Source organism: Aestuariibaculum sp. YM273 (assembly GCF_030908365.1).
Classification (GTDB): domain Bacteria; phylum Bacteroidota; class Bacteroidia; order Flavobacteriales; family Flavobacteriaceae; genus Aestuariibaculum; species Aestuariibaculum marinum.
In genome coordinates this window covers 3649458-3707128 of record NZ_CP133090.1, presented here as the reverse complement: position 1 = coordinate 3707128, position 57671 = coordinate 3649458, and the positions used below count along the sequence as shown (strand labels likewise).

Below are 57671 nucleotides of genomic sequence, written 5' to 3'. Positions count from 1 at the left end.
TTTTTGCTGCAGACCCACAAGCAGGAAAAATATTCTTTAGTGAAGCGGTGAAAGATAATAGTTTCTGGAATGATAATGGTGTACAACCTGGTGATGTTTTAAAAACTGTTAACGGAACAGAATTAACCATGCAAAACGCTAATCAGTTATTACAATTAATGTTTAGCTGGAATCCTGGACAAGAGATTGAAGTCATTCTGGATAGAAATCGAGAAGATGTGGTTTTAAAAACTACAACAACACAATCTTATACTATGGGTGAAGGTATTATGGAGAAAGAAGATGCTACAGCCCAACAGATAAAACTTCGTGAAGCCTGGTTAAAGGGTTAAAGAATGAAATATGTGAATAAAAAAATCCCGTTATATGTCTAACGGGATTTTTTTATGATTTAGCGAGTCGGTTTATAGCTCGTCGGTTAAACTTTCCATAAAAGCAATCAAATCTGTAATCTCTTGCTGATTCAGGTTTAAGGGATCAGGAGGAAGTGTTTGGTGTTCGATATTCATTCCTAAACCAATGCCGCCTCCACGGTTATAAAAATCAACAACGTCGTTTAATGTTGTATAAACGCCATTATGCATATAAGGTGCTGTTTTAGCGACATTACGTACGGTTGAAGTTTTAAAAAAGTGCTTTTTTTCTTCTGTATTAAATACCGTAAAGCGACCTAAATCATCATCAATTTCTGTATTAATAGTATCGTTAGTTTGTGGGACACCAATCAATTCCAGTTCACTTTCTTTGTATAAAACGGGTACGGTTCCATTAAATGTTGGAGGAAAATGGCAAGTGGCACATTTAGCTTTGCCCGTAAATAAATTAAACCCACGCTGTTCGGAGGCTGTTAAGGTGTTTTCTTTATCGTTAATATTGTTATCAAACTTTGAATTAAACGGTGTTAAACTACGAATGTATGTTGCTATGGCGTTTCGAACATAATCTTGCGAAACACTATCGTTATACACCTCTTTAAAAGCTTCAACGTATTTCTTATTATGACTTACAGTTTGTTCTAAGTGTTGTAAATCGCTATGGAATTCATTTTTATTATTTACTACCGCAACAATTTGTCCTTCTAAACTTCCTGCTCTGTTATCGTAAAAAAAGCTTTTTTGTAATGCAGAGTATAGAAGCGTAGGGCTGTTTCTTGTAACCCCCTTTGAAATAGTTAATCCATCGGTAAAGTATTTGTCTTTTTGATGACAGGTAGCACAACTAATTGTATTGTTTTTAGAAAGAGCCTTTTCGTTAAAAAGCTTCTGTCCCAATTCAATTTTAGCTTTAGGAAGAGAATCGAATTGTTCTGAAGAAAAATAACTTAAATTGAACGTGTTCTTTGAAAATAACGAGGTCATATCGTTATTAAAAGCCAGCTCGTAAGGAAATTCTAAGTTCCAGTCTTTTTTTGTTTTTACTATTAATTCCAGTTGCTTGTGAGTGTGGAACTTTATAAAATTATATCTGTCGAAACTTGAAAATGAACCATCAAGATTTTGTTGTGTAGCTTGTAGTTCAGATTGCCAGGAGGTCATTAATTCTTCAGAAGTGAAATGACTTTCATATATTTTTAATATTTCAGCAATAGTCTGATAAGCAAGTTCAGATTCTTTTAAGGATTGTTCTAAAACAGGGGAGTCGAAACCGGTAATTCCTGTTAGTGCAATTCTTGCAATTTCATCGCGAATTAACCAAAGAATATGATAGTCTTTAAATCTTAATTGAGAGTTGTTAGAAACCAATTCCAAACGACTTTTAGTTTTGGAAGCTATGGTTTGTAGCGTTTGTACATCAAAGTTATCATCGTAAAGGGTTTCTTCGAGTACTTGAAATCCAAATGGATTCATGATTTTTATGTCGGTAGCATCTTCTTCTTCTACTTTTAAAATATTTGGCTGATTTAATGCTTTGTAATTTTCAGCATCGGCAAAAGCAAGAATAGGTTCGCATATTTTAAAGTATTTACGAGCTTGTAAATAGTTTTTTTTAGCACTTTCTTTATTCTGTGACTGAGCCAAAGTATCTACATATGCGATGCATTGCCTTAAATTTGTTGTGTAATACTGGTTTAAAGCCTCAAGCGGTGTTATATGATTAGTATTAGTTGTGTTTTCCTTTTTACAGGAAAATATAAAAACGATAAAAAGACACACGCTAAATACGTGTGCCTTTGTTATAAATAACTTGATATTTTGCATTGGTTATCTGTCTAAACCTTGAATTAAATAAAGCATACTACCTTCGTTAGAGGCTGGTGTAGGATTAGCATTAGGATCGGTAAATGAAGACCCATCAGCTGGTACCCAACCATGATTTTGAGTGATTAATAAGAAGGTCCCTTCTTTATTTACAACATCCGATACATCAATCATACCTGTAATTTCCCAGGTTCTGTTTGTTGCTCCATATCCTTGAGCTGCCGCAGTATCTTGATCACATTCTAAAACAGTTTTTAATTCACCTGTATTTAAATTGTACTGATATAATTGCGCATAGTGTTGTCTGTTTGGACCATCAAAATACCCGTTAGGATCTTCTTGAATGTAGATGAAGTTTTCTGTTGCTACAATATTATCTGGACTGTGGAACATTTTCGCTTTTCCTTCGTCTAAGTCTCCGTCTAAAATACAAGTAATCGTTCCTGCTTGTGTAGGATCGTTTTCGTTTAACACCACTTTGTACACACGACCATAAAGAGACCCTTTTCCTCTTAAGCCATCTTTAATTCTACCAGTAACACAGAAGTAGATTTCTCTGTTGTTTGCTGAAGAACCACGTCTCCAGTCAATATCTTCTAACCTAGAGAATCCCATAACACCTTTAGCTTTACATTCAGCATCTAATAAATCGATGTTGGTTTCGTTTAATTGAACAAACTCCATAGGGTAAGCTTGTCCTTCAACCATTTCAGCTTCAAAATTGATGTTCTCATCGGTTACTTTTAAGCCGTATAATTGGCCACCAAATAAATCACTGTGATTACCAACATACATACCTAATTGACCAGAAGGAATACTGTTATCTGAATGATCATCTCCAATAAAAGCAACGGTTTTTCCAGGGTAAGCATCTTTACCAATTACAACGGCATTTTCGGTAGACCACTGTCCGAAAGCTTGTAACATTTCAAAAGAGCTGGCATCTTTTTCTTTTTTATAAGGATCGGTTAAAAACACTCCTTTAGAAGAACCTCCCCATTCACCACCAGATAAGTATAAAGGACCAAAACCATGTTCTTCAGGGGTAATAAGCGAACCAGAACATTGAGCTGTACTAGCTGTAGCTTCAGCATTTAGGATATATTCCCCACGAACAGGTTTAAATGTTTTATCTAGAGTAATTCTAGCAATAGAGTAATCTGCTTCTATATTGTTAATTAAGGTGTACTTACCGTTGTTTTCTTTAATAAGACCAGCACCATCAGCCATACTTCCGTAAACGAATTCAGGAGACTGTTGTAAAACATCTTCAGATGATAATAAAGTTGTCACCGAGATATTGCTAAACTCCGGTTTTACAGCTAAAAAGTTAGGTGTTACAGAACGGTCTACAAATTTAATGTCTTCTTTGTCTTTTACTTTAAGAGAACTATTTACGGCGAAGTCTTCGGTAACATCGTTATTACATGATGTTAATAGCGCTAAAGAAGAAAGCGTTAATGCAATGGTTTTTTTCATTTTGAAAATAATTTAGTGGATTAATTTTCCTCCAAAATTATCCTGATTTTCATGCAATTGTGTTATTAGAATATTGGCTTTAAATGAAGATTTAGTTACTCTAATGTTACCAATGTAAATTAAAGTTCAATATTTAAAATCATTCTATTTAATAATTTGTAATTGTTCGTTTTGTAGAGTTTTTAGATGAAAAAAGCGATTGATAATTTAAAACTTATCAATCGCCTTTTTTATTTCTTTTAAAGTTAGATTTTACTAATCTACTTCATATTTAGCAGCTTTCCCGTTAGATAATGAGTTGCTAATAAACTCACGCAAATCATCGTTAGCTGTTTTTAAATCTTCATTTCTAATATACATCATATGTCCGCTACGATACCCTTTAAACGCAAAACGATCTTTCATTTTACCGCTAGGGTCAATCTGCCACATGGTATATTTCGCTCCAAAATATGTGGTTGCACCATCGTAATATCCCGATTGTACTAAAACTTTTAAATACGGGTTTTGTGCCATAGCTTGTCTTAAGCCATCTCTTGTGTTATCGTTGCTATCGTCCCAAGGGTGTACACTACCAAACATATTGTATTTAATGTCGGTTTTAAATTTAAGATGCTCTCTGATATAATAATTAATAGCTGGGGTGAAGGCATGATTCCAAGTCGTTAATTCCGGACTGTAATCAGGTTTTACTCCAATATCTTTTTTATCTAAACCTAAATATCTTGAATCTAAACGACCAATAATATGTCCATTTTCATCACGTAATAGATCTTTCCAGAAGAAATTTGTAGGAACATCTAAGTTATTTTGAAGAATCGCTGTTTTACTTAATCCTGAGTATTTTGCATATTGTTCAGCAATACTGTTCTTTTCAGCCTCGGAGATAAATCCGCCTTTAGCAATGGCAGGCATTAATTTGTTAATAGCAAAATTTTCAACCTCAGGTAAAACCTCTAATAAATCTTTTTGTTGCAAATCTGAAGGTAGTTTGTCGTGATACCAAGCTGTTGCTGCGTAATACGGTAAATTCAAAGCCGAGTATTCCGGTTGCCCGGTGTTGTACTGTTTGTAATCGGCAGGAGAGACCATAATAACACCATTTAAGTACATCCATTGGCTGTTTTGTAAAGCATTGGCTAAGCCCATAACGCGGGTGCCACCGTAGCTTTCTCCAATAAGGTATTTAGGGGATTCCCAACGGTTTTTTCGAGTCACAAAGGTGTTAATCCATTCAGCCAAGTATTTAATATCGGCATTAATTCCAAAGAAGGTATCTCTGTTGGGGAGTTTTCCTTCTTTGTTTTTAATCATCCTTGAATACCCTGTATTTACTGGGTTTACATAAACAATATCGGCCACATCTAAAATAGAATGTGGGTTGTTTTTAATACCATAAGGTTGAACAGGGTAGCCTTCTTCGTCAAGATTTAAAACTTTAGGACCAGTATAAGCAATATGCATCCATACCGAAGCAGATCCTGGACCACCATTAAAAGAAATGACTAATGGTCTGTTCGCTCTGTCTTTTATATCGTTACGCTCGTAATAGGTGTAGAATAAAGTTGCGATTGGTTCGTCGTCGGCGTTCCAAACCGGTTGTGTTCCCGTCGTAGCAGTGTACTGGAAGCTTTTTCCGTTAATGGTTGCTGTATCGGTTGTAACGACGGTAGTATCTGTTGGGATTTTTCTGTTTTGTGCGAAAGCAGTAACCACAGAAACCGAAAGGAGCAGGGTAAAGAGTTTTGTCATAGAATTGTGAGTTTTATTATGATTTATAGTTTTTAAAAGCCTTCAAATACACCTAAGCCAAACAAGGCAAAATCGTATTTTACGGGGTCGTTAGGATCTAATTTACGTAATGCTGTGTCTAATTCTAAAAGCGCTTTGGCATCATTTTGTTTTCTATTTAATATTCCTAATTTTCGAGCTACATTACCAGAATGCACGTCTAACGGACAAGATAATTGAGAAGGTTTTATGCTTTTCCAAATACCTAAATCTACTCCTGTGGTGTTTGGCCTAACCATCCATCTTAAATACATGTCTTTTCGGTTAAATTAGGATGTTAATCAAAATCTACTAATTCTTCTCGATTTAAATAAACATTAAAGTCCATTCTACTACCTGAACCAGCTTCCTCAAATCCTTCAAAGTTATCGTCTACTTCCAAGCCTAAATATTTAGCTAATTCTCTATCTTCTTCTAATTCTTCTTCAGTTTTCGGAGCAGTGCTGTAATGGGACATATTATACCAATTTAAAGCTGTTCTGTTGGTTGCAAAAATAAATCTTTCATCAAAAAGATTATAATCAATTTGAAACATAAAATATCGACTTCCAACACCATTGATTAACCAACGAACTTCTACTTTTTTAATCAATGAATGAACCAGTATTTTTAAACTAGTAAAATCAATATCTTCGGTGTAATCATCAAAAATCTTTTTAATCCTATTACGTCGTATTTCTTCATCAGCAACCGCAATTCTTTCTTGTAAAGTAGCTATTTGGTCTTTATTTTGTTCTATTTGATTTTTTATTTTTAAATAGCCTTCTTTTACTAATGGGTCATCTTTTAAATCTGGGTCATATAGTCTTTCATTAGCTACCTCTAATCTTTTCTGTAAAATTTCAGAAAAATTTTGAAGATTATTTAGTTTCGTTTTTAAGTTGGAAGACTCTACTAGATTTGATTTTTGATTAAGTAAACCCTCTTTAAATTTTTCGTTTTGAAATAGATGTTTTATGATGAATGTTTCTATTTTAGGTAAACTAATACCTCTACTGCTATTACAGGTTGGAACTGGTGGTCTTCTACCCGAACACTTATAAGCATTGTCGGTACCTTTAGGTCGTTTTTTACCTCTATATTCTTTACCACAATGACCACAATAAATTATGCCATTTAACAAATAATTGTATTCTTCTCGTTTACCAACGTTCTTTTTATTCTTTTTTAGATTTTTATTAACTGCTTCCCATTTAGATTCTTCGATAATTTTAGGAACATCAATATACTCATCTTTCCACTTTCTCTTTCCTTTGTATACTGTGTTTTTTATCATACCATAAATCACATTACCTCTCCATTTAACAGCCTTATTTGAATGTTTTGTAACAACTTTAGTGTATTTATCTATGCGTTTAAAAGAGCCTTTGAAATCATTAAATTTTGTAGGGTATCCTTCAGAGTTTAATACTTTTGCAATAGTATAAGTTCCATTTCCGTTAAATGATAAATCATAAATTTTTTTTATAACCTCAGCTTCCTCTGGAACTATTTCATATAACCCTTCTTTACTTCGTTTATAACCGTAAGGAAGAATACCATGTGTTTTACCTTGTTTGGCATTTTTTGTATGTGCTAATTTTACTTTTTGGCTTGTAAGTGACGAATACAATTCATTAGCAGCACTCATTACCTGAGTTACAAACTTATTATTTGGGTCATCTAAATCCAGTAATTGACCGTTAGGGTAATAAAGGCACTTATTTGATGTCATTATATGAACAAACAAATTCCATATTTTAGAATTTCTTTCTATTCTAGATTGGTCAATTACATATACGGCTGTAATTTTTTTCTTTGAAATATCATCATATAGCCTAGCGAAATCAGGCCTATCTTTGATTTCATCCATATTACCACTTATGGAATCATCTACATAAATTTCGTATTTATCAAACTCTAATGATTTAGCGGATAAGGATTTATAAAATGTTAACCCTTCTTCTTTTTGAGTTTCAATTGAAGCACTTGTGTCTTTGCTACCACTTCGTCTACAGTATATCCCAAGCATAAATATTATTTTCCATAAAAATATAAAATAAGTTTAATCAGTTAATATGGATGGTTTGTTTTTTAATGATATTAAGCCGTTTTATAATTCCGTAAAAGCTCCTTTCCTTCTGAGGATAGATTATTACCCAATAAATCCCATTCATCATTTTTATGCTTATCCTTAGCGGTGTAAAATACACCAGCAAGTTCGTAATCGTATGGTTGCACATCTACAATTCCAACAGGTGAATACTTCTTAACAAATTCACTTACCGTATTTTGATTGGCATCCATTTTTAATACCAGATGGTTATGATACCCTTTACGATTACTAAATGGTTCGGTGGTGAAAAACATTCGGCAATCACCGCTAAAGGAATATGCCTCAATCTTCTCATAAAGCTCAGACATTGCCGAGAAACACATTTTGGAACTTAATGCGTCCTTATAACTTATTGTGACGAAATAATCCCACTTAAGAAATGATAAATGCTGTTCCAGCGAACCAGTGCGGTGCATGCATTTAATCGTATTACTTAATTGTCTGTTTCTGTCCAATAAACCAAATACCTCTGGTGAAATAAATTCTTCCAGAAAGTTTTTATGATACAGATATGGCTTTGATTCCATTTTGAACCAGTTTATATCTGGGTTTTCTAATAAGATTGTATTTCTACGTCTCTCAATGGTTCTCATATGAACATTAGCTATACTCGCTATCTCCTTTGATGTCATCCATGTGTTTAATTTCATTTTTAATTAGTATTTAAAAAGCATAAGAAGTCCAATACAAGGAGCTTCTTGTTATTATAGTCTAACTATAAGGGCAAATGCCCAAAAGTCAAGGCCTTTACGACATGTTTCTTGCACTTTTGTTCATTCCGACATTTGTCGTGATGCTGTGAGGCTTTATATCTAGGGCTTTTATATAAGTATCCTAAAGTTTTGCTAACGACAAAAATTCTTAAAGTTTTTTTAGTTGAGGTGGTTTTATCAGTCATTTTTACGAAAGAGGCATGTAAAATCTCAGTCAAAAAAACAGAAGTTGGTCATCGATATTTGAGATATAACATCTATATTTATTGACCAATAATTCTCACACAACCTATAATTTTAGAAGTAGCTGATGATAAGAGAATTAAATAGAAAAGATTTGCATTTAAGTATGCAGGAATGTTAAATGAAAACAGAGAATTAGAATTTTAAATGACGAACGTTAAAGAATCCGCTAATTTCATATGGTCTATTGCAGACCTTTTAAGAGGTGATTACAAACAAAGCGACTACGGTAAAGTTATTCTACCGTTAACCGTTTTACGACGATTAGACTGCGTACTCGATAATACTAAAGCCGAGGTCCTTAAAAAGACTGAACAGGTTAAGAGTATGAACATCCAGAATCTGGACCCTATTTTAAATAAAGTTGCAGGTTACAACTTTCATAACCGTAGCCAGTTCGATTTCAATAAGCTTGTAGCCGACCCTAACAATATTGCTGCTAATTTACGCAACTACATTAATGGGTTCTCTGAAGAAGCCAGAGAGATTATTGAGCAGTTTGAGTTCGATAACCAGATTACCAAGCTCGACGACAACAATTTGTTGTTTATGGTGCTTAAACGGTTCCAAGAGGTTAATCTTCATCCAGAAAAGATTTCTTCAATGGAAATGGGCTACATGTTTGAAGAGCTTATAAGAAAGTTTGCTGAGATTTCTAACGAAACAGCTGGAGAGCATTTTACACCTCGTGAGGTGATTAAACTGATGGTAAATCTTCTGTTTATGGATGACAGAGAGACACTAACCCAAAAAGGTATTGTTAAAACCATTTACGACTGTTGTGCTGGTACTGGTGGTATGCTATCGGTGGCAGAGGAATATCTACATGAGTTAAATCCAGATGCCAGATTAGAAGTGTTCGGGCAGGAATTAAATCCAGAGTCTTATGCTATCTGTAAATCCGATATGCTGATTAAAGGACAAAACCCTACCAACATTAAAAAAGGAAACAGTATATCTGAAGACCAGCTACCAAACGAAAAATTCGACTACCTCATCACCAACCCACCATTTGGTGTAAAATGGAAGAAAATAGAGAAAAAAGTTAAAGAAGAGCATGAAGCACTAGGGCATGGTGGTCGTTTTGGTGCTGGATTACCTTCAGTAAGTGACGGGTCTTTTCTGTTCCTAATGCACCTGATGAGTAAAATGAAACCTGAAGGCTCAAGATTAGCTATTGTATTTAATGGTTCGCCATTATTCTCTGGTTCGCCTTCGAGTAAGAAAAACGAATCCAGTATTCGCCAGTGGCTAATAGAAAATGATATGCTAGAAGCTGTTATTGCATTACCAAACCAGTTATTTTACAATACAGGTATTAGTACTTACATCTGGTTAATAACTAATCACAAGCCATTAGAGCGCAAAGGAAAGGTGCAACTGATTAATGCGGTAGATTTCTTTAAAAAGATGAGTAAATCGCTTGGAGATAAGCGTAATGAGCTGAGTGAAGACCATATTAAAGACATCACCAAGTTATATGGTGATTTTATGGAAAGCGACCAGTGTAAAATATTCGATAATAAAGACTTTGGGTATTCTAAAGTAACGGTGGAACGACCAACTCGAAATGCCAAAGGAGGAATTGTAAAGGATAAAAAAGGAAATCCTAAACCAGATTCCAGCTTACGTGATACCGAAAACATACCTCTTAAGGAAGACATACAAGCATACATGCAGCGTGAAGTATTACCGCATGTACCAGATGCATGGGTAGATGACTCTAAAACCAATATTGGTTACGAAATAAACTTCACCAAGTATTTCTACCAATACAAGCCGTTGAGGTCATTAGAGGAGATTCGTGCTGATATTTTGGCTTTGGAAGAAGAAACCGATGGTTTAATTAAGCAAGTGATAGAATAATGGATATACAAATTACATTAGAAGATGTTAAGACAGCCTATAGAAAGTTAAAATCTATGGCTTATTATGACACCCATGACCTTTTTCTTAAATCCAGAATTTATTCTTTTGAAACTGATTTATCCCATGGACTTAATCCAACTTCAAACGTAAATTATAAATTAGTAGATTTTGAAAAAAAACTGGAGGATTTTCATAATGAATTAATTAAAGGTGATTTAAACAAACCTTCAGAATATTGGAGAGAACTTTATAAGCAAATAACATATAAAGTATTACCTAAAAAGGTGAAATCATATAATGAGTATTCCAACTCTAATACGAAAAAGGACCCTTTAATTGAAAGCATCTTTACTAATGTTAGAGAAATTTCTAATGACCATAATTATGAGTTAGATAAGCTTAATTTATTTTTTGATGCTCCAGTAGAAATACATTTAATTTCCATTTTATGGATTATGAAGTTGGGGTTCCAATTGGAAGGAGACCTAGAAGAAAAATGTTACGGTAATAGGTTAATCTTAGAAGAAAAAAAGGCTAATAGTGATAAAAAGAAAGTTACTGATGATTCAGGTCTTTTCAAACCTTACTACAAGCAGTACCAAAAATGGAGAGATGAAGGTATAACTGTTGCTAAGCAGTTTTTGGAAAAAAAGCAAGACGTACTTTTTATAAATATTGATATAAAGGATTATTATTACTCTGTCCGACTAGATTTTGATGAGCTCGAAAAAAGACTTGAATGCGAGAAATCTAGCGATTACGATAAACTTTCAAACCATTTTAAAAGAATACATTTAAATTATACCGAATTACTAAAGAAAGTTAAGTACCCTAATAAATTAATTGAAAATATTGAGGATAATGAGTCAATCCTACCTATTGGTTTGGCATCATCTTATGTTTTGGCTAATTGGTATCTTAGGGAATTTGATTCAAGAGTTCATCAAAACATTAGACCTATTTATTACAGTAGATACGTTGATGACATTTTTATCATAACTGCAAATCCAAATCCTAACTTTACAGCTAAAGACCAATGTGAAAATGTAAGTTTAAATTTTAACGAGCAATATTCAGATTCCTTTTTTAACTCGTTAACAGATGAAGAGCAACATGTCATAAAAACTTTGTTTCCTGTAATTACTCTTGAAGACACACCAAAAGAGCTTTTAGAAAAAGGAAAAAAAACGGGAAGAATATTTAAACTACAATGTTATAAAAACCTCTACATACAGCCAGCCAAAACATTGGTTTACTTTTTTGATTACGATTCTTCGTTGTCATTATTAGAGAAATTTAAAAATGAAATAGAGCAACGGTCTAGTGAGTTTAGATTCTTACCTGATGAAAAATTAGCAGAAAATGGATTTGATGATGAAGCTTATGAACTAGTGTTTGATGATTCTCTACATAAAGTAAAAACGCTTAAAGATTACAAAGAAAATAGATATGGTATAGCTTCTCATTTATCGAAAAAAATATTTTACAGTCTTAGAAATGGAAAAACAGATAACAAAGAAGATGTAAAAAAAATTCTTAAATTTTTCAGAGGAACAACAAATTTAGACCATTTCAGACAATGGGAAAGACTATTAACTTATTTTGTTGTTAATGATAATAAAGAGGAGTTTATCAAATTTACGGTGAATACTTTTGAACAAATATTTAAACTTCCAATTGGCAAAAAGTTCAAACAACACAATTTAAACTACAACAGAATTGCAGGAGACTTACTAGAGCATTATGCAATTGCAATGGAAATGGTTTTTTCATTAAATCCTTCATTTATTGAGCCTATTCAAGAGAGATTAACTAAAATATTTAATAGATTCTACGAAGAGTTTTCTGTTATAAATAAACGACCATTAGATGTTTTTAGTAATTGGCAGCGTTGTCGTTTGTCTAATATGTTGAGGCATAACTATATTAATATTCCTTTACTGAATTTTACAGAGTTACCAATGTCTACAACACTTCTTGAACCTAACTTCTCTAAAATTAACTTGGATGGAATTGATTTTAAAGATGTTCTTCTAAGCTATTCTCCACGTAAAGTCCGATTTTATGAGGTAGCTTGGATGGAGTGTATTAAACGTGTTCACAATACCAAAAGACTTACATCATTTCAGAATATAATTGAAAATGATAATTTATTTGGTGAAGATGACTCAACTCAACATTATTTAGACGAAGCATTTGAGATTTATTTTAAAATAAATTATTGGTTTAAACTATCTGACAAGAATTTCAAGGATAAATTAAAAAATGAAATTTTTAATTATGGTGAAGCATTTAACATAAAGGAAAAAACTAACGGAAATGAAGATTGGTTGTTATTCGGTCATGAGATTACAGTAAGTAAGAAAGATAAAATAGATAAATTAAGAGTTGGTTTAGCTAATATGAAGGTGGATGGTAAAAACTATGAAGCTAGTATGTTAGGTAAACCTAATTTAACTAACAGATATTTACAATTTGCTAAAGTGTTAAATGAAGCTGAGGCCGAAGCCTGTGATATTGTAGTATTACCAGAACTTTCGCTCCCTCATGGATTGGTAAAAACAATTTTAGAAAATTCTTCAAATCATCAGCAAGCTATTGTCTCAGGAATAGAACATTGGACTCATAACGATATTGCATTTAATTTTATACTTACGGTATTACCTTGTGAGATTAGAGGAATTAAAGATGCGGTTCCTGTTTTGAGACTAAAAAATCACTATGCTCCATCTGAAGAGTTTTGGATTAATCAATATAGAAGAGTTGTTCCAAAGCCTACTCCATATAGATATCATCTATTTAGATGGAAAGGACTATACTTTACAAATTATTACTGTTTCGAATTAGCTGATATTGTACACCGTTCTATTTTCCGTTCTAAAATTGATTTTTTAATTGCTTCCGAGTGGAATAGAGATGTTAATTTTTATGCTAATATATCTGAAACTACCAGTAGAGATTTGCATTGCTACTTTATTCAAGTAAACACTAGTGATTACGGTGATTCCAGAGTAATACACCCTAAGAAAACCGAAGACAGAGATAGTCTAAGAATTAAAGGGGGAAAAAACACTACATTACTAGTAGATGAGTTAGATATTAAGGCACTAAGAGAGTTTCAGTATAAAGGCTTTGGATTACAACGTAGTGATAAATCGTTTAAACCAACTCCCGCCGATTATAAACATGAAGATGCCAGAGTTAGACAAGAAAATAAATCCTTTGTAAAGAAATAATGGATTTAGGTTGGTTAAATAATATTTTAGAAGTAATACCCAATAACCTTGAAAGAGGCAAAACCTTTTATGATATTTCAGGGTTTCCAAGATGGGAAACTGTTAATAGTAATTGGTTAGCATTTTACTTAGATAAAAATGAAGAACATAATTTGAATACTCTTTTTATTGATAGTCTAATTTCACTAATTGCTAATCAAAATGAGATTAAAGCAGATGAGAATTATGAGGTGTTTAGAGAGTTTAAAACAATTAAAGGTAATAGTATTGACCTTGTTATAAAAAGTTGTCCTGAATATTCTATAAATGACAAACCTACAGAAAACACAAAAACGGATTGGGCTATTATTATAGAAAACAAAATAGACAGTCATGTTTATAACGATTTAAATGATTATTTCAAAAGTGTAAATGCAAAAAATAAATTAGGAATTGTCTTAACTAAGAAAAAAGAGAAGCAATCCATAATAAAAAAAGGAAAAGAAACTTTTTACTACATCACTCATAGCCAACTTATAAATGAAGTTCAGAAAAATTTAAACTTACACTTTAAAACCGCCAACGAAAAGCATCTTTTATTATTAAAAGAGTACATAAATAATATAGAAAACTTATACGCAAATAGTATAATGGATAAAGAGCAGAATAAAGTATTACAGCAATTTCAAAATCATAATAATGAACTTAAAAAACTTAAAAAGGCTGAAAACAATCTTGCAAAGTATATTGGCAAAACTACAATAGCTGTTTTTAATTCTTACGGTTTTGTTCCAACTACAAAAAATGAGACATCTGCAATCAAATATTTTGTGGGTAAGAAGTGTAATGATAATTTAACCTATGAAGGATTTCGCTTTTGGGTTGATTTAAATCACATGATATTCAATAAAGAGTTTAAAGCTTGTTTTGAGTTATTTGAAAAAGAACATACAAAGTTTGGTTCAATCGTTAATCAAAATTTAGCAGATGACGGTATCTATACTCCTTTAGTTAAAGCTAGTAATAAAGGAGGTGATAATAATAAATATAATCATGTTTATAAAATAGATATTCCTTTAGAACTTAATTCGGATTCTGATTTTGCTGTTGAACTAGAAAAACAATTGGAAACTCATTTTTTCAAACATGAAAATGACTTTTTAAATAAAGCTGTTGAAGCTTTAAAACAAGCTAAATTGGAAGAAATATGAAAAAATACGATTCATATAAAGATTCGGGAATTGATTTCATAGGTAATATTCCTTCAGATTGGGATAGAGTCAGAATAAAGTCCTTGGTATCTTCTAAAGTGACGGATGGACCACACGAAACTCCTGAATGGAAAGAAGAAGGCATTCCTTTTATTTCCGCGGAAGCTATTAAAGAAAGTGGAATAAATTTAGATTACAAAAGAGGATTTATATCTCAAGAACAACACCTTGAATATTGCAAAAAGTCGAAGGTTTACAAGGGTGATATATTGTTTTGTAAGTCAGGTTCAACCACGGGAAAATCAGCTTTCGTAACTACCGATGTTGAATTTGGTATTTGGTCACCACTTGCAATTATTAGAGCAGATAAAGGAAAAGTAGACAATAGATATTTATTTCAATTCATCCAATCTTCAGTTTTCAGGAGTCAGGTAGAGACAGGTTGGACTTTTGGAACACAACCAAATATCGGTATGGGGACCTTAGAAAATTTATGGATTTCTTTACCTACTTCTTTAGAAATTCAAACCCAAATAGCTAATTACCTAGACTATAAGACTACCAAAATAGATGACCTCATCACCAAAAAGGAAAACCTGATAGAGTTATTAAAAGAAGAGCGTACAGCAATAATAAACCAAGCGGTAACGAAAGGTCTGGACCCTAATGTGCCCATGAAGGATTCTGGTATTGAGTGGTTAGGTGAGATTCCTGAACATTGGATTGAGGCTCGTATTAAAAACGTTGTAACTATTATAGGAAGAATAGGTTTTAGAGGATACACTACTGCTGATTTAGTAGATGAGGGAGATGGAGCAATTTCTCTTAGTCCTTCAAATATTAAAAATCAAAAATTAGTTCTTGAAAACTGTACTTATCTCTCTTGGGAAAAATATGAGGAATCACCTGAGATTAAGATATATCCTGATGATGTGATTCTCGTAAAAACAGGTTCAACGATTGGTAAAACGGCAATAATTACAGAAAACACTCCTGAAATGACCTTAAACCCTCAGCTTGTTGTTATGAAAGAAATTAAACTGCTTCCTAAGTTTCTTTACTTTTTAATGACTTCAAATTACTTCCAAGGGTATTTTAAAGTTTATACTGCTGGTGGAAGTACACCTGCAATCTCTCAAGAGAAAATCAACAATTTTAAAATAGCCTACCCTTCATGGGATGAACAGCAAAAAATAGTAGACTTATTAGAGAAAACTGAATCAAGAATTGAGAATTTATCAATAAAGCTAAATAAAGAAATAGAATTATTAAAAGAATACAAAACAGCATTAATCAGTGAGGTAGTTACGGGTAAAGTGGATGTTAGAGATGAAATAATAAAAAACTAAAAATATATGACAGAAGAACAATTAAGAGCGCTATTAGATGCTTTAAGAAACACAACTCCAGAAGATACTGCTGCATGGATAATTGGAGGAGGGAGAACTGCTTTTGAAGCAGAATTAGATGGTTACAGTGTACAACTAGACAGACGCAATAATGCGGATGAGGAACGTCTTGAATGCATGGTAAGCATTGATGGCATGGAAAGCATCTATGTTCAAGGTTCAGATGAGTTTACATTGATATCCGACTTTCTTAATGAGGTATAGGGCTTCACCATAGACCTATTAGAAAACAGCAAACAAGTAAAAATGGAAGAATTAACCGAGCGAATTAAAGATTTAATTAATACCTGTTGGAATAGTTATTCAGCAAAAGTTGGAGGAGAACTTTTAACTGTAAATAAGGAAGCAAGTATGCAATTACAATTTGCATACTTGCTTAAAAACTCTATTGACCTGGCCATTTATCATAAAGACGAAAGTGTTACAATAGAATTGGAAACTGGAATCTTAGTAGGAGATAGAATGCGAGAGTGTGATATTGTGATTCAGATAGTAAAAGGAAATGAATGTGTTTATTTACCTCTGGAATTAAAATGTTACAAATATCTTGCTGCAAGTGGAGGTAAAAGAGGTGCTGTTGACATTTTTTTTAAAGATGTTTATGCTGATTTAGAGCTTTTGGAGGCATATGCAGAAAATGAAAATTATATTGATGGCATTCAGTTAACCATGACCGATTTTAAAAATTTACCTTTTCCATCCAAAAAAACATCTAAATACTTTGCATACGATATTTCAGAGGGAACCGAAATAACAAATGGGATTCACTTAAATACGCCTATTGGAGGAAAGGATATAGATATAACTCTAAGAGGAAATTATAAATTTCACTGGGTAAATGCTGGGGAATTTTACTTTTTAAAGTTAGAAAACATTAGATAATTAGAATTAGGCTTAACGAATACTAAGTAAATAATGGCAAAAGGAATACATACAGAATTAACATTTGAAGCAGCAATAGAATCATCTCTACTGGAACACGGTGGTTATGTTAAAGGTTATTCAGATGATTTTAATCCTCAGCTGGGATTCTTCCCGAAATACATCACCGATTTTATCAAGTTATCACAACCCAAAGAATGGGAAAAGATATCTAACATACATAAAGATGATGTGGAGAATAAGGTGGTGAACCGTCTTATTAGGGAACTGGACTTACGTGGCACTCTGGATGTATTTCGCAATGGTTTTACCGATTACGGTGTTAAGTTTAAAATGGCGTTTTTCAGACCCGAGAGTAGCTTAAATCCAGACGCTGAGGTTCTGTATAGTAAGAATCATTTAAGCGTCACCAGACAGCTTTATTATGAGCGTAACGGAAAGAATTCGCTGGACATGGTGCTATCGCTTAATGGACTTCCAATAGCTACAATTGAGTTGAAGAACCAGTTCTCTGGACAGAACGTTAGCAATGCTCAAAAACAGTATGTGTATGACCGAGAACCAACCGAACCCATATTTCATTTTAAAAAGCGGTCTTTAGTCCATTTCGCAGTAGATACTGATGAAGCCTACATGACCACCCGATTAGCTGGTAAAAAAACACGTTACTTACCGTTTAATCTGGGTTATAATAACGGAGCTGGAAATCCACCAAATAAAGAAGGTTACAGAACAGCATATCTATGGGAATACGTCTGGACCAAAGACAGCTTAATGGATATTATAGCTAAGTTTTTACACCTCAACATTGAAGAATACGAACTTAATGGTGTAAAAAAGAAGAAGGAAACGATGATATTCCCTCGTTTTCACCAAATGGATGTGGTTCGTAAATTAACATTCGATGCCAAGACTTCAGGTGCTGGAAAAAACTATTTGATTCAGCATTCAGCTGGTTCTGGTAAGTCTAATTCTATTGCATGGCTATCTTATAGGTTATCGAGTCTTCATGATAAAGCCAACAACCGAGTTTTTGATTCGGTGATAGTTATTACAGACCGTCGAGTTCTGGATAGTCAGTTACAAAATACCATCTATCAGTTTGAGCATAAAGACGGTGTGGTGCAGAAAATCGATAAGGACTCTCAGCAGTTAGCTGATGCTATTACGGCTGGTTCCAACATCATCATTACCACTTTACAGAAATTCCCATTTATTTTAGAAAAGATTGGTGAAATTCCAAACCGTAAGTATGCTGTAATTATTGATGAAGCACACTCTTCTCAGGGTGGTGAAGCTACTAAAAAGATGAAAGAAGTGCTATCGGCTAAATCTTTAGAGGAAGCAGAAAAGGAAGAAGTTTACTCTGGACTGGATGAAGATGCCGAAGACGAAATAAGAAAATCGATGGAAGCCAGAGGAAAACAGGACAACCTCAGCTTCTTTGCTTTTACTGCAACTCCAAAACCTAAAACGGTTGAGGTATTTGGTACACCAGATGCATCTGGTATTCCTAAACCGTTTCATTTGTATTCGATGAAACAAGCCATTGAGGAAGGTTTCATACTAGATGTACTAAAAAATTACACCACTTATAAGACGTATTTTAAGCTATCCAAAGAAATAGAAGAAGACCCTAATGTAAATAAAAAGCAGGCTGCCAGAGCGATTGGTAGGTTTTTATCTCTACATCCGCATAACCTAGCACAAAAAACAGAAGTTATTATTGAGCATTTCAGACAGGTAGTTTCCAAGAAAATTGGAGGTAAAGCTAAAGCGATGGTGGTTACCAGTTCCAGACTTCATGCAGTTCGCTATAAAGAAGAATTCGACAGATATATAGCATCCAAAGGTTATAAAGATGTGAAGACCTTGGTGGCATTTTCTGGTAAGGTAATTTATGACACCTATCCGTCAGGTGTTACTGAAGTGGAGCTGAATGGTTTTAAGGAAAAGGAATTACCTAAGAAATTCGCATCCGAAGAATATCAGTTATTATTAGTTGCAGACAAATACCAGACAGGGTTCGACCAGCCTTTATTACATACCATGTATGTAGATAAAAAGCTATCTGGAGTAAAATGTGTGCAGACGCTTTCCAGATTAAATAGAATGTGTGCTGGTAAAGAAGATACCTTTGTTTTAGATTTTGCGAATGAAACCGAAGACATACTTAGTTCATTCCAGCCTTATTATGAGCTAACCACCGTTGAAAGTACAACGGACCCGAATCACCTGTATGATTTAAAAGGAGAGATTGAGAAGGCCCATATCATCTGGGAAACTGAGGTGACTCAATTTTGCAACGTTTTCTTTAAATCAGTCAAATCATTATCTGTAAAAGAACAAAAGAAACTGAATGCATATATCGACCCAGCAGTGGAGCGATACAAGCAATTACCGAAAGAGAACTCTAAAGAAGATGTCGTTGGTACCGAAATAACGCAGGAAAACTTTAAACATGCCTTACAGTCGTTTACCAGACTATATTCGTTTTTAACCCAGATAATGCCGTTCTACGATGTAGACCTTGAAAAGTTATTTACGTATGCGAGGTTCTTGCTTAAAAAGCTACCGAGAACAGGACAGCAAGATAGGTTTAAATTAGGCGATGAGGTTTCATTGGAATATTACAGACTGCAAAAGATTGCTGAACAGAATATCGTTATGGAAAGTCAGGGAGAATATGGTCTTGATGGTTCTAATGAAGCTGGGATTAGAAGTAACAACAAAGATGAGGAAGCTGCATTATCAGAAATCATAGATGTATTAAACAAACGATTCCAAACCGAATTTAACGATGCTGATAAGCTTTTCTTTGACCAGATAGAAGCAGAATTAGTTGCTGATGAAAAACTCTCTGAGCAAGCCAGAAATAACTCAATGGCTAATTTTAAATTTGGCTTTGAGGATATTTTCATGGATAAGCTGATAGGACGCATGGACCAGAACCAAGATATCTTTTCCAAGATGATGGACGACAAGGATTTTGGTAATCTGGTTAAAGACTACTTGCTTAAGAAAGTATACGACCGACTAAATTTGTAACGCTGCTAAAAGTTAACCGTTTCGGTATGCCGATTCGATTAATACTCTAATAGCGGCGGAAGCACTGCCGCCATATTTACTTTTTTTTGCAAGCTCATTTAATTTCTCTTTTAGCTTAGGTGAAATACGCATGATGAAGACTTCTGTATTCTGAGTTGAAGGTAATTTTGCCATAATCTTTGTTTTATATATAAATAGATAAAACTTAATTTAAATACAATTTATCTACATTAAATGTTCCTTTTTTCACCTCACATCGCCCGTTATTTAAAGTCTATACTATTGCAAACTATGCGTTTTTAGTTTTATATGTTGATATCGGACGGACTGCTCTTTGTTTGGAAGAAAATATTTTAAAAAATACCCCAGCTAGGTATCCTCTCTCTCCATAGGGAAACCCCAACCCTCGTATATACTAGGGTCCCATGTGTCCAAAAATCCTGGAAGTTATGCAGAGTAAAAATTAAGGATTGTATATACATTTATACGGTAAGTGTATCATTTCAAGCATACCTATAACAGATACAGGAAATCAATGTAAACACCTGGTTTTCAGCTGTATTATTTTGCCATCCTAAATAAATACATTATATTTGTGATATAATAAATTACTTATGAAAGTTAAATACGTCAGGGTTTCTAGTTTAGAGCAAAATACCGCAAGACAGGAAAAGAATGAGTCTGAATTTGATAGAGTTTTTGTTGATAAAATTAGCGGAGCCATTTCATTTTTTGAAAGACCTCAAGGCAAAAAAATCGTTGAAAGTGTTAAACAAGGAAAAATTACAGAGGTCCATGTTTCATCAATCGACAGGCTGGGAAGAGACATTATAGACGTTCTTACTGTATGTGACTTTTTAACAACAAATCAAATTAACTTGTTCGTAGAGAACATAGGTATGTATTCTTTAATTGATAATAAAAAAAACTCAGCATTTACTATGGTAACAAGTGTTCTTGCTAACGTTAGCAGTATGGAAAGGGAAAATATGCTGGAAAGGCAACGCCAAGGCATCGAGGCTGCTAAATTACGAGGAGTTTACCGAGGAAGGCTGTACGGTTCCAGAATGACTACGGAAGAGTTTTTAAATAAGTACAAAAAGGTCGCTACCGAATTGAAGAATGGTGAATCATTACGTCGGGCCGCAGCACTGGGAGGTGTTAGCCTAGGTGTAGCACAACGAGTAAAGCAAGCAATGTTAGAACAAAATTAATTTTTTAATTATGATAACGTACAAAGGAAAAATTAGAATCGAGGGCGTTGGTACAGCAATTGATGTTTCAGCCACAGCCAGTAGCCCATCAGCAGCAAAAAAAGTGGTTGAGAATCAATATCGAGTTAAGCAATGGGTTAAGCAAATGGCGTCAATCTAAATTGATGCCATTTTTATTAATTACAGTTTTCTGAAAAAGAAGTCTGGCTATCTTTATTGGTCCAATTAGCAATACTATAAGTTACATCATCAACATTAACACATGTTAAATTAATATTATACTTAATTGAAAATGATGTTATTCTGGAGTTATTCCCGTTTTTTAAGTTTAAGCTATTTAGTTGATTACTAGAAAGATTTAGCCAAAATAAATTCGTGTTTTTTGAAAGGTCTAACGATATCAATTGGTTACTAGAAGCATTTAGCCAAAATAAACTAGTGTTTTTTGAAAGGTCTAACGATGATAATTGGTTCTTAGATACATATAGCCAATATAACCGAGTATTTTCTGAGAGGTCTAAAGATGACAATTGATTATTAGAAACATCTAACCTGTATAAATTGGTGTTTTTTGACAGGTCTAAAGATTTTATAAAATTATTATTGACTATCAAGGCTCCTAATTGAGTAAAGTCCTGAATACCTGTTAAATCTGATATATATTTTCCAGATAAATTTAATGAATCAATGGTTTTTATATTTTCAGTTGCAACCCAATTATCAACCTCATCATCATATCCCATATTTTTTAGCACGGTTTCAAAATAAGAATCTGCTATGTATGTTTTACCAGAAGAGCAATCCAAACTTTCACAATCTACAGAATAACTTAAAGAACTACTCTTATCCCAACCATATGGTATATTAGCTGCTTGTGTTTCATTCACTTTAACACAGCAGATTGGATTATTATCAAGAGATAAATCACTTAGTAATGTATTTTGAGATACATCTAACGATGTGAGGTTGTTTCCGTCAACATAAAGTTCTTCCAATGAGCAGAATTGCTCAATTCCAGTTAAATCACTAATACCCAGATTTTCTATATTTAATCTATAAACACCTCGGATTCTCTCAAAATCCACATAGTCATCTAATTTATTATCCCATCCTTTACTAACTAAATATTGCTCAAAATTATCATCAGGAACGTAAACTAAATTGCTATTTATAGTTATCTCATCACACAAGCTATTGTCATAATTTTCTCTTTCGTAATAAATATACCCCCAACCATCATCATCTATTTTCATTATATTTTTGTCACAAACGAATTGAACATTTGAAGTCTCAGTAAAACCCAATAATGAAAATTTATAATTTCCATTTCCCACATTTTCCCAAGTTCCTTCAATAGTTCCTAGGAATGTACCCTCTAAAGTAACGGTACCATCAGGTTTAAAAGTGTCAATAGAGTAATATGGAGAATATTCCTCCAATATCATTTCAACTCCATTACAAGCAAAGTATGTGTCCATAAAATTCCCCCACCTTCCTATAATTGGGTCCTGATTATTGGTACTTTCTACACTTTCATTGGAACAGGTATATATAGTAAGAGCTATAGAAACTAAAAGGATTCTTTTCAACATAATAATAAAATAATGAGAGATATTTATTACGTCAATATAAGTCTTTTTCTCAAATTTTAAAAGAATAATATTTAAAAATTCATAGTAAATTAGAACCCTTCAAAAACCCCTAAACCAAATAAAGCAAAATCATACTTTACAGGGTCATTCTGGTCCAGTTGACGAAGGTTTTTATCCAAATCAGCTAATGCCTTTGCATCGTTTTGTTTTCTAGTTAACAAACCTAATTTTCTGGCCACATTACCAGAGTGTACATCTAACGGACATGATAATATTGAAGTTGGTATAGTTTTCCAAATGCCGAAATCTACGCCAGCTTTATCATTACGAACAAGCCACCTCAGCATCATATTAAGCCTTTTACAAGCCGAGCCTTTATTTGGGTCACCAATATGCTTTTTAGTCCGTAATTCATGTTCTAATGAGAAGAAAAGGTTTTTAAATTCATGAATGGCTGGTTGCAAACTGTTTTCGCTAATATTTTGGTTAAAAACATATTCCAAACCACCATGATTAACATAAATATTTTCAAGAGCTTTGATAAAGTATTTGAAATCTGTTCCATTGAATGTACGGTGGACAAAATCATCTAACCTATTTAAGTGTGTTTCGTTATGATTCAAAACAAAGTCATAAGGAGAATTCCCCATTAACTCCATCATCCTTTCTCCGTTTTTAATTATCATTTTTCTGTTTCCCCAAGCGATGGTGGCAGCAAGAAAAGCTGAAATTTCGATGTCTTCTTTTAAAGAATAACGATGAGGTATTTGGATTGGGTCAGAGTCAATAAAACTAGGGTTATTATACTCAATAACTTTGGAATCGAGAAATTCTTTGAGGTCTGATTGAATAAGCATCAATTATCTTGGTTTATTCTACAAAAATATATTTATTTTGACTTTTAAGCCATTTCCCTTCAAAATGAATGAAAACTATGCCTCATCAATTACCCGAAAAGACATGTTTATGCGCTTCGCTGCCGAGTTCTTTAACGGATCACTTACGTGCTTTTGGGTACGTTGTAAATGGTCTATTTCAAAAAAGCATTTTTTAAATTCAGATATAGATGATTGCATAGAATTAGGCTCAGCATGTTTGGCAAACAAAGCTTCCAGTCCATTATGCTTGGTGTAAATATGTTTTAAACATTTGATAAATTGAATAGCATCATCTCCATTAAAGGTGCGGTGAACAAAAGGAGCTAGTTTTTCTAGATTGTCTTGGGAATGATTCATTACAAAATCATAAGGCGAATGCCCTAACAGATCCATCAATTTATTAGCATTAGTAATAATGCTTTTTCTGTTACCCCAGGCAATAGTTGAGGTTAAAAAACCAGCAATTTCAATATCTTCCTTTTTAGAAAACAAGTGTGGAATTTGTATGGGGTCGCTCTCAATAAACTTAGGGTTGTTGTATTGTTCAACCTTGGCGTCAAGAAATTCTTTAAGTTCAGATGAATTCAATATATAAAATGAAATTTTAGTTTTTATCGAAGTCAAAAATACCAATTAATGCCTGATAAGGTTATTGTAAATATGTTAAAACCAGGGTGTAAAAATTGTATTTTATAACTTTGCTTATCGATGAAACGCAAAAATTAACTTTGAAATGCAATATTTTGATGTGTTTTTTGTGAGAATTAAATTTTATAATGTTAATTAGTCCATCAAAACATTGAATTATGAAAAAACTTATTGTCCCAATTTTAGCTGTTTTGTTTGTAAGTTGTGATGAAGAAAGTGTTAAAAACACTATCGATACAGCTTCAGCAATTGATGCCTTAACTGAATATTCAACCGTTAACAAGGTATTTCAAGACGTTGGAAACAACAGTGGTGATGCCGTTTTAAATTCAGAAAGTACAACATCAAGTACATCAAAATTGTCAGAAACAAAAATTGACGGTCCTGTTATTACTGTTGAGCCAATGGATTTTACAACCTTTCCAAAAACAATTACTGTAGATTATGGTAAAGGTGTATTGTGTAAAGATGGTATTACACGCAAAGGTATTGTAACCATTGTATCAACTAATTGGTATGGTGTTGAAGGTAGTGTCCACACCTCGACATTTACCAATTATTATCATGAAGATTTTAAGGTGGAAGGTACACATGTTGTTGAAAATTTAGGAGAAAATACAGATGGAAATCTAGAGTATAGCGTTACTATTGCTAATGGGAAAATAACCACTTCAACTGGAGCTACAATTGATTATACTGAAGATTCTACTAGAACCTGGGTTGCAGGAAGTGATACGCCTTTAAATATCTGGGATGATGAATATATGCTGGAAGGTATGCAAAGCGGAACGAGCTCAAAAGGTGTAGATTATACCTTAACAGTCGAAGAGTCGTTACATTTTGTATTATTACCAAGAAGTGTTGAAGCGGGTATTTTAGATATTGATGTAGCTGGTATTGAAGACATCAAATTAAATTACAATACTAAAATGGTTACTATTCTAGGAAAGAACTATCCGTTCGGGTATTAAGATTTACAAAAAAAATTTATAAAAAAGGCTTATTGGAATACAATAAGCCTTTTTTATATGTTCTGTTTTTTTATGTTATTGGTTGGTAATGTTTCCATCAACCATGACCAGTTTTCGGTCGGCTAAATTAGCTAATTCTTCATTATGCGTTACAATAACAAAGGTTTGACCGAATTCATCACGTAGTTTAAAGAACAAGCTGTGTAGGTTTTCAGCTGTTTCACTATCTAAATTTCCAGAAGGTTCATCGGCAAAAATTAAATCCGGATTATTGATTAAAGCACGAGCTACGGCAACACGCTGTTGTTCTCCACCAGAAAGTTCACTTGGTTTGTGATCGTAACGATGCGATAAACCCAAAAAGTCAAGTAGTTCTTTCGCACGCTTTTCGGCATCTGCTTTTTTTGTGCCTTTAATAAAAGCAGGCAGGCATACGTTTTCTAATGCGGTAAATTCAGGAAGGAGTTGATGAAACTGAAAGATAAACCCAATGTGCTCGTTTCTAAATTTAGCTAAGGCTTTATCTTTGAGGTTGCCAATATCAATACCGTTAATGGTTAATTGATAGTTTTCCTTAGAAGAAGCTTTATCTAAAGTGCTTAGTATTTGTAAAAGCGTCGTTTTACCCGCGCCAGAGGCGCCGACAATAGAAACCACTTCTCCTTTTTTAATATGTAGGTCAACACCTTTTAAAACTTCTAAATCGTTATAAAATTTATGTATGTTTTTCGCTTGAATCATGTGTGTGAAATAGGAGCCGTGAATTTACTACTTTAAGGCGTTCTGTACAATTAAGAATTGTTTTTTATTGCCAAATGCGATTTAAGCTATATCTTTATTCTTCTAAAAAAATTGAAATGCATTACAAATCATTCGAAGAATATAGCGACGAAACTACAGAGGGAATCAAAGATAATTACAATAAAATTATTAGCGATTTAGGAGAAGATACCAATCGTGACGGATTGCTTAAAACCCCTGAGCGCGCCGCAAAAGCGATGCAGTTTTTAACACAGGGTTATCATCAGGACCCGGTGGAGATTCTAAAAGGCGCCATGTTTGAAGAGAGTTACAACGAGATGGTTATTGTTAAAGATATTGAGTTGTACTCACTTTGTGAGCATCATATTTTACCTTTTTTCGGAAAAGCTCATATAGCTTACATACCAAACGGACATATTGTGGGGTTAAGTAAGTTACCTCGTGTGGTTGATGTATTTGCAAGGCGATTACAGGTGCAAGAGCGCTTAACCGAACAGATTTTAGATTGCATAAATGATACCTTAAAACCTCAAGGTGTGGCGGTGGTTATCGAAGCGTCGCATATGTGTATGATGATGCGTGGTGTACAAAAGCAAAACTCATTGACAACAACTTCAGGGTTCCGCGGGCAGTTTGAAAAAATAGAAACCAGAAACGAGTTTTTAAAGCTAATAGGGAAGTAAGTTTGTGGTATATGGTTTGTTCTTTTTTTAACCTAAATTTTAATTAATGAATAAATACAAAATATTAGTTCTAGGTATCCTATTTGATGCCGTTGGTTACGTATCATTTATAATTCCAGGCATAGGGGAGTTTTCAGATATTGTCTGGGCACCACTTTCGGGTTGGTTAATGACCAAATTATATAAAGGTAAGGCGGGAAAAGTGGCTGGAGTAGTAAACTTTGTTGAAGAAGCTTTACCTGGGTTAGATGTTATTCCTACCTTTACATTAATGTGGTTGTACACCTATGTCTTAAAAAAGAAACCTAAAGATTCAAAATAAAAAAATCCCTTTCTAATCAGAAAGGGATTTTTTGTGAACTATAATTGGTATTTCAAACCAATATTAATGTTTCTTCCCATATTAAATATACCATCGGGTTTTAAACGCGACAAGTGATTTATATAAGTTTTGTTCGTTAAATTCGTACCTGAAATGCTAAGAGTAGCTTCATTATTAAATAAATTAAAGCTACCGCCTAGTCCGGCACTTAGCAGGTTGTAACCATTGGTTGAGCTTTCAAATGCACTTACATTATTTTGGCTAAAGGTACTTGCCAGTTTTACAAACGTATATGCTTTTTTAAGCCAGGGTCTTTCAAACTCAACTCTAAGTACATTACTTAAAGAATTAGCCGGAATTAACGGTAAATAATCATCATTAGCTTGCTTTCCGGTAACGGTCTCAAAACTTGATTCAATATGTAACCAGTGGATAGGGTGTGGGTGTATGTGTACTCCAACTTCACCACCGTATAACTTAGCATCATTCTGAATATAATCGAAAACCGGAGTGTCGTCTATTGTGTTTCCGTTCGGCGATAAATAAATATAGTCGTTAACTTTGTTGTAGAATCCGTTGACAAAAAACTCAACATGCTCATTTTTAAACTCTAAAGCAATATCGGTTTGGAAGTTTTGTTCGTTATTTAAATCGGCATTACCAACCTCGTAACGGTTAGAACCATGATGAATACCATCTGAGGTTAATTCGGCTAAATTAGGCGCTCTAAAGCCCGTGGCGAAATTAACACGTGCCGTTAGATTAGTGCTTACATTGGTTTTAAAACCTAAGGCACCGTTAAAACTGTTAAAATCTCTGTTTAAGCCGGAAACAACACTGATGTTTCTGTTGTCGTAACGGGCACCAAGTTGAATATCAATAGCTTCAAAGTGAATGTGAGATGTTGCCATTACCCCAAAATCGTTGGTGGTTGCATCAGGAATTAATTGCTCTTCACCGTAATTGGTGTTCACCTGATTCATACCTTGAATGCCTACAATGGTTTCAAATTTTCCGAATTCAGGTAGAGTATATTTCACATCGTAATTGGCAGTTTTCAATTTCATTTGAAGCGATGGCACTAACGTTTCGTGATCTTCATCATGCTCTTCTTCGTGATGGTCTTCATCTTCATGTTCTTCTTCTTCGTGTTCATCATGTGCTTCCTCCTCTTCATCATGATGGTGGTGCTCATCTTCAAACTCCTTACGGTCGTTGTAAATATAGCCTATGTTGATGTCTAACTTCGAGTTGTTAAAAAACACAGTAGATTTCGAACTGAATACATGATTTGTGATGTTTTGATACGGTAATAATGGTGTTTTTAAAGTAGATTGAACCCCGATTTCTTCGGGAATACCTAATTTAGAGTTATTCATGTTATATCTAAATTCTGTTTTAAAGGTATTGGCTTGATATCCAATTCCAGCTTTAAAATCCTGCTCTCTGAATCGTGTATTTGTCACACGATAATCTTTTGTGTCGTAATCGGAGTGCTCGGTAAGGCTTCCTCTGAATAAAAATTTAAAATTATTTTCAGAAGCTTTATATCCTGCACCGGTATTAAACCCTTGGGTATTGCTGTAATAATTGCCGCTAATATCGCCACTGGATGAGCCTTGAGGCGCGAATTTTTCTGGGTTTAGGTATAGTACACCTCCAAGTGCGTCACTACCATAAAGTAGTGATGCCGGGCCTTTTATAACTTCAACACTTTCAATACCGCTACTGCTAACACCCATTCCGTGTTCGCTACCAAATTGCTGATTTTCTAAACGCACCCCCTGAGTATATACCAAAACACGGTTGGAGCTTAAACCACGAATTACGGGTTTTCCAATACTTAATCCAGTAGTTACGCTTTCAACCCCGGCGATATTGCTTATCCCTTCGGTTAAATTTACAGCACCACTGGCGTTTAAATCTTCTACAGCGGCACGTTCTACTTTCATAACGTTTTCACTTTGTAACTTATGAAAAGGCGTAGAAATAATAATGTCTTCCATTTCAATAGCCGAAGACTCTAAGCGTATTTCGATATACTGTAGATTGGGGATGTTAATGTTTATGGATTTGGTTTCGTAACCTAAAATTGAAATCACCAATTTATAGTTTCCTGATGGCAGGTTTTCTAAATTGAAATTTCCATTTTCGTCCGTAACCGTTCCTTTTTCAAGGTCTGATAAATATATGTTGGTAAATGCTAACTTTTCATTTGTAGTATTGTCTAAAACAAGTCCTGTTAATGAATTTTGAGCAAATACATTAGTCATTGCTAAAAGGAGCAATGTGTTTAATAATAATCGCATGTTAAGTGTATTTCGAATGCCCTTTAAGGGCTTTTTTAATTTAATAGTATGTAGTCACTGATGTTTTGTTCAGTGTTAGTTCATTATTAAATTAGGGCAGGAGGACCGCGCAATGCGGTTTGAAGACGTTGATAATCACTTAAAAATTGATACTGAGAAACAACTTCAGGAGTTTGTTTTTTAGTCGTAAAAATACGGTATTCAAAAAGATTGAATGTGTATTGATGATGAACTTTATACTTGTAAAAATCACAATCGGTATCCAGCTTGTGAAGATGTGTTGTTTTTTCACCTTTACAAATATCGTGCTCGTGATGCGCAAAAAGGTGAGCAAACTCAAATACAGCAGGCTTTAATAGCGAAATGACTAAAAGTAATGCTATTGTTCTGAAAATAATATTTATCCTAACTGATTGTTTCACTAGCTAAAAAAACGCTTAAACCCGATGCGTCTCAATAATTTTTTTACAAAGGTCCAAAAAAACTCGAATTGACCAAAGATCCATCCAATAGAAACTAATAAAATTTGATAAAAAATAAGTCCGATGACGATATAAAGTATCCAGTAGAGTGTAGGACCAAGATTTTCTTTAGTAATCCCGATAAGCTTCATTAATGGTTTACTTACATATAAAGATGACGATCCTGTTACGGCAAAAACAATGTAAATACGAATAAATTCCCACCGGTAATTTACCTTCCATTTATTCTCCAGCTTCTTAAAAGTAAATAACACAAACCTTAAAATAAGCGCATATATAATAGCGCTTAAAATAAGATTGAAAGCAATATGAGATTCTTTAATAAAAACGTATGATAATTTAAACGCCGAATACGCCAGAATAAGCACTCCTAAAACAGGAAAGAGTAGCTGCCAGTTATGTTGTATTTGCCAACGTTCTTTAAATTTTTGTACCATAACAATCTTGTACAACAAATGTAATTAAAGCAATTAAATTCTGGGAACAAAACCAGCTAATTGTTGCTTGTAGGTTAATTGAAAGTAGATGAAATAGTTGTAAAGTTTGTAATTTACCTCGTAGCCGTAATCGATTTGAGGCTGATAATCGATTTGTATTTCGTATAAATTGGAATTATAGCGCTGGGGCTGCAGCACTCTGCTATTCCATTCGGTAACATAAAGGCGGTTTTTATTTTCTAAATATTGTTGCGAATAGAAACCTTCTGGTTTTGCTCGGCTCACTAACCAAGCGTTAAATCCGGGTTCAATGATTATAATTTCATATTCCAAATCATCGTTAGCAATGGTAACTGTATCGCTAAGTTTAGTCGCATCCTGTTGTTCGTTACTGTTAGCAGTAACAGCAGGTTTTGTGGTATTACATCCTACCAGAAATCCGAAAAAAATTACTATATAAAGTAGTGTTCTCATAAGATGTAATTTAAAAACCGTTTGTTATATCAGTCTGAATAATTGACTTAAAATTACAAAAACTGAATGTTTAAATGAATTATGAATTAGGGTTTAACAATAAAAAAATGCCTAACGACAGGGTTAGGCATTTTATTTTTAAGGAAATACACATGTTTTATTTTCCGAAAAGCCCGCCTAGCATACCACCTAAACCGTCTTTCTTTTTATCGCTGTCTAATAACATACCGGCAACATCATCTATAACACTTCCGTCACCATCGGCATCAAGAATTGAGGTTAAGAAGCTTTGTTCACTTTCAGCTGAGTTTCCTCCTATTAATCCACCTAAGAGACTTTCTAAACCTCCTGAATTACTAACGTTTTGTTGTTTCGCCTGATTTCCTAAGAGCCCCATTAAAATTGGTGCGGCAACTTTTAAAATTTGTGCAACCGAACCTGCGTCAATGCCTGCTTTGGCACCTAAAGCACTTTCCACAGTTTGTTGTTTACTTCCAAGCACGTGATTTAAAATTTTACCTCCATCCTGCATAACATGATCATCGACACCTCCATTGAACAAATCCCCTAAATTATCTAAAATACTACCATCATGCTTACCACTGTTTAAAGCGCTTAATAATCCTTCTGCACCTTCTGTGGTAGAAGCATTACGTTTCATAGCTTGTGTTAAAACCGGTAAAGCCATGGTTAAGACGTCTTGAGTTTTACTTTCTGACTGAATGGTTTGATTAGAGACACCATTAATAATTGTTTTTCCTATATCACTGTTTAGCAAGTCTAATATACCCGACATATTGTTTAAGATTTTTAGATTAATAATAAAATTGGTTTTTGAAGGTACAAAAAAAAAGTCCCATACATATGTATAGGACTCAAATATAACCTAAAGGTCACATTAATTTTTTATTTCAGAATGCTGGAAATTTGTTCAGCTAATTCCACACCAATTCTATCTTGAGCTTCGTTAGTTGCAGCACCTGTATGTGGTGTTAACGATAATGACGCATTCATTAATAATTGAATTTCTGGTTTTGGTTCTTTTTCAAAAACGTCTAAAGCAGCACCAGCAACTTTTCCAGATTCAATAGCGTTTACTAAAGCAACTTCATCTACTACACCGCCACGAGCAGCGTTAGCAATAAATACACCTTCTTTCATTAATTCGAATTCTGGAGCTCCAATAACGTACTCTTTTTGAGCTGGTACGTGTAATGTAATGAAATCGGCTTGTTTTAAAACGTCTTCCTTAGAAATTGTATTGATTTCGAAGTTTACTTTTTGTCCGTCAAAAAATTCTAATTCCAAGTTAGCTTTTTCCATAAACGGATCGAAAGCGATTACTTTCATTCCCGCTCCTAAAGCTACTTTTGCAGTCGCCTGACCAATACGCCCAAATCCTAAAACACCTAAAGTTTTACCTTTTAACTCTACACCTTTACCGTAGGCCTTTTTTAAGGCTTTAAACTTAGTATCTCCATCAAGAGGCATTTCTCTGTTAGAGTTATGTAAGAAACGTGCTAAGCCATAGAAATGAGCAAATACTAACTCGGCAACGGAGTGCGATGACGCTGCAGGTGTATTAATTACAGAAATACCTTTTCCTTTGGCATACTCTACATCGATATTATCCATGCCAACTCCACCACGACCAATAATTTTAATGCTTGAACATGCATCGATAAGGTCTTGACGTACTGTGGTAGCACTACGTACTAATAAAACACTAATTTCGTTTTCGTTAATATAGTTTATTAACTGTTCTTGAGCTACGGTAGTAGTAATAACTTCAAAACCTGCTTTTTCAAGCGCTTCAATACCACTTTTTGAAATACCGTCGTTTGCTAATACTTTCATTTTATTTGTTTTTTGTTTCCCTACAATCGGAAACTTTAATTGTTCGGTTTATTAATTGTTAGCCAGTACTTTTAACTTAAGCTTTGTTTTCAAGTTCACTCATAACTTCTACAAGAGCCTGAACACTAGCTATAGGTAATGCATTATACATAGAAGCTCTGTAGCCACCCACACTACGGTGACCATTAACACCGCTAATACCTGCTTCTTTAAGCATAGTATCGAATGTTTCTTTTAAGTTTTCGTTTACTAGGTTGAAGGTAGCGTTCATTGGCGAACGGTCTTCTGTAGCAGCGAATCCTTTAAATAATGGGTTAAGGTCGATTTCAGAATACATTAAGGTTGCTTTCTTCTCGTTTTCTTTTTCAATTGCAGCGATACCGCCTTCTTTTTTAAGCCATTCTAAAGTTAGCATAGACGTGTACACAGCAAATACAGGAGGCGTATTTAGCATACTACCTGCTCCAATATGTTTTTGGTAATCTAAAATAGAAGGAAGCGTACGTGTTACTTTTCCTAATAATTCTTCTTTAACAACAACTAACGTTGTTCCTGCTGGTCCCATATTTTTTTGAGCTCCTGCATAAATCAAGTCGAATTGTGTAAAATCTAATACACGAGAGAAAATGTCACTACTCATATCGCACACTAATGGTACTGATGTAGTAGGAAACGATTTAATTTGTGTACCGAAAATGGTATTATTAGAAGTTAAGTGTAAATAATCTAAATCTGAAGGAACCTCAAAACCTTTAGGTATATAGTTAAAGTTAGCATCGGCAGAAGACGCTACTTCAATAATATCACCAATTTTTTGCGCTTCTTTAATCGCTTTTCCACTCCAAGCTCCAGTATTAACATAACCCGCTTTTTTCTCTAAAAGGTTCATTGCGGTCATTAAAAACTGAAGGCTAGCACCACCTTGTAAAAATAATGCTTTGTACCCTTTACCTTCTAAGCCTAATAACTCTAAAACTAAGGCTCTAGCATTTTCCATGATATCAACAAAAGCTTTGCTTCTGTGTGAAATTTCAATTAAAGATAAGCCCTCGTTATTATAATCAATTACGGCATTGGCTGCCTGTTGCAACACTTCTTGTGGTAAAATGCTTGGTCCAGCACTAAAATTATGTTTTTTCATTTCTGTTGTAGAGTTGTTGATTTTAAAGATACAAAGTTGCTAATTAATTGAATATTTAGTACTGAAAATTCAATAATTTTTTCGTCAAATTGATAATAAAAATTCAACAGAATCGACACTATCCGCATAATCCCAAAGTTCGGGTTTTTGAGTCGCTCCAAAAGCAATTTCGTTTTTACTAAATCCTTTAGCAACTACACATTGAATTTGTTTTTCATCAGCTACTAATTTTTCTCTCAATTGCTCAATACTGTCGTAATATTCATAAAAAACAGTAGCAATAGGCGAGGCATAACTTTGGTCTTCTTTTATCATTAAAAAGCCATTTTCAAGCATATCAAATTCACTCATTAAATACACGGCTTTATTGTAGTCGTAATTGTTGGCGTATTTTGCTTTTTCTATAATAGGATGCCAGTTATACATCGCGTTAAAAAAGGCATCAAAATCGTAACCTTTAGGAATAAATAGTTTCGATACATTGCGACAACCTAAACCGTAATATCTAAAAATATCCTCACTTAAATTTGAAAGCTCGTCATCGGTTTCTTTACCCGTTAATACGGCAACCGAATTTCGGTTGTTCCGAATAATAGACGGTTTGTTTTTAAAATAGTATTCAAAATAGCGCGCCGTGTTATTGCTTCCTGTAGCGATAACGGCATCGAAATTTTCAACTTTATCTTCTGTAAAAGTTATTAAACCTTTAAAACCGGGTTCAACAAATTCTAAATATTTAGCTAAGTAGGGAAGCAGATGCTTGTCGTTCGATGATTGCTTTACTAATACTTTATGACCCGTTATTAAAACAGTTATGAAATCATGAAACCCAACCAATGGAATGTTTCCTGCCATGATAATGGCGACTTGTTTTTGAGAATTACTTTCTAACTTATAAGGTTTTAGCCAGGTGTTTAATTTTTCTGAGGTTAAGGATTCGCTCCAGCCTTTTAAGGCAAACCTAATGTTTTCAGGGGTAAACCAACCGTTGTGCTCTTCGGCTAATTTTAATTGATGTTTAAATCCGTCGAAAAACACATCGTTCAATTCAACAGTATCTTGTTTTTCGATTGTATCATTAGAAAATTGACGTATAAAATCTCCTAATTTTACAAAAGCATTAATTCTTTGCTGTAAATTCATTCTGAATTTGGTTATGAATAGTTTTGGCTTTATTTTTGCTTTGCAAAGTTAGGAAAATGTAATGAATCACGTTTTTTAATCGCTTTTTATTTAAGGGATTAAAACTGACTTTTGAAAGCTTATTTAACAAGCTTTTTTTTACATTTTTAAAACATTAAAATAAATTGAACTAGAGAAAGTTATGGCTATTATAATAACAGATGAATGTATTAACTGTGGAGCTTGTGAGCCGGAATGTCCAAATACTGCGATTTACGAAGGAGCAGATGACTGGCGTTATAAAGATGGAACAAGTTTATCAGGGAATGTTGTATTAACCAATGGTACAGAGGTTGACGCAGAAGATGCGCAGGAACCAATTAGCGATGAGATTTATTACATTGTACCAGATAAATGTACAGAGTGTAAAGGGTTTCATGATGAGCCACAATGTGCCGCGGTATGTCCGGTAGATTGTTGTGTTCCAGATGACGATCATGTAGAAACCGAAGAAGAACTTTTAGCTAAGCAACGCTTTATGCATCCAGAAGATTAATCGAAAGATTGTATACATAACAAAAAACCCAAGCTATCGGCTTGGGTTTTTTATTTTATAAAAGTTCTTGGTTTGGTGTAAGCAATTTTCAAATATATTAAATGGTTATACTTTAAATGATGAAGGAATTAGTTACATTTGCACTCGCAAAAACGAAGACCTAAGTCTTAATATCTATATCTAATATTTAAATACATGAAAGCAGGTATTGTAGGATTACCAAACGTAGGGAAATCAACTTTATTCAATTGTTTATCAAATGCAAAAGCACAAAGTGCGAACTTCCCGTTCTGTACTATAGAGCCTAATATTGGGGTGGTAAATGTGCCAGACCCGCGTTTAGAAAAGTTAGAATCTTTAGTAAATCCGGAGCGTGTATTACCTGCCACTGTAGAGATTGTTGATATCGCTGGTTTAGTAAAAGGAGCCAGTAAAGGAGAGGGGTTAGGTAACCAGTTCCTTGCTAATATTAGAGAAACAGATGCTATTTTACATGTATTACGTTGTTTCGATAACGATAATATTGTTCATGTTGATGGTAATGTAAATCCGATTCGCGATAAAGAAACTATCGATATGGAGTTGCAGTTAAAAGATCTTGAAACGGTTGAAAAGAAACTGGATAAAGTGAAACGTGCAGCTAAAACGGGTAATAAAGATGCTCAAAAAGAAGAAGCTGTATTGTTACAAATTAAGGCTGCTTTAGAGGAAGGGAAATCGGTTAGAGCTTTGGAGTTTAGTGAAGATGATTACGAAGATTTTGTAAAGCCGTCTCAATTTATAACGGAAAAACCGGTGATGTATGTTTGTAATGTAGATGAAGGTTCAGCGGTTTCTGGTAATGAATATGTTGAAAAGGTTCGTGAAGCGGTAAAAGATGAAAAAGCTGAGGTTTTAGTACTTGCAGTAGGGACAGAGGCAGATATTAACGAATTGGAAGATTACGAAGAACGTCAGATGTTCTTAGCTGATATTGGTTTAGAAGAACCGGGATCTTCAAAATTAATTCGAGCAGCTTACAAATTATTAAATCAACAAACCTATTTTACGGCGGGAGTGAAAGAAGTACGTGCCTGGACGGTAAATATTGGGGCGACTGCACCTCAGGCTGCTGGAGTTATTCATACCGATTTTGAAAAAGGCTTTATTAGGGCAGAAGTTATTGGGTACGATGATTACGTGGCTTACGGAAGTGAAAGTAAAGTGAAAGAAGCTGGAAAAATGAGAGTTGAAGGAAAGAATTACATTGTTAAAGATGGTGATGTGATGCATTTCTTATTCAACGTTTAGTAGAGAAATATTAAATGATATAAAAAATCCTGTATTGATCTTCAATACAGGATTTTTTTATTAAATAAGTTGAGGGATTAAATTTTATTAAATCTTCTGTTCATAATGTGTTTGCTATCCATATGGATCTCCATAACATATCGTCCTTCTTCTAAGTGGCTAACGTCTAATGGTGTTTTTGAGTCTTTTACATTTTCAAAGGTGTGTTCTTCAATAAAAACACCGTCTTTAGTTAATCTAACCTTTAATTTGAAAGTCTTGTTAGCGGTGGTATATAGACTTAAGCTATCCCTTGTCATTCGCGGGTAAATGGTTACGGAATATTTAGGTGTGCTTAAATCGGTTTTTACAGATTTACTTGTTCTGAAAGTGTAATTAAGCTCATTACCAAAATCGTTTTCAAAAGCATGAACAATATTGTGATTGATGTCTTTTAACTGAAGTCTTCCAAAGCCAGCTTTTCTATTATACCAAAATTCTAAGCCGTCTCCAGCTGTATCGGTTAGTTTTAAGCTGTATTTACCTTCGGCTAAATTTAAAGTGTCGAAATACTGCGTTGCGGTTTCAAGATGATTTGGCGTTTTCTCAAAGACAATTTTATTGTTGCTGTCTACTATAGTCAAATGATTTTCTCCTGGATTGTTATTGGTTAAAAAATCAACAACCAAATTGGTTGGCAGGGTTGGAATGTCGTCAAATTCAGAAGTTAAAGTATTGTCTCCGATCCATTCATCTTTTTTGCTGTTTGGATGTGTTAGTGTAACAGTAAAATGATTAACACCTGAATTGTATTCGATATTATCAGGAATAGTTATCACTGTAGATTCGTAAAACGGTAAATTACCAACCCATTCAAAACTTTTTTCTTCAAAACCTTCTGTATTATAGGTAATAGTAACCGAGGTTAAAGGTGCTTTTCCTAGATTTCTGATTTTAATTTTCGGGTGAAAGCCTTTCGGATTTTCTCTGTTGAAAGCTTTGTCGCTATTCGGAGCAATAATTTCTTCAATTTCAACATCGTTTGTGTGGTTAGGTGTTTTATATTGGAAGAAATAAGAGGTAATCTGTTCCTTTGGCTGATCGATATTGTTAGCAGTAAACGGCATCATGTTTAAATCTAATACATGACTGCTTTTTGTTAATGGCGTATCAATAATGTCTGGAAGTTGTAAATCACCAGGACACCAATCGGCACGGTCGTAAATCCAGGTGCCGCCTTGCGGGTATAACGGATTGTCGCTACATTCTTTCCATAAGTCTCGTTTGTCTATGGTGTTTCCATCAAATGTTAATTCACGCCATCTGCTGCAAAATTCACTACAACCACTCGGACGATCCATGCCGTGTCCTGTATGCTGAATTCTGAAACGCCCAAAGTCGGCATCGTTTTGCTTAGTAATGGTTATAGGTTTTAAATAATTTTCAATGTCATCTTCTGGATTTCCATATTGAAAATTTCCTTCCCACATATCGGTAACCGAAACAAAATCGGCAACCGGCGGACCGAAATCAACTTTAAAACCAATAGTTAAATCCCATCCGGTTTCAGGCGATTCATACCCCGAATGTACATAGGCTACCTGAACGCTATCTCGTAAAAAGGGTGCGAAGTCGGTCACATCGGTTTTCCATGTGTAATTCCAGCCTTCTTTAAAACTACTGCCGTAAGGGGTAAGCATGCGTCCGATTTCGAATTCTTTTTCGTTGTTATTTTCATCTTTACAAATAATTTTAACACGATCCATATAGTCCCAATGTGCTATTTTTATATGCTCGGGATAAGCTAATGTGAGATACATGGTTATTTTTCTAATGTCTTCTGCTTTTGACGGAAAAGTTGCCCATTCAGTAAAGGTATTAACCCCTTCCTTAGGATTAGTAATAATGGTTGTTTTGTCGTGAGCAATTACATGAATACTTTCTTTAATTTGAGGTTTACCGCATGCTACGAGCAAAAATAGAATGAAAAGTGGTGTATATTTCATAATAAAATTATGTTTTGTTATTCTAATATCAATTGGAATTCCTCTGTTGGTGCTTCGCCTGTTTTTATTGCAAAATTCTGTTCAATATTATTTTTAATATTACTCACCACAATGTTGTAACTTTTGTCTTTTTTCAATTTGATTTTTAAGAATTTATTCATGTCGTCTGTTGGGCGAGGAGAGTAACCGAAATCGACAATTTTATCGTCTAAATAAACATCAACTCTGCAGTCTAAGCGCGAATCGCTTTGTGAAGTGTTTTCGCTTTTAAAAACGACAAAGTCAGCCATAAGTTCATCATCCTCTAATGCTATGTTTTTAAGTGATTCCTTGTATAAATCAATATAGCGTTGCGTAACATTTACGCCGTGTATATATGGTTTTTCATTGTTTTCGTCGGCTTTTCTTTTCCATTCTTTTAAACTTTTTAGAGTTTTAGAATCCAACAGAGTGGTATCTAAGGTTTGCAGTAGAAATTTACTGGCTCTTCCTGCGTAGTAATATTGTCCTGTAGGTTTATAGGATACAGCGTAAATCCAGTGTAGTGGATTATTTGGGTCTGCTTTTCCGGCATCGGCTAAAAACCATGATTTGTTTAAATCGTCTGGGTAGTATTCTATAAATTTCCATTCGTTATCAATATATACTTCGCACCAGGTGTGATTACCTTTCATATTGGTCCACATAGCGGTTCCTGCTAATCGTGATGGAATTCCAACAGCACGAAAGGCATCGGTTAAAATAATAGACAATCCTGTACAGGTAGCCATGTTTTCGGCCATAGCTTCTTTGGGGCTGGAGTCTACAATCGAGCGTTTTATGTTGTATTCTACGTTTACTTCCTTGTTTATAGGTTTTGCAATGGCAAAAATGGCATCTTTTAAATTGGTTTCGTATTCTACGTATTTTGAAAAACGTTCATAAAAATCTTTACGCCATGGATCGCGCGTTTCGGCAACATTGGTGTAGGGTAAAACTTCGTTAAAGAAAATGGAATCGGGTAGGGCTTTGCACCAAGGAAAACGTTCACGGGCTTTATAAGCGTATTTGGCATTTTCTAAAAGAAAATTGGCTTTTAAGGTGGTTAAATCGCGTTCTGGCATATAGCTGATTAAAAACGCCATGCCTTCTTTTTGGTGTTTTGGCGCCTCGGTTAATGCTTTTAAGATTTCCGGTGCGTTAGTGTCGGCTTTGGTTAAAGCGCTGTCCAGTAATTGGTGATAGCTTTCGGGTACATCCTGATATTTCGATTGGCAACTCATTAAAACAGTTGCTGTGATAAGAGATAAAACTAATTTTTTCATGTTTTGGGTTAATATGTGTGAATGTGTCAAATTATGAAAAAAGTCAAATTCAGGCTTTGAAATTTCGACTAACAACATGTTTGCTAATCTGAACATCGTAATATTTTGTTATAACCACGTGTTGTTTTAAAATTGGGTTTTACCTTCGTTTTGTGAAATGAATCTTGTATAAAGGTTGAAATTAAATAGAAATTAGCAGATGAAATCAACACAATCCTTTATCTACGGTGTTTTAATAGGAATATTGGCAGTCGTATTATTTTCCTCAAAAGCTGTTATGGTTAAGCTGGCTTATCAATATGATGTTGATGCGATAAGTGTGTTGTTATTGCGAATGTTGTTTTCGTTTCCATTTTATGTGGTGATTGCTCTTTTGTCTAGAAAAAAAGGAAATACCTTACCAGTAATTAAAAAGGATTATGTTTGGGTTGTGTTTTTTGGATTTGTAGGGTATTATTTGGCAAGTTATTTTGATTTTGTTGGGTTGACTTATATAAAGGCGAGTTTAGAGCGTATAATTCTGTTTATCTACCCAACCATCGTATTGTTTTTTAATAAGATATTTTTGAAGAAGCCGATAACTAAAGTGCAGGCGGGAGCCATTTTGTTAACTTATATAGGTGTGGTTATTGCGTTTTGGGATGAGGTTGCTATTTCAGGAAATGACACTTATTTAGGTGGTTTCTTTATTTTTCTAAGTGCAGTAACTTATGCGTCTTATCTGGTAGGAACAGGTTGGTTAATTGCTAAGTTTGGTGTGGTAAAATTTACATCTTACGTCATGTTAGTGTCTTGTGTATGTGTCTTTATTCATTACGGATTTATAAATAAAATCAGCCTGTTTAGTTTTCCTTGGCAAGTATATGGTTACGGATTTTTAATAGCTGTTTTTGCAACGGTTATTCCGTCGTTTTTGGTGTCGATGTCTATAAAGATGATAAGTTCATCAAACTTCGCTATTGTGGCTGGGATTGGTCCCATATCGACCATTATATTAGCAGCTATTTTCTTAAACGAAAAATTAACCTTGTTGCAATTCTTTGGAGCTTTAATAGTTATCATTGGAATATTATTTGTCTCCTTAAAAAAAGAATCAAAAAATTAATTTCGAGGTTCTTAACAAAACACAGGCTAAATATTGTTAATTATTTTGTCTAAATGAAGTTTCTTTTTTTCACCGAGTGTATTATATTAGCATCAAATCTCAATTTAACTTACTGGAAATTTTATGGCAGAAGAAACCAATTACACCGAAGATAATATACGTTCGTTAGACTGGAAAGAGCATATTCGTATGCGTCCAGGGATGTATATCGGTAAGCTCGGTGATGGATCTTCTCCCGACGACGGTATTTACATTTTATTAAAGGAAGTTCTAGATAACTCTATTGACGAGTTTGTTATGGGAGCAGGTAAAACCATCGAAATTTCTATTCAGGGTAACAAGGTAATAGTTCGAGATTTTGGTCGTGGTATCCCACTTGGTAAGGTGGTAGATGTGGTTTCTAAAATGAATACCGGAGGTAAATACGACTCTAAAGCCTTTAAAAAATCGGTAGGATTAAACGGGGTAGGTACCAAAGCAGTAAATGCGTTATCAACGTATTTTAGAGTTGAATCTACTCGAGACAATAAATCGGCTTCGGCAGAATTCGAAAAAGGCGAATTAACCAATGAAGAGTTTTTAGAAGAAACCTCACGTCGCAAAGGAACAAAAGTATCTTTCGTTCCCGATGAAACCATTTTTAAAAACTACAAGTTTAGAAATGAATACGTGGTTAAGATGCTTAAAAACTATGTGTATCTTAATCCTGGATTAACCATCGTTTTTAATGGTGAGAAGTTTTACAGCGAGCACGGACTAAAAGATTTATTATCTGAAAACATACATATAGATGACAGGTTGTATCCTATCATTCATTTGCGTGGAGACGATATAGAAGTCGCTATAACACACAGTAAAACGCAATATAGCGAGGAGTATCATTCGTTTGTTAACGGACAAAACACAACGCAGGGAGGAACACATTTAAATGCCTTCCGAGAAGCGGTTGTAAAAACTATTCGTGAATTTTACGGTAAAAATTACGATGCTTCCGATGTTAGAAAATCGGTTGTAAGTGCTATTGCTATCAAGGTAATGGAACCTGTATTCGAGAGTCAGACGAAAACCAAATTGGGGTCTACCGATATGGGAGGAGATTTGCCAACGGTAAGAACCTATGTTAACGATTTTATAAAAACGCATCTCGATAACTTTCTTCATAAAAATCCTGAGGTAGCTGATAAGCTTCAACGTAAAATATTACAGGCAGAGCGTGAGCGTAAAGAGTTATCTGGAATTAGAAAGTTAGCTAAAGACCGCGCTAAAAAAGCCAGTCTTCACAATAAAAAATTAAGAGATTGTCGTGTTCATTTTGGAGATACTAAAAATGAACGGAATCTAGAAACAACCTTATTTATTACTGAGGGGGATTCCGCTTCCGGTAGTATTACCAAATCACGCGATGTGAATACCCAGGCGGTATTCAGCTTAAAAGGTAAGCCACTTAATTGTTATGGGCTGACAAAAAAAATCGTTTATGAAAACGAAGAATTCAATCTGTTGCAGGCGGCCTTAAATATAGAAGAATCCTTAGAAGATTTACGCTATAATAACGTGGTTATTGCAACCGATGCTGATGTCGATGGAATGCACATACGATTATTATTAATCACCTTTTTTCTTCAGTTTTTCCCTGAAGTCATTAAAGAAGGACACCTTTATATATTACAAACCCCATTATTTAGGGTAAGAAACAAGAAAGAAACTATTTATTGTTATACAGAAGAGGAACGAATTAACGCGATTGAAAAATTAAAGCCTAAACCAGAAATTACACGATTTAAAGGTTTGGGTGAGATTTCTCCCGATGAGTTTAAACACTTTATTGGGGAAGATATCCGTTTAGATCCTGTGATGCTGGATAGCAATATGTCTATTGAAGAATTATTATCCTTCTATATGGGTAAAAATACACCTTCAAGACAAGAGTTTATTATTGATAATTTGAAAGTTGAATTAGATATTATTGAATAATCGCACTTTTAAATTATTAATAAATCATTATTTAAAGGTTAAATTAAGAATATGATGATAAAGTTTCGTTAAAGTGGATACGGACATTGTATGTTTAGAATTATTTTTGCACTGTAAAAAATAATAAATCCCTGTGTTAAGCAGGCCTAAAAACAAAATACAATGTTATATATCGCAGAAAAATCAAACGAAACAAAAAGAGATTATTCTCATTTACATGTTGAAGCAACTAGTACAGTAAACAGAAAACGTAAAATTAAAATCAAAGGGCGAGTAACGCTTAGCGGAAAGCCTAAAGAAAACTAAAACAATTAAATGATTGAAGAAGGCGACGATTTAATTAACGAACAAGACGAACCACAAGAAACAATTACCCGGGTTACGGGAATGTATAAAGACTGGTTTTTAGATTATGCCTCGTACGTTATATTAGAACGTGCCGTGCCTGCAATAGAAGACGGATTTAAACCCGTACAACGTCGTATCATGCATTCAATGAAAGATTTGGATGATGGGCGTTATAACAAAGTGGCTAATATTGTAGGCCACACTATGCAGTACCATCCCCACGGAGATGCGAGTATCGCCGATGCGATGGTGCAAATAGGTCAAAAAGATTTGTTAATCGATACCCAAGGAAACTGGGGTAATATATTAACAGGCGATGGTGCTGCTGCTTCTCGTTATATTGAGGCACGTTTATCAAAATTCGCGCTCGATGTTGTTTACAACCCCAAAATTACCGAATGGCAGGCCTCATACGATGGACGTCGTAAAGAGCCTATAAATTTGCCTGTTATGTTTCCATTGCTTTTAGCGCAAGGAGGCGAAGGTATTGCTGTAGGACTTTCAACAAAAATATTACCGCATAACTTTATCGAATTAATCGATGCTTCGGTAAAACATTTACAAGGTAAGCGATTTACTTTGGTTCCGGATTTTCCAACAGCCGGAATTGCCGATTTCTCAAACTATAATGATGGTTTAAGAGGCGGTAAAGTTCGTGTTCGAGCTAAAATTTCTCAGTTAGATAAAAATACTTTGGTGATTACTGAGTTGCCTTATGGTACCAATACATCATCGCTAATAGACTCTATATTAAAGGCGAATGATAAAGGCAAAATTAAGGTAAAACGTATTGAAGACAATACAGCTGCTCAGGTTGAAATTCTGGTTCATCTCCCTGCAGGACTATCTCCAGACAAAACCATTGATGCTTTATATGCGTTTACAAGTTGTGAGAGTTCTATTTCCCCATTGGGTTGTGTTATTGAAGATAATAAACCATTATTTATAGGTGTTAGCGAAATGCTTCGCCGTAGTACTGATAATACGGTTCAGTTATTAAAGCAGGATTTAGAAATAAAACTTGGAGAACTGGAAGAACAATGGCACTTTGCTTCATTGGAGCGTATTTTTATCGAGAATAGAGTATATCGCGATATTGAAGAAGAAGAGACCTGGGAAGGGGTTATTAAAGCTATCGATAAAGGGCTTCAACCACATATTAAGCATTTAAAACGTGCGGTAACCGAAGACGATATTGTGCGACTTACCGAAATTCGTATTAAGCGAATTTCGAAATTTGATATCGATAAAGCACAGCAAAAAATTGATGCCTTAGAAGAGCAAATCGCTCAAATAAAACACCATTTAGAACACCTTATCGATTATGCTATCGCTTATTTTACCAGATTAAAAAAGGAATATGGAGAAGGGCGTGAGCGAAAAACTGAGATTCGTACATTTGATGATGTAGATGCTACTAAAGTTGTTATTCGTAATACAAAACTCTATGTTAATCGTGAAGAAGGTTTCGTAGGGACATCTTTGAAACGCGATGAGTACGTGTGTGACTGTAGTGATATAGACGACGTTATTGTGTTTACGAAAAATGGTAGCATGATGGTAACTAAGGTGGATTCTAAAACCTTTGTTGGTAAGGATATTATTCACGTTGCGGTATTTAAGAAAAAAGATAAGCGAACCATTTATAATCTTATTTACAGAGATGGTAAGGGTGGGCCTTCTTATATAAAACGTTTTAATGTAACGAGTATTACCCGAGATCGAGAATACGATTTAACTAATGGAAATAAAGGGTCAACTTTATTATATTTCTCTGCAAATCCAAATGGAGAAGCCGAAGTGGTTACCATTTTATTGAGACAAGCTGGAAGTATTAAGAAGTTGAAATGGGATATCGATTTTGCCGATATTTTGATTAAAGGTCGGCAGTCTAAAGGGAACCTGGTTACTAAGTATACTATTAAAAAAGTAGAACTAAAAGAAAAAGGGGTTTCAACATTAAAACCACGTAAAATCTGGTTCGATGAAACGGTTCAGCGTTTAAATGTTGATGGTCGAGGTGAGCTTTTAGGTGAATTTAGAGGTGAAGACAAATTGTTGATTATAAATCAGAAAGGTGTTGTTAAAACCGTTACCCCTGAGGTGACACTACATTTCGATAACGATATGATTGTGTTGGAAAAATGGATACCTAAAAAGCCTGTTTCAGCTATTTATTATAACGGCGAACGTGAATTATATTACGTAAAACGTTTTTTAATTGAAAATGAAGGCAGAGAAGAATCGTTTATTCCAGAGCATGAAAATTCACGTTTAGAAATAGTTTCTACCGATTGGTTGCCAATGGCCGAAGTGGAGTTTGTTAAAGAACGCGGTAAAGACCGAAAAGAGAACTTGGAAGTTAACTTAGAAGAATTTATTGCTATTAAAGGAATTTCAGCAATTGGAAATCAATTAACGAAAGATAAGGTGAAACAAATCAATTTATTAGATCCGTTACCTTTTGAGGAGCCAGAAGAGGTTCATGCCGATGATTTAGAAGTTGTTGATGAAGATATCATTGAGGGGGATGAAGAATCTGATGAGTCTCAAACGACATTATTCTAATTTTCTTTGTTTTTTCTGAATTCTAAAGTTTAAAAACTCAACGAACAGCGAAAAAGCGATTGCAAAATATAAATACCCTTTAGGTATAGCACCAACTGTGTTTCCAAATAATTCGGTGTGAGACAGGTGAGCAGCTTCAGTAATTAGCATAAAACCGATAAGGATTAAAAAGGCTAAGCCTAATATTTGCATACTGGGATGTGTGTTAATGAACTTCCGAATAGGGTTCGCAAACCCAATCATAATAAAAATAGAAATAACCACGGCTATAATCATTAACATGAGATTGTAGTTGTGGTTTTCGTGTAAACCATTTGTCATACCTACAGCTGTTAAAATGGAGTCTATTGAGAATATAAAATCGATAAGTAATATTTGAACCAGGGCTTGCGATAAACTTTTCAATTTCTTTTTGTTTATATTGTCTTCATCATGATGAGGTAGTTCAACTTTTTCATGAATCTCGGAAGTACTTTTAAAAATTAAAAACAACCCGCCACTAAACAGGATAATGGCCTGCCAGCTTACTGAAATCTGCAACCATGATAGGTTTAAACTGTAAAAAGGCTCTTTTAAACCAATTAAAAAGGTGACGAAAAATAACAGTGTAATACGTTGTACCATGGCCAATAACAAGCCGATGGTTGTGGCTTTCGATTGAAGTTTTTCAGGAAGTTTATTGGCAGCTAAAGAGATAAAAACGATATTATCTATTCCTAAAATAATTTCTAAAAACGTTAAGGTAAGCAGTGCCATAATAGCATCGCTGGAAAAAAGAAAATCGAGCACGGTATAAAGTATTAGAATATAAATTTAAACAAAAACTCTTAACGAAATTTTTAGATTTTACCACTATATTAACTATATCTTTGCAACTGCGTTTCAAATTTTAATATAAACTATGTTATTAGACGGGATTTCATTTAAAAACACAGGATATTTTTCGAGCCTTATCTGCGACTATCTGTATGAAAACCCGCAATTGAAACCGTTCTACAAACGTTTTCCAAACCTTGATAATTTCAAGGAACAAATAGAAGAAAAAGCATCAAATTTTAGTTTAGAGTCAAGATTAACTTTGGTTAAAGCTCTGAAAAACCAGTATAAAAAAGTTGAAACATCAGAGTTGACGTTAAGTCATATTGATGCGTTACAAACTGAAAACACCTTTACAATTACAACAGGTCACCAATTAAATTTATTTACCGGGCCGTTGTATTTTTTGTATAAAATTGTGTCGGCAATTAACCTTTCGAAAGAGTTAAAAGAAGCCTATCCCGATTATAATTTCGTTCCGGTGTATTGGATGGCAACCGAAGACCACGATTTTGAAGAAATCAATTATTTCAATTTTAATGGTAAAAAGGTGCAATGGAATAGAACAGCAGAGGGACCTGTCGGAGAATTATCAACCGACGGTTTAGACGATGTTTTTAATCTGTTCGCTTTAGAGTTAGGTAATAGTAAAAATGCAGAGTATTTAAAAGAGCTTTTTAAATCTGCATATTTAGAGCATGATAATTTAGCCGATGCCACACGATATTTAGCCAACGAATTGTTTAAAGATTATGGCTTGGTTATCATCGATGCTAATGATAAAGCATTAAAAGAACAATTTATTCCTTACGTGAAGGAAGAATTGTTTAACAATACCTCCTTTACAAACGTTACAGAAACCAGCGCACAGTTAAATGCAGTAAATAACGATTATACGATTCAAGTTAATCCTCGAGAAATTAATGTGTTTTACATTAAAGAAGAGTTACGTGAACGTATTGTGTTTGAAAATGAAACTTTTAGTGTTTTAAATACTAATATTGCCTGGACGAAAGCTGAAATAGTGAAAGAACTTAATGAGTTTCCAGAGCGTTTTAGTCCGAATGTCATTACACGTCCGTTATATCAGGAAGTCATTTTGCCTAACCTATGTTACATTGGTGGAGGCGGTGAATTGGCATATTGGTTTCAGTTGAAACAATTCTTTAATAAAGTTAATGTGCCGTTTCCTGTGTTATTACTTCGTAATTCAGTATTAATAGAAACCGAAAGTCAGCATAAAAAACTTCAGAATTTAAATATTTCAACGAACGATATCTTTTTAAAGCAATCGACGTTTATCAATAAAAAAGTACGTGAAATATCGAATATAGATATCGATTTTTCAGCACAAAAAGAAACACTTCAAAAGCAATTTGAAGACTTATATACTTTAGCAGAACAAACCGATAAATCTTTTATTGGAGCAGTAAAAGCTCAGGAAGTAAAACAAATTAAAGGTTTAGAACATTTAGAAAAACGTTTGCTAAAAGCACAGAAAAAAGCATTGGCAGATCAGGTGTCAAGAATGACCGGCCTGCAAAACGAATTATTTCCGAACCAAAGTTTACAGGAGCGCAACACTAATTTCTCTCAGTTTTATTTAGAGTATGGTAAATTGTTAATTCCTGAACTTATCAAACATCTTAATCCTTTAAATAAGGAATTTTCTCTTTTAAAATTATAAATAGTAAGCATGCATAAAATTGACATGGGACTTATTGAAATGACGTTAGACGTCATGAAATATGTCATTGGACGAGTATCAGAAGTTGAGCACCCTATTGGGAAACCTAAAAAGTATGAAGAGTTAAAAGCATTGGTAGGAGAAACCATTACCGAAAAAGGTGTTGGTGGAGAATATGCTTTTAACTTATGGAAAGAGCACTTATCTAAGGCAAATGTACCGGTAGACCACCCAAGAAACCTGGCGTTTGTACCAGCATCGCCAACCAGAGCGGCTATTATGTTCGATTTAATTACGGCAGCATCAAGTATTCATGGTGCTTACTGGATGGAAGGTGCAGGAGGAATTTTCTGTGAAAATGAAGCTATGAAATGGATTGTGTCTTTAACAGGTATGCCGGAAGGTGCTTTTGGAGTCTTTACTAGTGGAGGGACATCAGCTAACCTTTCTGCAATTGTTACGGCACGTGAAAACTGGCGTACTAACGATCCAACGCATAAAGGACAAAAAGGATTAATCATCACATCTATCGGGGCGCACTCATCGGTTAAGGCGATGGCAAAAGTGGCCGACATCGATGTGCATTTAGTAGATACAGAAGACCGTTTAGAAACTTCAGCATTACGAGCTACGATTGATGGTTTATCTCCAATTGAGCGCGAGCGTTTATTTGCAGTTGTAGGCACCGGAGGAACAACCAATGCCGGTATTGTTGATGATTTAGATGGAATCGCAGATATTTGTGCTGAAGAAAATTTATGGTTCCACGTTGATGCTGCTTATGGAGGAGGGGCTTTATTAGCCGATTCTGTAAAACATTTATTCAAAGGCATTGGTAGGGCTGATAGTGTAACGATTGACCCTCATAAATGGTTATTCTCTCCTTACGACTGTGGTGCAGTTATTTATAAAGAACCGGAGTTAGCTAAACAAGCGCACTCGCAACAAGGATCATATTTAGATATCTTTAAGGATGAAGGCGCTCACGGGTTTAACCCAACCGATTATCAAATACAGTTAACCAGACGTGTTAGAGGATTACCTTTATGGTTCTCTTTAGCAATGCACGGAACAGATAAGTATAAAGAAGCGGTAGAGCGTGGTGTAGAACTGGCACAAATTGCTGGTAAAATGATAGAAGAAAGTCCGTATTTAGAATTGGTAAGAGAGCCAAGTTTATCTTGTGTATTATACCGTAGAAAAGGATGGGCGCCTCAGGATTACACCAACTGGACCTACGATAATCATAAAAAAGGGTTCGCTTTGGTAACACCTACTAAATGGAAAACTGGTGATGGTTTCGAAACGGTTTCACGTTTTTGTTTTATCAATCCTGATACCACTGAGCGTGATATCGAGATGATTTTAGAAACGATGGCCTAATAATTTTAAAAAAAAGTAGACACCTAATTGTCATTATAAAATCTATTATTATTTTTGCGCATGCAACACGATAAGGTATTAATTTTAGACTTCGGATCGCAATATACTCAGCTTATTGCACGTCGAGTACGAGAACTCAACATCTATTCCGAAATACATCCATTCAACAAAATCCCAGAAGATTTAGCGTCTTACAAATCAGTTATCCTTTCGGGGAGTCCTAATTCTGTAAGAGGCGAAGACGCGTTACACCCAAACTTAGACGGTATTAGAGGGGTAAAGCCTATGTTAGCTGTTTGTTACGGGGCACAATATTTAGCACATTTTTCAGGTGGAAATGTAGCGCCTTCAAACACTAGAGAATATGGTCGCGCTAATCTATCTTTTATAAAATCTGACGAAGCATTCTTCGCGGGAATTAATGAAGGGAGTCAGGTTTGGATGAGCCACAGTGATACTATTAAAGAATTACCAACAAATGGTGTTTTAATAGCTAGTACAAATGATGTAACTAATGCGGCTTATAAAATTGAAGGCGAAACAACTTATGCTATTCAGTTTCACCCTGAGGTGTATCATTCAACCGATGGTAAGCAATTATTAGAGAACTTTTTGGTAAATATTGCTGGAGTAAACCAAGACTGGACACCGGATTCTTTTGTTGAAGAAACTGTTGAAGCGATTCAGGAGAAAGTTGGAAATGACAAAGTTGTATTAGGGTTGTCTGGAGGAGTAGATTCTACAGTCGCTGCAGTACTTTTAAATAAAGCCATTGGCAAAAACTTATACTGTATTTTCGTTAATAACGGTTTATTACGTAAAAACGAATTCCAAAGCGTTTTAAATCAGTACGAAGGTATGGGGCTTAATGTTAAGGGAGTAGATGCTTCAGAGCGATTTCTTGCTGCATTAGCTGGTCTTGAAGATCCTGAGTTAAAACGAAAAGCTATTGGAAAAACATTTATCGAAGTTTTCGATGATGAAGCTCATAAATTAACCGATGTAAAATGGTTGGCACAAGGCACCATTTACCCAGACGTTATCGAGAGTGTTTCTGCTACTGGCGGACCTTCAGCAACAATTAAGAGTCACCATAACGTGGGGGGGTTACCAGATTTTATGAAACTTAAAATTGTAGAGCCTTTACGTGCTATTTTTAAAGATGAGGTGAGACGTGTGGGAGCAACTTTAGGTATCGATCCTGAATTATTAGGACGTCACCCATTCCCGGGACCAGGTTTAGGTATTCGTATTTTAGGAGATATCACTGCTGAAAAAGTACGTATTCTTCAGGAAGTTGATGCGATTTTCATCAACGGATTAAAAGAATGGGGACTTTATGATCAGGTATGGCAAGCGGGAGCGATGTTATTGCCTGTTAACAGTGTAGGGGTTATGGGTGATGAGCGTACATACGAAAAATGTGTGGCGCTTAGAGCTGTGGAAAGTACGGATGGTATGACTGCTGATTGGGTGAACCTACCTTACGAGTTTTTACAAAAAACATCAAACGAGATTATAAATAAAGTGAAAGGTGTAAATAGAGTTGTATATGATATAAGCTCAAAACCACCAGCAACTATCGAGTGGGAATAATTCTCATATCGAATAAAAACTAGATAAAATGGTTTGTATTGGGTTACGTTTGTTAATTCGATACAAACCATTAATTTTTTCAGTAGTTTGTCATTTTTACAAACAATATTTTTAGTTTAGCGGTATCTTATTTTAAAATACTAAACGTATATAATAAGAGTTTTATATAATATTGTTAATCACTGGTTTTCAATTTTGGCATATTATATGTGACTAAAAAGAAAAATAGTGTATCTAAATAAAGGTACTTATCCTTAACAAAATAAAAGTAGAGTAAATGTTTAAACATCTTTCCGTTTTAGGTTTTGCAGTGTTATTTGGTATAAATACAGCAAACGCACAAAATTTTAGTACACATCAGGTTAAAAAAGGTGAAACTGTAGAGGAACTTGCGAAGCAATATTATGTAACACCATCTCAAATATATGCGCTTAATCCGGATGCGAAGAAGGAATTAAAACCTAATACGATATTAATAATACCAATTTCCAAGGCTAATAAACCAGAGGTTGTGGAGACCAAAGAGTTGGTTGGATTTAAACCGCACCGTGTAAGCAAAAGGGAAACGTTATATAGTTTAGCTAAAGAGTATGATGTTACCGAAGATGAAATAAAAAAACATAATAAATTTCTATATGCCGAGCCTTTACGAAAAGGGGATAAGCTGCAAATTCCGGTATATAAAATAACGAGAAAAGAAAAAGAAAACGATGCCGTGACCACTTATATCGTGCAACCTAAGGAAGGTAAATGGCGAGTGGCGTATAAGTTTGGTATCACTTTAAAAGAATTTGAAGAACTGAATCCTAATTTAGGCGATTCGCTTCAGGTTGGTCAGCAGGTATATGTTCCAAACATTGAAAATAAGGAACAAAAAACAATCGACGAACAATATAGTTATTATAAGGTGTTACCTAAAGAAGGGTTTTATCGCTTAAACATAAAATTAGGATTAGATCAGGAAGCATTAGAAACCTTAAATCCAGGACTGAAAGAAACCGGACTTAAAGAAGGTATGATTTTAAAAGTACCTTATTCTAAGTCGTTGAGTGGGGAATCGGCAGATGGGTTAACCCGAGTGGATTTAACGAATAGGGTTTCCGATTTTAGCACCAAACACATCGCAGTCATGTTGCCGTTTCGATTAAATCGTGTCGATTACGACTCGGTAGCAGATACAAAGCGCAGCATTAAAAACGATCCGTATTTAAATGCTTCATTAGATTTTCATTCGGGTGTTTTAATGGCGGTTGATTCTTTAAAAAAACTAGGTGTTTCGTTAAAGGTAGATGTTTTTGATACCAAACATGAAGTTAGTGAGGTGGCCAGAATTATAAATAACAACGATTTTGAAACGGTTGACGCTGTTATTGGGCCATTAACATCGAATACCTTTGAAAAGGCAGCGATTGAATTACGACCTTATAAAACACCTATTGTTTCTCCAATAGGAACAGATTTAAGGTTATACGATAATGTGTTTCAGTCGAGACCTTCCGATAAATTGCTGAAATCTAAAATAGTAAACTACGTTAAAGCAGATTCAACAGCAAAAAATGTAGTGGTTATTTCAGATGTCAAAAATACCGCAATCGCAAACGAATTAAAAAGCGAGTTTACATACGCCAGATTGGTTTACTCAAGAAAGGATAAAGAAGGAAGAGATGCTAATTACGTTATGGTAGATGATATTCAAAGTGTATTGAAACCAGGTAAAAATTATGTGTTTTTAGAAACACAAAATGAAGGTTTTGCATCGAATGTTACCGTATTATTAAACTCTTTAAACCAAAAGGAAGCACCAAAAAATGGTGTTGAACCAATTGAAATTACTTTGGTAACAACAAATTTTAATAATGCTTTTGAGGGAGACGAGGTTTCTAATGATCAATTATCTAACCTTCATTTTCATTATGCAACAGCAGCGAAAAGTTACAATGAAATTGATAATAACTCCTTCGTGAAGGCTTACCAAAAACAATACGGTATTACTCCTAATAAGCGTGCCGTAAAAGGGTTCGACTTAACTATGGATGTGGTATTGCGATTAGTAACTTCAGAAAATTTATATACATCGGTTAACCAGTCACCCCTTACAGAATATGTAGAAAATAAGTTCGCTTATAATAAGGAACTTGTTGGTGGGTACTATAACAATGCGGTTTATGTAGTGAAGTACGATAATTTAAATATTATTGTTGTAGAGTAATCCACAGGTTTTATGCTTACTGATTACAAGTTTTTAATTGACTTAGCGCATACCAAGATGCCTTACGGTAAGTATAAGGACCGTTATTTAATTGATTTGCCAGAACACTATATTGTATGGTATCACCAAAAAGGATTTCCGAAAGGAAAACTAGGCGATATGCTTACCCAAGTGTATGAATTAAAACTTAACGGATTAGAAGAATTAATCCGAAACATAAGAAAGCAGTACCCTAAACCGTAACATTAGAGTACTGCTGACTCCACTTTAACAAAAATTGTTTGAAGCGTTCACTTCTTGCTTTATAATTTAAAGCCCATAAAATAGACCATAATGCAGACACGATAAATACTGCCAAGCCTATTTTTAAATCGTAAAACGATAACCCTATACTAAACACTACTCCTAAAATAAGGTTTAGAATAAAGGCGTGTTTCAACTCCATCTTTATAAATACTGTCAGGTAATTCCAGGTATTTAATCTATTCGTTATGTTAAGGGTTTCATCATGCGAAAAATCTAAAGATATAGATTGCGAAAAAGGCATGGTTACCATTAATTCATTTGTATTACGAGTGAAGATATAACCAAACTTTTTTAAAAAGATTTCAGTGCTTTCAATTGTCATGAGTTTTGAATTTATTGTTGTTTCCAATTGATAATAAGTAGGTTACAAGTCGTTTCGTAAAAATAATTCTTTTCAATTAAAGCGTTGCTAATAAGTGTGTTAAGTTATTGTAATGTTTAAATTTATGTGAATTTGATGCTTTTCAACTTTAAATTTTAAGCATCTTTTAAAGATTGCAGCAATTTTTAATCAGATTTTAGTTTATTAGAAATTCGGTTTCTTTTTACTGTTAATAATAAGCTGTTAAATAACTAAAAAACTATTCGGTAATAACTATTTAAATTTTGTAAATTTGCCTGCGTTTATAAGCGCATCATGACAAGTACAGCAAAATACATTTTCGTAACCGGAGGAGTTACATCATCATTAGGAAAAGGAATTATAGCAGCATCTCTAGCAAAGCTATTACAGGCCCAAGGATACAGGGTAACCATTCAAAAATTAGATCCATACATTAACGTAGATCCAGGAACATTAAACCCTTATGAACACGGTGAGTGTTACGTAACGGAAGATGGTGCTGAAACCGACTTAGATTTAGGTCACTACGAGCGTTTTTTAAACGTACCTACAAGCCAGGCAAATAACGTTACTACTGGAAGAATTTACCAAAGTGTGATTCAAAAGGAGCGTCGTGGTGAGTTTTTAGGAAAAACGGTTCAGGTTGTTCCACATATTACAGACGAAATTAAAGAACGTATCCAGATGCTAGGAAACTCTGGAGATTACGATATTATTATTACCGAAATAGGTGGAACTGTTGGTGATATTGAGTCTTTACCATACGTAGAGGCCGTGCGTCAGTTACGTTGGGATTTAGGTGAAGAGAACGGTATTGTTATTCACTTAACCTTAGTGCCATATTTAGCAGCTGCCGGCGAGTTAAAAACAAAGCCAACACAGCACAGTGTTAAAACATTAATGGAAAGTGGAGTACAGGCTGATATTTTAGTTTGTAGAACAGAACACGATTTACCATCAGATATTCGTCGTAAACTGGCATTATTCTGTAATGTTAGAGAAGAAGCAGTAATTCAATCTATTGATGCGTCTACCATTTACGATGTTCCAAACTTAATGCTGAAAGAAGGTTTAGATCGCGTGGTTCTTAAAAAACTAGGGTTACAAAGCGATACCCCGGATATTTCTAAATGGAACGAATTTTTAACACGTCTTAAAAATCCGAAAACTGAAATTACTATTGGTTTAATTGGTAAATACGTAGAATTACAAGATTCTTACAAATCGATTTTAGAAGCCTTTATTCATGCAGGTGCTGCAAACGAAGTAAAAGTAAATGTAGAGTCGGTACATTCAGAATACATTAATAAGGATAATGTAGATGTTAAATTAGGTCATTTAGATGGTATTCTTGTGGCGCCAGGATTTGGTGAGCGTGGTATTGAAGGTAAAATTGATGCTGTTCAATATGTACGTGAAAACAATGTGCCTTACTTCGGTATTTGTTTAGGAATGCAAATGGCAGTTATCGAATTTTCAAGAAATGTACTTGGATTAAACGATGCTGATTCTACAGAAATGAATCCCAATACAACAAACCCTGTAATTGATTTAATGGAAGACCAGAAAACCATTACCGATAAAGGAGGAACTATGCGTTTAGGAGCTTGGGATTGTGACTTGAAATTAGGAAGTATTGTTCGTGATATTTATAAGTCAGAACACATTTCAGAGCGTCACCGTCACCGTTATGAATTTAATGGCGATTATAAAGAAGCTATTGAAGCAGCAGGAATGAAAGCTACAGGTTTAAACCCAGAAACAGGATTGGTAGAAATCGTTGAAATCCCAACGCACCCTTGGTTTGTTGGTGTTCAATACCACCCGGAATATAAGAGTACCGTTGCAAATCCTCACCCATTATTTGTAGGGTTTGTAAAAGCCGCTTTAAACCATAAAAAGAAGACATCAAGTGCCAGAATGGCACAAAAATAATATTTGGATAGCTTATTGCTATAAGGTTGTGAAGTTGTTATAACCAACAATCTTAATATTATCTAGATACAAACAGAATTCATGGAAGAAAAAAAATTAGATCTTAATTCTATAATAGGTTTTATACTTATTTTCGGAATTTTAATGTTCATGCTTTGGAAAAACCAGCCAACGCCTGAAGAACTTGAAGCAGAAGAAAAAGCAAAGCAAGAACAGGTAGCCGCTGAGAAAAAAGCAGAAGAAAAGGAAGCTTCGTTTGTTGAAGCTGTAGAAGATTTTTCAGCTGGATCAGAATCCGATTCTTTAAAATTAATTGCTTTAAAAAATAAATTAGGTGCTTTTGCGTATTCAGCAGCCAATACCTCAAATGAGGAAACATTAGTTGAAAGCGACCTATTAGCTTTAAAGTTCAGTAATAAAGGCGGGTATCTTTCAGAAGTTAGATTAAAAGAGTTTGTAGATTTTAAAGGAAATCCTATCTACTTAATTAAAGATAACAATGCCTCTTTTAATATCAACTTCGGAACAACCGACAGCAGAATATTAAACACTAAAGATTTACTTTTTGCTCCAAGCATTACTAAAAATGGTGATGTTACCGTGGTTTCTATGAAACTTAAAGTATCAGAATCTAAGTATTTAGAGTACCGTTATGAGTTAAAAGAAGGTGATTACATGATGAATTTCACCATCCGTTCTCAAGGACTGAGTGAAGTCATTAACAGTTCTCAAGACATTAACTTAGACTGGAAATTAAAGACCTATCGTCATGCTAAAAGTATCTCTTACGACAATCGTTATACCGAAGTGGTTTTCGAATACGAAGATGGCAAAGATGATTATCTAGGACAACGTGATTTAAGTGAAGATACTGCTGAAGATTTAACTTATGTAGCGTTTAAACAGCATTTCTTTACCTCTATTTTATTATCTGATGAGCCAATTAAAACGGCAAATTTAGAATCGCGAAACTTAGTACAAAACGAAGATATCGATACGGTTTACACCAAAGCCTTTACGGCTAAAATGCCTTTACAACTTAAAGGTGGTGAGTTAAGCCAGTCGATGGATTGGTATTACGGGCCAACAGATTATAAAATCTTAAATCAATACGATAGAAATTTAGATGAAATCGTACCGCTTGGTTGGGGTATTTTCGGATGGATTAACCGTTACTTATTCATACCATTTTTTGCATTCTTAAGTAGCTTTTTACCGTAC

47 protein-coding genes and 2 pseudogenes (2 of these 49 cut by a window edge) are annotated in these 57671 nt (G+C 34.4%); 26 read left to right on the top strand and 23 right to left on the bottom strand.

Going from position 1 to position 57671, the window contains the following annotated elements:
* Nucleotides 1–332, top strand: partial view of a peptidase M61 gene (locus RBH94_RS15910; protein ID WP_307881795.1) — the 3' portion only. The gene continues 1561 nt to the left of window position 1, outside the view; 332 of the gene's 1893 nt are visible here — the last part of the coding sequence; its start codon lies off the left edge, out of view; the stop codon is at nt 330–332.
* Nucleotides 333–404: 72 nt separating this feature from the next.
* Here RBH94_RS15910 and RBH94_RS15905 read toward each other — a convergent pair whose 3' ends face one another.
* The 6 genes and pseudogenes from RBH94_RS15905 to RBH94_RS15880 all read right to left on the bottom strand — a co-directional run bounded on the left by RBH94_RS15905 (nt 405) and on the right by RBH94_RS15880 (nt 8213).
* Complete coding sequence (locus RBH94_RS15905) at nt 405–2198, bottom strand: cytochrome-c peroxidase (protein WP_307881794.1); 1794 nt, start codon at nt 2196–2198, stop codon at nt 405–407.
* A gap of 3 nt (nt 2199–2201) precedes the next feature.
* Nucleotides 2202–3677, bottom strand: a complete 1476-nt coding sequence (locus RBH94_RS15900) for an alkaline phosphatase PhoX (protein ID WP_307881793.1) — start codon at nt 3675–3677, stop codon at nt 2202–2204.
* 255 nt (nt 3678–3932) lie between these two features.
* A complete protein-coding gene (locus RBH94_RS15895; RefSeq protein WP_307881792.1) occupies nt 3933–5429 on the bottom strand; it encodes a S10 family peptidase in 1497 nt (498 codons plus the stop codon).
* Between the two features lie 32 nt (nt 5430–5461).
* Nucleotides 5462–5731, bottom strand: a pseudogene (locus tag RBH94_RS15890) (DUF2400 family protein); the annotation flags it as partial.
* A 14-nt stretch (nt 5732–5745) separates the two neighbouring features.
* Nucleotides 5746–7479, bottom strand: coding sequence for a recombinase family protein (locus tag RBH94_RS15885; RefSeq protein WP_307881791.1), 1734 nt, complete (start codon nt 7477–7479; stop codon nt 5746–5748).
* A gap of 71 nt (nt 7480–7550) precedes the next feature.
* A complete protein-coding gene (locus RBH94_RS15880; protein WP_307881790.1) occupies nt 7551–8213 on the bottom strand; it encodes a hypothetical protein in 663 nt (220 codons plus the stop codon).
* A 453-nt stretch (nt 8214–8666) separates the two neighbouring features.
* On the opposite strand from RBH94_RS15880, the gene RBH94_RS15875 reads away from it, so the two are divergent.
* The 7 genes from RBH94_RS15875 to RBH94_RS15845 are packed head-to-tail and all read left to right on the top strand — an operon-like array spanning nt 8667 to nt 20153.
* Nucleotides 8667–10385 (top strand): class I SAM-dependent DNA methyltransferase, encoded by a 1719-nt coding sequence (locus tag RBH94_RS15875; protein ID WP_307881789.1) that lies wholly within the window; start codon nt 8667–8669, stop codon nt 10383–10385.
* Nucleotides 10385–13624, top strand: coding sequence for an RNA-directed DNA polymerase (locus RBH94_RS15870; protein WP_307881788.1), 3240 nt, complete (start codon nt 10385–10387; stop codon nt 13622–13624). Before RBH94_RS15875 ends, RBH94_RS15870 begins: the two co-directional genes overlap by 1 nt.
* Complete coding sequence (locus tag RBH94_RS15865) at nt 13624–14814, top strand: PD-(D/E)XK nuclease family protein (protein WP_307881787.1); 1191 nt, start codon at nt 13624–13626, stop codon at nt 14812–14814. Before RBH94_RS15870 ends, RBH94_RS15865 begins: the two co-directional genes overlap by 1 nt.
* Nucleotides 14811–16163, top strand: coding sequence for a restriction endonuclease subunit S (locus RBH94_RS15860; RefSeq protein WP_307881786.1), 1353 nt, complete (start codon nt 14811–14813; stop codon nt 16161–16163). Before RBH94_RS15865 ends, RBH94_RS15860 begins: the two co-directional genes overlap by 4 nt.
* A 6-nt stretch (nt 16164–16169) precedes the next feature.
* The gene (locus RBH94_RS15855) at nt 16170–16427 is read left to right on the top strand and encodes a hypothetical protein (RefSeq protein ID WP_307881785.1); all 258 of its coding nucleotides are present in this window, start codon (nt 16170–16172) and stop codon (nt 16425–16427) included.
* A 42-nt stretch (nt 16428–16469) separates the two neighbouring features.
* Nucleotides 16470–17105 carry a hypothetical protein gene (locus tag RBH94_RS15850; RefSeq protein ID WP_307881784.1) on the top strand — a complete coding sequence of 212 codons (636 nt, stop codon included), beginning with the start codon at nt 16470–16472 and terminating at the stop codon, nt 17103–17105.
* 33 nt (nt 17106–17138) lie between these two features.
* Nucleotides 17139–20153, top strand: coding sequence for a type I restriction endonuclease subunit R (locus tag RBH94_RS15845; protein WP_307881783.1), 3015 nt, complete (start codon nt 17139–17141; stop codon nt 20151–20153).
* Between the two features lie 12 nt (nt 20154–20165).
* Here the strand turns inward: RBH94_RS15845 and RBH94_RS15840 are convergent, their stop codons facing one another.
* Nucleotides 20166–20327 (bottom strand): hypothetical protein, encoded by a 162-nt coding sequence (locus RBH94_RS15840; protein ID WP_307881782.1) that lies wholly within the window; start codon nt 20325–20327, stop codon nt 20166–20168.
* A 440-nt stretch (nt 20328–20767) separates the two neighbouring features.
* Here RBH94_RS15840 and RBH94_RS15835 point away from each other — a divergent pair, with 440 nt between their 5' ends.
* Both RBH94_RS15835 and RBH94_RS15830 read left to right on the top strand, forming a co-directional pair.
* Nucleotides 20768–21367, top strand: a complete 600-nt coding sequence (locus RBH94_RS15835; RefSeq protein ID WP_307881781.1) for a recombinase family protein — start codon at nt 20768–20770, stop codon at nt 21365–21367.
* Nucleotides 21368–21377: 10 nt separating this feature from the next.
* Nucleotides 21378–21527 carry a hypothetical protein gene (locus RBH94_RS15830; RefSeq protein WP_307881780.1) on the top strand — a complete coding sequence of 50 codons (150 nt, stop codon included), beginning with the start codon at nt 21378–21380 and terminating at the stop codon, nt 21525–21527.
* Between the two features lie 16 nt (nt 21528–21543).
* On the opposite strand, the gene RBH94_RS15825 is transcribed toward RBH94_RS15830, so the two are convergent.
* The 3 genes and pseudogenes from RBH94_RS15825 to RBH94_RS15815 all read right to left on the bottom strand — a co-directional run.
* Entirely contained in the window at nt 21544–22959 is a 1416-nt protein-coding gene (locus RBH94_RS15825) for a leucine-rich repeat domain-containing protein (protein WP_307881779.1), read from the bottom strand.
* 89 nt (nt 22960–23048) lie between these two features.
* Nucleotides 23049–23816, bottom strand: coding sequence for a TIGR02757 family protein (locus tag RBH94_RS15820; RefSeq protein ID WP_307881778.1), 768 nt, complete (start codon nt 23814–23816; stop codon nt 23049–23051).
* A gap of 93 nt (nt 23817–23909) precedes the next feature.
* Nucleotides 23910–24425 (bottom strand): annotated as a pseudogene (locus RBH94_RS15815) (DUF2400 domain-containing protein); the annotation flags it as partial.
* Between the two features lie 218 nt (nt 24426–24643).
* Here RBH94_RS15815 and RBH94_RS15810 point away from each other — a divergent pair.
* The gene (locus tag RBH94_RS15810; protein ID WP_307881777.1) at nt 24644–25456 is read left to right on the top strand and encodes a hypothetical protein; all 813 of its coding nucleotides are present in this window, start codon (nt 24644–24646) and stop codon (nt 25454–25456) included.
* A 75-nt stretch (nt 25457–25531) separates the two neighbouring features.
* Here the strand turns inward: RBH94_RS15810 and RBH94_RS15805 are convergent, their stop codons facing one another.
* The gene (locus RBH94_RS15805; RefSeq protein WP_307881776.1) at nt 25532–26197 is read right to left on the bottom strand and encodes an ABC transporter ATP-binding protein; all 666 of its coding nucleotides are present in this window, start codon (nt 26195–26197) and stop codon (nt 25532–25534) included.
* A gap of 116 nt (nt 26198–26313) precedes the next feature.
* Between RBH94_RS15805 and folE the strand changes: the two genes are divergently transcribed.
* Both folE and RBH94_RS15795 read left to right on the top strand, forming a co-directional pair.
* Complete coding sequence (gene folE / locus RBH94_RS15800; protein WP_307881775.1) at nt 26314–26901, top strand: GTP cyclohydrolase I FolE; 588 nt, start codon at nt 26314–26316, stop codon at nt 26899–26901.
* A gap of 46 nt (nt 26902–26947) precedes the next feature.
* Nucleotides 26948–27223, top strand: coding sequence for a hypothetical protein (locus RBH94_RS15795; protein WP_307881774.1), 276 nt, complete (start codon nt 26948–26950; stop codon nt 27221–27223).
* A 38-nt stretch (nt 27224–27261) separates the two neighbouring features.
* Here RBH94_RS15795 and RBH94_RS15790 read toward each other — a convergent pair whose 3' ends face one another.
* The 8 genes from RBH94_RS15790 to RBH94_RS15755 form a co-directional block, all read right to left on the bottom strand.
* Complete coding sequence (locus tag RBH94_RS15790; RefSeq protein ID WP_307881773.1) at nt 27262–29532, bottom strand: TonB-dependent receptor; 2271 nt, start codon at nt 29530–29532, stop codon at nt 27262–27264.
* Between the two features lie 86 nt (nt 29533–29618).
* Nucleotides 29619–29954: a hypothetical protein gene (locus RBH94_RS15785; protein ID WP_307881772.1), complete on the bottom strand. Its 336-nt coding sequence runs from the start codon at nt 29952–29954 to the stop codon at nt 29619–29621.
* A complete protein-coding gene (locus tag RBH94_RS15780; protein ID WP_307881771.1) occupies nt 29954–30451 on the bottom strand; it encodes a DUF6787 family protein in 498 nt (165 codons plus the stop codon). Before RBH94_RS15780 ends, RBH94_RS15785 begins: the two co-directional genes overlap by 1 nt.
* 33 nt (nt 30452–30484) lie before the next feature.
* Entirely contained in the window at nt 30485–30925 is a 441-nt protein-coding gene (locus RBH94_RS15775; RefSeq protein ID WP_307881770.1) for a DUF6146 family protein, read from the bottom strand.
* Between the two features lie 157 nt (nt 30926–31082).
* Entirely contained in the window at nt 31083–31721 is a 639-nt protein-coding gene (locus RBH94_RS15770) for a DUF937 domain-containing protein (protein WP_307881769.1), read from the bottom strand.
* Between the two features lie 110 nt (nt 31722–31831).
* A complete protein-coding gene (locus RBH94_RS15765; RefSeq protein ID WP_307881768.1) occupies nt 31832–32782 on the bottom strand; it encodes a D-2-hydroxyacid dehydrogenase in 951 nt (316 codons plus the stop codon).
* Between the two features lie 76 nt (nt 32783–32858).
* Nucleotides 32859–33923 carry a 3-phosphoserine/phosphohydroxythreonine transaminase gene (serC, locus tag RBH94_RS15760; RefSeq protein ID WP_307881767.1) on the bottom strand — a complete coding sequence of 355 codons (1065 nt, stop codon included), beginning with the start codon at nt 33921–33923 and terminating at the stop codon, nt 32859–32861.
* Between the two features lie 84 nt (nt 33924–34007).
* A complete protein-coding gene (locus tag RBH94_RS15755) occupies nt 34008–35066 on the bottom strand; it encodes an acyl-CoA reductase (protein ID WP_307881766.1) in 1059 nt (352 codons plus the stop codon).
* Nucleotides 35067–35247: 181 nt separating this feature from the next.
* On the opposite strand from RBH94_RS15755, the gene RBH94_RS15750 reads away from it, so the two are divergent.
* Both RBH94_RS15750 and ychF read left to right on the top strand, forming a co-directional pair.
* Nucleotides 35248–35601 (top strand): 4Fe-4S dicluster domain-containing protein, encoded by a 354-nt coding sequence (locus RBH94_RS15750; protein ID WP_188222376.1) that lies wholly within the window; start codon nt 35248–35250, stop codon nt 35599–35601.
* Nucleotides 35602–35796: 195 nt separating this feature from the next.
* Nucleotides 35797–36891 (top strand): redox-regulated ATPase YchF, encoded by a 1095-nt coding sequence (ychF, locus tag RBH94_RS15745; RefSeq protein WP_188222375.1) that lies wholly within the window; start codon nt 35797–35799, stop codon nt 36889–36891.
* Between the two features lie 77 nt (nt 36892–36968).
* Here ychF and RBH94_RS15740 read toward each other — a convergent pair whose 3' ends face one another.
* Nucleotides 36969–38876, bottom strand: a complete 1908-nt coding sequence (locus RBH94_RS15740) for a peptide-N-glycosidase F-related protein (RefSeq protein ID WP_307881765.1) — start codon at nt 38874–38876, stop codon at nt 36969–36971.
* Between the two features lie 17 nt (nt 38877–38893).
* Nucleotides 38894–40180 (bottom strand): transglutaminase-like domain-containing protein, encoded by a 1287-nt coding sequence (locus RBH94_RS15735; RefSeq protein ID WP_307881764.1) that lies wholly within the window; start codon nt 40178–40180, stop codon nt 38894–38896.
* 199 nt (nt 40181–40379) lie between these two features.
* Here RBH94_RS15735 and RBH94_RS15730 point away from each other — a divergent pair, with 199 nt between their 5' ends.
* The 4 genes from RBH94_RS15730 to RBH94_RS15715 all read left to right on the top strand — a co-directional run bounded on the left by RBH94_RS15730 (nt 40380) and on the right by RBH94_RS15715 (nt 46175).
* Entirely contained in the window at nt 40380–41285 is a 906-nt protein-coding gene (locus RBH94_RS15730; protein WP_307881763.1) for a DMT family transporter, read from the top strand.
* Nucleotides 41286–41408: 123 nt separating this feature from the next.
* Entirely contained in the window at nt 41409–43259 is a 1851-nt protein-coding gene (locus RBH94_RS15725) for a DNA topoisomerase IV subunit B (protein WP_307881762.1), read from the top strand.
* A gap of 162 nt (nt 43260–43421) precedes the next feature.
* Nucleotides 43422–43565, top strand: coding sequence for a hypothetical protein (locus RBH94_RS15720; RefSeq protein ID WP_307881761.1), 144 nt, complete (start codon nt 43422–43424; stop codon nt 43563–43565).
* 9 nt (nt 43566–43574) lie between these two features.
* Complete coding sequence (locus tag RBH94_RS15715) at nt 43575–46175, top strand: DNA gyrase/topoisomerase IV subunit A (RefSeq protein WP_307881760.1); 2601 nt, start codon at nt 43575–43577, stop codon at nt 46173–46175.
* Here the strand turns inward: RBH94_RS15715 and RBH94_RS15710 are convergent.
* Complete coding sequence (locus RBH94_RS15710; protein ID WP_307881759.1) at nt 46167–46964, bottom strand: TerC family protein; 798 nt, start codon at nt 46962–46964, stop codon at nt 46167–46169. The genes RBH94_RS15715 and RBH94_RS15710 overlap by 9 nt on opposite strands.
* 112 nt (nt 46965–47076) lie before the next feature.
* Between RBH94_RS15710 and bshC the strand changes: the two genes are divergently transcribed.
* From bshC to RBH94_RS15685, 5 genes are all read left to right on the top strand, one after another.
* Nucleotides 47077–48678 (top strand): bacillithiol biosynthesis cysteine-adding enzyme BshC, encoded by a 1602-nt coding sequence (gene bshC, locus RBH94_RS15705; RefSeq protein WP_307881758.1) that lies wholly within the window; start codon nt 47077–47079, stop codon nt 48676–48678.
* Nucleotides 48679–48687: 9 nt separating this feature from the next.
* On the top strand, nt 48688–50061 hold the full coding sequence (locus tag RBH94_RS15700; protein WP_307881757.1) for an aminotransferase class V-fold PLP-dependent enzyme: 1374 nt from the start codon (nt 48688–48690) through the stop codon (nt 50059–50061).
* Nucleotides 50062–50121: 60 nt separating this feature from the next.
* Entirely contained in the window at nt 50122–51657 is a 1536-nt protein-coding gene (gene guaA / locus RBH94_RS15695; RefSeq protein WP_307881756.1) for a glutamine-hydrolyzing GMP synthase, read from the top strand.
* Nucleotides 51658–51934: 277 nt separating this feature from the next.
* On the top strand, nt 51935–53866 hold the full coding sequence (locus RBH94_RS15690) for a LysM peptidoglycan-binding domain-containing protein (RefSeq protein ID WP_307881755.1): 1932 nt from the start codon (nt 51935–51937) through the stop codon (nt 53864–53866).
* 12 nt (nt 53867–53878) lie between these two features.
* The gene (locus RBH94_RS15685; RefSeq protein WP_307881754.1) at nt 53879–54109 is read left to right on the top strand and encodes a DUF3820 family protein; all 231 of its coding nucleotides are present in this window, start codon (nt 53879–53881) and stop codon (nt 54107–54109) included.
* Here the strand turns inward: RBH94_RS15685 and RBH94_RS15680 are convergent.
* The gene (locus RBH94_RS15680) at nt 54099–54494 is read right to left on the bottom strand and encodes a hypothetical protein (protein WP_307881753.1); all 396 of its coding nucleotides are present in this window, start codon (nt 54492–54494) and stop codon (nt 54099–54101) included. The two genes, RBH94_RS15685 and RBH94_RS15680, sit on opposite strands and share 11 nt — an antisense overlap.
* A 315-nt stretch (nt 54495–54809) precedes the next feature.
* Here RBH94_RS15680 and RBH94_RS15675 point away from each other — a divergent pair, with 315 nt between their 5' ends.
* Together RBH94_RS15675 and yidC are read left to right on the top strand one after the other, a co-directional pair.
* Nucleotides 54810–56450, top strand: coding sequence for a CTP synthase (locus RBH94_RS15675; protein ID WP_307881752.1), 1641 nt, complete (start codon nt 54810–54812; stop codon nt 56448–56450).
* A gap of 81 nt (nt 56451–56531) precedes the next feature.
* A protein-coding gene (yidC, locus tag RBH94_RS15670; protein ID WP_307881751.1) for a membrane protein insertase YidC crosses the window boundary here: on the top strand, nt 56532–57671 show its 5' portion. The gene runs 756 nt beyond the window's last position; the window shows 1140 of its 1896 coding nt (coding positions 1–1140); its start codon is at nt 56532–56534; its stop codon lies off the right edge, out of view.

What these genes read in the sequence shown, in the direction of transcription:
- RBH94_RS15905 (WP_307881794.1), bottom strand. Translation starts at nt 2,198, where the DNA reads ATGCAAAATATCAAGTTATTTATAACAAAGGCACACGTATTTAGCGTG.
- RBH94_RS15900 (WP_307881793.1), bottom strand. Translation starts at nt 3,677, where the DNA reads ATGAAAAAAACCATTGCATTAACGCTTTCTTCTTTAGCGCTATTAACA.
- RBH94_RS15895 (WP_307881792.1), bottom strand. Translation starts at nt 5,429, where the DNA reads ATGACAAAACTCTTTACCCTGCTCCTTTCGGTTTCTGTGGTTACTGCT.
- RBH94_RS15885 (WP_307881791.1), bottom strand. Translation starts at nt 7,479, where the DNA reads ATGCTTGGGATATACTGTAGACGAAGTGGTAGCAAAGACACAAGTGCT.
- RBH94_RS15880 (WP_307881790.1), bottom strand. Translation starts at nt 8,213, where the DNA reads ATGAAATTAAACACATGGATGACATCAAAGGAGATAGCGAGTATAGCT.
- RBH94_RS15875 (WP_307881789.1), top strand. Translation starts at nt 8,667, where the DNA reads ATGACGAACGTTAAAGAATCCGCTAATTTCATATGGTCTATTGCAGAC.
- RBH94_RS15870 (WP_307881788.1), top strand. Translation starts at nt 10,385, where the DNA reads ATGGATATACAAATTACATTAGAAGATGTTAAGACAGCCTATAGAAAG.
- RBH94_RS15865 (WP_307881787.1), top strand. Translation starts at nt 13,624, where the DNA reads ATGGATTTAGGTTGGTTAAATAATATTTTAGAAGTAATACCCAATAAC.
- RBH94_RS15860 (WP_307881786.1), top strand. Translation starts at nt 14,811, where the DNA reads ATGAAAAAATACGATTCATATAAAGATTCGGGAATTGATTTCATAGGT.
- RBH94_RS15855 (WP_307881785.1), top strand. Translation starts at nt 16,170, where the DNA reads ATGACAGAAGAACAATTAAGAGCGCTATTAGATGCTTTAAGAAACACA.
- RBH94_RS15850 (WP_307881784.1), top strand. Translation starts at nt 16,470, where the DNA reads ATGGAAGAATTAACCGAGCGAATTAAAGATTTAATTAATACCTGTTGG.
- RBH94_RS15845 (WP_307881783.1), top strand. Translation starts at nt 17,139, where the DNA reads ATGGCAAAAGGAATACATACAGAATTAACATTTGAAGCAGCAATAGAA.
- RBH94_RS15840 (WP_307881782.1), bottom strand. Translation starts at nt 20,327, where the DNA reads ATGGCAAAATTACCTTCAACTCAGAATACAGAAGTCTTCATCATGCGT.
- RBH94_RS15835 (WP_307881781.1), top strand. Translation starts at nt 20,768, where the DNA reads ATGAAAGTTAAATACGTCAGGGTTTCTAGTTTAGAGCAAAATACCGCA.
- RBH94_RS15830 (WP_307881780.1), top strand. Translation starts at nt 21,378, where the DNA reads ATGATAACGTACAAAGGAAAAATTAGAATCGAGGGCGTTGGTACAGCA.
- RBH94_RS15825 (WP_307881779.1), bottom strand. Translation starts at nt 22,959, where the DNA reads ATGTTGAAAAGAATCCTTTTAGTTTCTATAGCTCTTACTATATATACC.
- RBH94_RS15820 (WP_307881778.1), bottom strand. Translation starts at nt 23,816, where the DNA reads ATGCTTATTCAATCAGACCTCAAAGAATTTCTCGATTCCAAAGTTATT.
- RBH94_RS15810 (WP_307881777.1), top strand. Translation starts at nt 24,644, where the DNA reads ATGAAAAAACTTATTGTCCCAATTTTAGCTGTTTTGTTTGTAAGTTGT.
- RBH94_RS15805 (WP_307881776.1), bottom strand. Translation starts at nt 26,197, where the DNA reads ATGATTCAAGCGAAAAACATACATAAATTTTATAACGATTTAGAAGTT.
- folE (WP_307881775.1), top strand. Translation starts at nt 26,314, where the DNA reads ATGCATTACAAATCATTCGAAGAATATAGCGACGAAACTACAGAGGGA.
- RBH94_RS15795 (WP_307881774.1), top strand. Translation starts at nt 26,948, where the DNA reads ATGAATAAATACAAAATATTAGTTCTAGGTATCCTATTTGATGCCGTT.
- RBH94_RS15790 (WP_307881773.1), bottom strand. Translation starts at nt 29,532, where the DNA reads ATGCGATTATTATTAAACACATTGCTCCTTTTAGCAATGACTAATGTA.
- RBH94_RS15780 (WP_307881771.1), bottom strand. Translation starts at nt 30,451, where the DNA reads ATGGTACAAAAATTTAAAGAACGTTGGCAAATACAACATAACTGGCAG.
- RBH94_RS15775 (WP_307881770.1), bottom strand. Translation starts at nt 30,925, where the DNA reads ATGAGAACACTACTTTATATAGTAATTTTTTTCGGATTTCTGGTAGGA.
- RBH94_RS15770 (WP_307881769.1), bottom strand. Translation starts at nt 31,721, where the DNA reads ATGTCGGGTATATTAGACTTGCTAAACAGTGATATAGGAAAAACAATT.
- RBH94_RS15765 (WP_307881768.1), bottom strand. Translation starts at nt 32,782, where the DNA reads ATGAAAGTATTAGCAAACGACGGTATTTCAAAAAGTGGTATTGAAGCG.
- serC (WP_307881767.1), bottom strand. Translation starts at nt 33,923, where the DNA reads ATGAAAAAACATAATTTTAGTGCTGGACCAAGCATTTTACCACAAGAA.
- RBH94_RS15755 (WP_307881766.1), bottom strand. Translation starts at nt 35,066, where the DNA reads ATGAATTTACAGCAAAGAATTAATGCTTTTGTAAAATTAGGAGATTTT.
- RBH94_RS15750 (WP_188222376.1), top strand. Translation starts at nt 35,248, where the DNA reads ATGGCTATTATAATAACAGATGAATGTATTAACTGTGGAGCTTGTGAG.
- ychF (WP_188222375.1), top strand. Translation starts at nt 35,797, where the DNA reads ATGAAAGCAGGTATTGTAGGATTACCAAACGTAGGGAAATCAACTTTA.
- RBH94_RS15740 (WP_307881765.1), bottom strand. Translation starts at nt 38,876, where the DNA reads ATGAAATATACACCACTTTTCATTCTATTTTTGCTCGTAGCATGCGGT.
- RBH94_RS15735 (WP_307881764.1), bottom strand. Translation starts at nt 40,180, where the DNA reads ATGAAAAAATTAGTTTTATCTCTTATCACAGCAACTGTTTTAATGAGT.
- RBH94_RS15730 (WP_307881763.1), top strand. Translation starts at nt 40,380, where the DNA reads ATGAAATCAACACAATCCTTTATCTACGGTGTTTTAATAGGAATATTG.
- RBH94_RS15725 (WP_307881762.1), top strand. Translation starts at nt 41,409, where the DNA reads ATGGCAGAAGAAACCAATTACACCGAAGATAATATACGTTCGTTAGAC.
- RBH94_RS15720 (WP_307881761.1), top strand. Translation starts at nt 43,422, where the DNA reads ATGTTATATATCGCAGAAAAATCAAACGAAACAAAAAGAGATTATTCT.
- RBH94_RS15715 (WP_307881760.1), top strand. Translation starts at nt 43,575, where the DNA reads ATGATTGAAGAAGGCGACGATTTAATTAACGAACAAGACGAACCACAA.
- bshC (WP_307881758.1), top strand. Translation starts at nt 47,077, where the DNA reads ATGTTATTAGACGGGATTTCATTTAAAAACACAGGATATTTTTCGAGC.
- RBH94_RS15700 (WP_307881757.1), top strand. Translation starts at nt 48,688, where the DNA reads ATGCATAAAATTGACATGGGACTTATTGAAATGACGTTAGACGTCATG.
- guaA (WP_307881756.1), top strand. Translation starts at nt 50,122, where the DNA reads ATGCAACACGATAAGGTATTAATTTTAGACTTCGGATCGCAATATACT.
- RBH94_RS15690 (WP_307881755.1), top strand. Translation starts at nt 51,935, where the DNA reads ATGTTTAAACATCTTTCCGTTTTAGGTTTTGCAGTGTTATTTGGTATA.
- RBH94_RS15685 (WP_307881754.1), top strand. Translation starts at nt 53,879, where the DNA reads ATGCTTACTGATTACAAGTTTTTAATTGACTTAGCGCATACCAAGATG.
- RBH94_RS15680 (WP_307881753.1), bottom strand. Translation starts at nt 54,494, where the DNA reads ATGACAATTGAAAGCACTGAAATCTTTTTAAAAAAGTTTGGTTATATC.
- RBH94_RS15675 (WP_307881752.1), top strand. Translation starts at nt 54,810, where the DNA reads ATGACAAGTACAGCAAAATACATTTTCGTAACCGGAGGAGTTACATCA.